Source organism: Arthrobacter sp. TJ-254, from assembly GCF_058269175.1.
In genome coordinates, this window is the sequence record NZ_JBZCNF010000003.1 from 341,634 (window position 1) to 398,613 (window position 56,980).

At 67.5% G+C, this 56,980-nt stretch carries 52 protein-coding genes and 1 riboswitch (2 of these 53 only partly in view); of the genes, 31 read left to right on the forward strand and 21 right to left on the reverse strand.

Annotated elements, in window-relative coordinates:
• The 3 genes from AC4D14_RS10205 to AC4D14_RS10215 all read right to left on the reverse strand — a co-directional run.
• Positions 1 to 753: the 5' portion of an ABC transporter ATP-binding protein gene (locus AC4D14_RS10205; protein WP_490901969.1), read on the reverse strand. The gene continues 201 nt to the left of window position 1, outside the view; only the first 753 of its 954 coding nucleotides appear in the window; the start codon lies at positions 751 to 753; its stop codon lies off the left edge, out of view.
• Positions 754 to 817: 64 nt separating this feature from the next.
• Positions 818 to 1,912, reverse strand: coding sequence for a LolA family protein (locus tag AC4D14_RS10210; protein WP_490901971.1), 1,095 nt, complete (start codon positions 1,910 to 1,912; stop codon positions 818 to 820).
• Between the two features lie 207 nt (positions 1,913 to 2,119).
• A complete protein-coding gene (locus AC4D14_RS10215) occupies positions 2,120 to 2,593 on the reverse strand; it encodes a DUF6194 family protein (protein WP_490901972.1) in 474 nt (157 codons plus the stop codon).
• Positions 2,594 to 2,698: 105 nt separating this feature from the next.
• A riboswitch (SAM riboswitch) is annotated at positions 2,699 to 2,797 on the forward strand.
• A 105-nt stretch (positions 2,798 to 2,902) separates the two neighbouring features.
• Here AC4D14_RS10215 and AC4D14_RS10220 point away from each other — a divergent pair.
• Genes AC4D14_RS10220 through AC4D14_RS10250 form a run of 7 tightly spaced genes read left to right on the forward strand, consistent with a single transcriptional unit; the run spans position 2,903 to position 12,034 of the window.
• On the forward strand, positions 2,903 to 4,588 hold the full coding sequence (locus tag AC4D14_RS10220; RefSeq protein ID WP_490901973.1) for an ABC transporter substrate-binding protein: 1,686 nt from the start codon (positions 2,903 to 2,905) through the stop codon (positions 4,586 to 4,588).
• Complete coding sequence (locus tag AC4D14_RS10225; protein ID WP_490901974.1) at positions 4,585 to 5,586, forward strand: ABC transporter permease; 1,002 nt, start codon at positions 4,585 to 4,587, stop codon at positions 5,584 to 5,586. Before AC4D14_RS10220 ends, AC4D14_RS10225 begins: the two co-directional genes overlap by 4 nt.
• Complete coding sequence (locus AC4D14_RS10230) at positions 5,583 to 6,482, forward strand: ABC transporter permease (RefSeq protein WP_490901975.1); 900 nt, start codon at positions 5,583 to 5,585, stop codon at positions 6,480 to 6,482. Before AC4D14_RS10225 ends, AC4D14_RS10230 begins: the two co-directional genes overlap by 4 nt.
• Positions 6,483 to 6,484: 2 nt before the next feature.
• Positions 6,485 to 8,203, forward strand: coding sequence for a dipeptide ABC transporter ATP-binding protein (locus AC4D14_RS10235; RefSeq protein ID WP_490901978.1), 1,719 nt, complete (start codon positions 6,485 to 6,487; stop codon positions 8,201 to 8,203).
• A complete protein-coding gene (locus AC4D14_RS10240) occupies positions 8,200 to 9,588 on the forward strand; it encodes an LLM class flavin-dependent oxidoreductase (protein WP_490901979.1) in 1,389 nt (462 codons plus the stop codon). Before AC4D14_RS10235 ends, AC4D14_RS10240 begins: the two co-directional genes overlap by 4 nt.
• A 52-nt stretch (positions 9,589 to 9,640) precedes the next feature.
• Positions 9,641 to 10,891, forward strand: a complete 1,251-nt coding sequence (locus AC4D14_RS10245; protein WP_490901980.1) for an acyl-CoA dehydrogenase family protein — start codon at positions 9,641 to 9,643, stop codon at positions 10,889 to 10,891.
• A gap of 51 nt (positions 10,892 to 10,942) precedes the next feature.
• Positions 10,943 to 12,034: an exonuclease domain-containing protein gene (locus AC4D14_RS10250; RefSeq protein WP_490901981.1), complete on the forward strand. Its 1,092-nt coding sequence runs from the start codon at positions 10,943 to 10,945 to the stop codon at positions 12,032 to 12,034.
• Between the two features lie 37 nt (positions 12,035 to 12,071).
• Here the strand turns inward: AC4D14_RS10250 and AC4D14_RS10255 are convergent, their stop codons facing one another.
• Positions 12,072 to 12,332, reverse strand: coding sequence for a GlsB/YeaQ/YmgE family stress response membrane protein (locus tag AC4D14_RS10255; RefSeq protein WP_490901983.1), 261 nt, complete (start codon positions 12,330 to 12,332; stop codon positions 12,072 to 12,074).
• Positions 12,333 to 12,521: 189 nt separating this feature from the next.
• Here AC4D14_RS10255 and AC4D14_RS10260 point away from each other — a divergent pair, with 189 nt between their 5' ends.
• The 3 genes from AC4D14_RS10260 to AC4D14_RS10270 all read left to right on the forward strand — a co-directional run bounded on the left by AC4D14_RS10260 (position 12,522) and on the right by AC4D14_RS10270 (position 16,514).
• Entirely contained in the window at positions 12,522 to 13,715 is a 1,194-nt protein-coding gene (locus AC4D14_RS10260; RefSeq protein ID WP_490901985.1) for a polysaccharide pyruvyl transferase family protein, read from the forward strand.
• Positions 13,716 to 13,730: 15 nt separating this feature from the next.
• The gene (locus AC4D14_RS10265; protein WP_490901987.1) at positions 13,731 to 15,764 is read left to right on the forward strand and encodes a DUF6541 family protein; all 2,034 of its coding nucleotides are present in this window, start codon (positions 13,731 to 13,733) and stop codon (positions 15,762 to 15,764) included.
• A 108-nt stretch (positions 15,765 to 15,872) separates the two neighbouring features.
• Positions 15,873 to 16,514 carry a DnaJ family domain-containing protein gene (locus AC4D14_RS10270; RefSeq protein ID WP_490901989.1) on the forward strand — a complete coding sequence of 214 codons (642 nt, stop codon included), beginning with the start codon at positions 15,873 to 15,875 and terminating at the stop codon, positions 16,512 to 16,514.
• A 138-nt stretch (positions 16,515 to 16,652) separates the two neighbouring features.
• Here AC4D14_RS10270 and AC4D14_RS10275 read toward each other — a convergent pair whose 3' ends face one another.
• Positions 16,653 to 17,969: a M20/M25/M40 family metallo-hydrolase gene (locus AC4D14_RS10275; RefSeq protein WP_490901990.1), complete on the reverse strand. Its 1,317-nt coding sequence runs from the start codon at positions 17,967 to 17,969 to the stop codon at positions 16,653 to 16,655.
• Positions 17,970 to 18,178: 209 nt separating this feature from the next.
• On the opposite strand from AC4D14_RS10275, the gene AC4D14_RS10280 reads away from it, so the two are divergent.
• From AC4D14_RS10280 to AC4D14_RS10315, 8 genes are all read left to right on the forward strand, one after another.
• A complete protein-coding gene (locus AC4D14_RS10280) occupies positions 18,179 to 20,056 on the forward strand; it encodes an ABC transporter substrate-binding protein (RefSeq protein ID WP_490901992.1) in 1,878 nt (625 codons plus the stop codon).
• Positions 20,056 to 21,096, forward strand: coding sequence for an ABC transporter permease (locus tag AC4D14_RS10285; RefSeq protein ID WP_490901994.1), 1,041 nt, complete (start codon positions 20,056 to 20,058; stop codon positions 21,094 to 21,096). The genes AC4D14_RS10280 and AC4D14_RS10285 overlap by 1 nt, the downstream gene beginning before the upstream one ends.
• Positions 21,093 to 22,016, forward strand: coding sequence for an ABC transporter permease (locus AC4D14_RS10290; protein WP_490901996.1), 924 nt, complete (start codon positions 21,093 to 21,095; stop codon positions 22,014 to 22,016). The genes AC4D14_RS10285 and AC4D14_RS10290 overlap by 4 nt, the downstream gene beginning before the upstream one ends.
• Complete coding sequence (locus tag AC4D14_RS10295) at positions 22,016 to 23,764, forward strand: ABC transporter ATP-binding protein (protein WP_490901998.1); 1,749 nt, start codon at positions 22,016 to 22,018, stop codon at positions 23,762 to 23,764. The genes AC4D14_RS10290 and AC4D14_RS10295 overlap by 1 nt, the downstream gene beginning before the upstream one ends.
• Positions 23,761 to 24,747, forward strand: a complete 987-nt coding sequence (locus AC4D14_RS10300) for a S66 peptidase family protein (protein ID WP_490902001.1) — start codon at positions 23,761 to 23,763, stop codon at positions 24,745 to 24,747. Before AC4D14_RS10295 ends, AC4D14_RS10300 begins: the two co-directional genes overlap by 4 nt.
• Position 24,748: 1 nt before the next feature.
• Positions 24,749 to 25,981: a serine hydrolase domain-containing protein gene (locus AC4D14_RS10305; RefSeq protein ID WP_490902003.1), complete on the forward strand. Its 1,233-nt coding sequence runs from the start codon at positions 24,749 to 24,751 to the stop codon at positions 25,979 to 25,981.
• Positions 25,978 to 26,871 (forward strand): serine hydrolase, encoded by an 894-nt coding sequence (locus AC4D14_RS10310; RefSeq protein WP_490902004.1) that lies wholly within the window; start codon positions 25,978 to 25,980, stop codon positions 26,869 to 26,871. Before AC4D14_RS10305 ends, AC4D14_RS10310 begins: the two co-directional genes overlap by 4 nt.
• A gap of 771 nt (positions 26,872 to 27,642) precedes the next feature.
• A complete protein-coding gene (locus AC4D14_RS10315; RefSeq protein ID WP_490902006.1) occupies positions 27,643 to 27,936 on the forward strand; it encodes a hypothetical protein in 294 nt (97 codons plus the stop codon).
• Positions 27,937 to 27,938: 2 nt separating this feature from the next.
• Here AC4D14_RS10315 and AC4D14_RS10320 read toward each other — a convergent pair whose 3' ends face one another.
• Together AC4D14_RS10320 and AC4D14_RS10325 are read right to left on the reverse strand one after the other, a co-directional pair.
• The gene (locus tag AC4D14_RS10320) at positions 27,939 to 28,922 is read right to left on the reverse strand and encodes an NADP-dependent oxidoreductase (RefSeq protein WP_490902008.1); all 984 of its coding nucleotides are present in this window, start codon (positions 28,920 to 28,922) and stop codon (positions 27,939 to 27,941) included.
• Positions 28,915 to 29,511: a hypothetical protein gene (locus AC4D14_RS10325; RefSeq protein WP_490902009.1), complete on the reverse strand. Its 597-nt coding sequence runs from the start codon at positions 29,509 to 29,511 to the stop codon at positions 28,915 to 28,917. The genes AC4D14_RS10320 and AC4D14_RS10325 overlap by 8 nt, the downstream gene beginning before the upstream one ends.
• 81 nt (positions 29,512 to 29,592) lie before the next feature.
• Between AC4D14_RS10325 and AC4D14_RS10330 the strand changes: the two genes are divergently transcribed.
• Positions 29,593 to 30,126: a MarR family winged helix-turn-helix transcriptional regulator gene (locus AC4D14_RS10330; RefSeq protein ID WP_490902010.1), complete on the forward strand. Its 534-nt coding sequence runs from the start codon at positions 29,593 to 29,595 to the stop codon at positions 30,124 to 30,126.
• Between the two features lie 64 nt (positions 30,127 to 30,190).
• Here the strand turns inward: AC4D14_RS10330 and AC4D14_RS10335 are convergent, their stop codons facing one another.
• The 9 genes from AC4D14_RS10335 to AC4D14_RS10375 form a co-directional block, all read right to left on the reverse strand.
• A complete protein-coding gene (locus tag AC4D14_RS10335; RefSeq protein ID WP_490902012.1) occupies positions 30,191 to 31,294 on the reverse strand; it encodes a dipeptide epimerase in 1,104 nt (367 codons plus the stop codon).
• A gap of 13 nt (positions 31,295 to 31,307) precedes the next feature.
• Positions 31,308 to 31,757, reverse strand: coding sequence for a hypothetical protein (locus AC4D14_RS10340; RefSeq protein ID WP_490902014.1), 450 nt, complete (start codon positions 31,755 to 31,757; stop codon positions 31,308 to 31,310).
• Positions 31,758 to 31,833: 76 nt separating this feature from the next.
• Positions 31,834 to 32,565: a DUF72 domain-containing protein gene (locus AC4D14_RS10345; RefSeq protein ID WP_490902016.1), complete on the reverse strand. Its 732-nt coding sequence runs from the start codon at positions 32,563 to 32,565 to the stop codon at positions 31,834 to 31,836.
• 76 nt (positions 32,566 to 32,641) lie between these two features.
• Positions 32,642 to 34,255: an alpha-amylase family glycosyl hydrolase gene (locus tag AC4D14_RS10350; protein WP_490902018.1), complete on the reverse strand. Its 1,614-nt coding sequence runs from the start codon at positions 34,253 to 34,255 to the stop codon at positions 32,642 to 32,644.
• A 4-nt stretch (positions 34,256 to 34,259) separates the two neighbouring features.
• Complete coding sequence (locus AC4D14_RS10355) at positions 34,260 to 35,861, reverse strand: amidohydrolase (RefSeq protein WP_490902020.1); 1,602 nt, start codon at positions 35,859 to 35,861, stop codon at positions 34,260 to 34,262.
• A 54-nt stretch (positions 35,862 to 35,915) separates the two neighbouring features.
• Entirely contained in the window at positions 35,916 to 36,773 is an 858-nt protein-coding gene (locus AC4D14_RS10360; protein WP_490902022.1) for an ABC transporter permease, read from the reverse strand.
• 10 nt (positions 36,774 to 36,783) lie between these two features.
• Entirely contained in the window at positions 36,784 to 37,695 is a 912-nt protein-coding gene (locus tag AC4D14_RS10365) for an ABC transporter permease (RefSeq protein ID WP_490902024.1), read from the reverse strand.
• Positions 37,696 to 37,748: 53 nt separating this feature from the next.
• Complete coding sequence (locus AC4D14_RS10370; RefSeq protein ID WP_490902025.1) at positions 37,749 to 38,945, reverse strand: ABC transporter substrate-binding protein; 1,197 nt, start codon at positions 38,943 to 38,945, stop codon at positions 37,749 to 37,751.
• A 107-nt stretch (positions 38,946 to 39,052) separates the two neighbouring features.
• Complete coding sequence (locus tag AC4D14_RS10375) at positions 39,053 to 40,129, reverse strand: ABC transporter ATP-binding protein (protein WP_490902027.1); 1,077 nt, start codon at positions 40,127 to 40,129, stop codon at positions 39,053 to 39,055.
• Between the two features lie 136 nt (positions 40,130 to 40,265).
• Here AC4D14_RS10375 and AC4D14_RS10380 point away from each other — a divergent pair, with 136 nt between their 5' ends.
• The 3 genes from AC4D14_RS10380 (at position 40,266) to AC4D14_RS10390 (ending at position 43,158) form a co-directional block, all read left to right on the forward strand.
• Positions 40,266 to 41,000 (forward strand): FadR/GntR family transcriptional regulator, encoded by a 735-nt coding sequence (locus AC4D14_RS10380; protein WP_490902029.1) that lies wholly within the window; start codon positions 40,266 to 40,268, stop codon positions 40,998 to 41,000.
• A 27-nt stretch (positions 41,001 to 41,027) separates the two neighbouring features.
• On the forward strand, positions 41,028 to 41,741 hold the full coding sequence (locus AC4D14_RS10385) for a cache domain-containing protein (protein ID WP_490902031.1): 714 nt from the start codon (positions 41,028 to 41,030) through the stop codon (positions 41,739 to 41,741).
• A 103-nt stretch (positions 41,742 to 41,844) separates the two neighbouring features.
• Complete coding sequence (locus AC4D14_RS10390) at positions 41,845 to 43,158, forward strand: FUSC family protein (RefSeq protein WP_490902032.1); 1,314 nt, start codon at positions 41,845 to 41,847, stop codon at positions 43,156 to 43,158.
• A 57-nt stretch (positions 43,159 to 43,215) separates the two neighbouring features.
• On the opposite strand, the gene AC4D14_RS10395 is transcribed toward AC4D14_RS10390, so the two are convergent.
• The 4 genes from AC4D14_RS10395 to AC4D14_RS10410 form a co-directional block, all read right to left on the reverse strand.
• A complete protein-coding gene (locus AC4D14_RS10395; protein WP_490902034.1) occupies positions 43,216 to 43,557 on the reverse strand; it encodes a GNAT family N-acetyltransferase in 342 nt (113 codons plus the stop codon).
• A 97-nt stretch (positions 43,558 to 43,654) separates the two neighbouring features.
• Complete coding sequence (locus tag AC4D14_RS10400) at positions 43,655 to 44,836, reverse strand: MFS transporter (protein ID WP_490902036.1); 1,182 nt, start codon at positions 44,834 to 44,836, stop codon at positions 43,655 to 43,657.
• 46 nt (positions 44,837 to 44,882) lie between these two features.
• Positions 44,883 to 45,605, reverse strand: coding sequence for a response regulator (locus AC4D14_RS10405; RefSeq protein ID WP_490902038.1), 723 nt, complete (start codon positions 45,603 to 45,605; stop codon positions 44,883 to 44,885).
• Complete coding sequence (locus AC4D14_RS10410) at positions 45,602 to 47,179, reverse strand: ATP-binding protein (protein WP_490902040.1); 1,578 nt, start codon at positions 47,177 to 47,179, stop codon at positions 45,602 to 45,604. Before AC4D14_RS10410 ends, AC4D14_RS10405 begins: the two co-directional genes overlap by 4 nt.
• Before the next feature lie 174 nt (positions 47,180 to 47,353).
• Here AC4D14_RS10410 and AC4D14_RS10415 point away from each other — a divergent pair, with 174 nt between their 5' ends.
• From AC4D14_RS10415 to AC4D14_RS10445, 7 genes are all read left to right on the forward strand, one after another.
• Complete coding sequence (locus AC4D14_RS10415; protein ID WP_490902042.1) at positions 47,354 to 48,361, forward strand: Bug family tripartite tricarboxylate transporter substrate binding protein; 1,008 nt, start codon at positions 47,354 to 47,356, stop codon at positions 48,359 to 48,361.
• A 4-nt stretch (positions 48,362 to 48,365) separates the two neighbouring features.
• Positions 48,366 to 48,908 (forward strand): tripartite tricarboxylate transporter TctB family protein, encoded by a 543-nt coding sequence (locus AC4D14_RS10420; protein ID WP_490902044.1) that lies wholly within the window; start codon positions 48,366 to 48,368, stop codon positions 48,906 to 48,908.
• The gene (locus AC4D14_RS10425; RefSeq protein ID WP_490902046.1) at positions 48,901 to 50,583 is read left to right on the forward strand and encodes a tripartite tricarboxylate transporter permease; all 1,683 of its coding nucleotides are present in this window, start codon (positions 48,901 to 48,903) and stop codon (positions 50,581 to 50,583) included. Before AC4D14_RS10420 ends, AC4D14_RS10425 begins: the two co-directional genes overlap by 8 nt.
• A complete protein-coding gene (locus AC4D14_RS10430) occupies positions 50,580 to 50,975 on the forward strand; it encodes a universal stress protein (RefSeq protein ID WP_490902048.1) in 396 nt (131 codons plus the stop codon). Before AC4D14_RS10425 ends, AC4D14_RS10430 begins: the two co-directional genes overlap by 4 nt.
• A 139-nt stretch (positions 50,976 to 51,114) precedes the next feature.
• The gene (locus AC4D14_RS10435) at positions 51,115 to 51,423 is read left to right on the forward strand and encodes a hypothetical protein (protein WP_490902050.1); all 309 of its coding nucleotides are present in this window, start codon (positions 51,115 to 51,117) and stop codon (positions 51,421 to 51,423) included.
• Between the two features lie 89 nt (positions 51,424 to 51,512).
• On the forward strand, positions 51,513 to 53,153 hold the full coding sequence (locus tag AC4D14_RS10440; protein ID WP_490902052.1) for a LuxR C-terminal-related transcriptional regulator: 1,641 nt from the start codon (positions 51,513 to 51,515) through the stop codon (positions 53,151 to 53,153).
• Positions 53,154 to 53,303: 150 nt separating this feature from the next.
• Positions 53,304 to 54,395 (forward strand): class I SAM-dependent methyltransferase, encoded by a 1,092-nt coding sequence (locus AC4D14_RS10445; protein WP_490902053.1) that lies wholly within the window; start codon positions 53,304 to 53,306, stop codon positions 54,393 to 54,395.
• Between the two features lie 22 nt (positions 54,396 to 54,417).
• Here AC4D14_RS10445 and AC4D14_RS10450 read toward each other — a convergent pair whose 3' ends face one another.
• Positions 54,418 to 55,080: an NADPH-dependent F420 reductase gene (locus AC4D14_RS10450; protein WP_490902055.1), complete on the reverse strand. Its 663-nt coding sequence runs from the start codon at positions 55,078 to 55,080 to the stop codon at positions 54,418 to 54,420.
• A 220-nt stretch (positions 55,081 to 55,300) separates the two neighbouring features.
• Between AC4D14_RS10450 and AC4D14_RS10455 the strand changes: the two genes are divergently transcribed.
• Together AC4D14_RS10455 and AC4D14_RS10460 are read left to right on the forward strand one after the other, a co-directional pair.
• Positions 55,301 to 56,320, forward strand: a complete 1,020-nt coding sequence (locus AC4D14_RS10455) for an LLM class flavin-dependent oxidoreductase (RefSeq protein WP_490902057.1) — start codon at positions 55,301 to 55,303, stop codon at positions 56,318 to 56,320.
• Between the two features lie 350 nt (positions 56,321 to 56,670).
• Positions 56,671 to 56,980, forward strand: partial view of an Rv1352/Rv1906c domain-containing protein gene (locus AC4D14_RS10460; RefSeq protein WP_490902059.1) — the 5' portion only. Its footprint extends 236 nt past the window's final position; the window shows 310 of its 546 coding nt (coding positions 1-310); it begins with the start codon at positions 56,671 to 56,673; its stop codon lies beyond the right edge, outside the window.

Genomic DNA, 56,980 nt, shown 5'->3' on the forward strand with positions numbered 1-56,980 from the left:
GGCGAGCACCGTGCGCGCGGCGCCCGGGTCGGGGGTGAGGACCCGCACGCGGGCGGTGCCCTCCGCCCGCAGATCATCGAGCGTGCCCTGAGCCACGAGGCGGCCGGCGCTCATGACCGCGATCTCGGTGCACATCTGCTCCACCTCGGCCAGGAGGTGGCTTGAGACGAAGACCGTCGTGCCGCCGTCGGCGAGGGACCTGATGAGGCTGCGGACCTCGCGGGTGCCCTGAGGGTCGAGACCGTTGCTCGGTTCATCGAGCACCAGCAGATCGCGCGGGGTGAGAAGCGCGTTGGCGATGCCGAGGCGCTGCTTCATGCCGAGCGAGTAGGCATGGGCCGGCTTGCGGGCGGCATGGCTGAGGCCCACCCTTTCCAGGGCGGCGTCGACGCGCCGGTTGCGGGTGGAAGGGGAGGTGCGCCTGTCGGCGTCGTCGAACCGCTGGAGGTTCGCCCGCCCCGAAAGAAAAGGGTAGATGGCCGGGCCCTCGACGAGGGCGCCGACGCGGGGGAGGACGTGGTGGGCCGCGTCGGGCATCACCCCGCCGAGCAGTTCGATCTCACCGCGCGAGGCGGAAGCGAGACCGAGCAGCATGCGGATTGTCGTCGTCTTGCCCGAACCGTTCGGACCGAGGAAGCCGAAGACCGAGCCCTGCGGAACCCTCAGGCCGACGTCGTCGACCGCGCGCTGGTGGCCGAATGTCTTGGTGAGCCCCCGGGTTTCAATTGCGAGCCCGCCCCCCTGCGCGCTCACGGGCGCGCCGCGGACGGGAACGGACGACGTCGGCCGGTGCCCTGCCCCTGCGGCGCCGATGGCGTCACTGCTGTGAGGCAGCGATCAGTTGGTCGGCACCGACTGCACCTGCGAAGACCCGGCCGTCGTCGGTGATGAACACCGACACAAGCGAGGTCTGCAGGACGCGCCCGCCGTCCACCGGGGTGAAGGCCTGCTCCAGCAGCGCCTGCGCCTCGGCCGACTCCTCGGACTCAGGGCTCGCGCTGAACGCCTCCGACGCGGAACCGGCCGGCAGGGCGACGATGCTGCTCCACCCCTCGCCGATGACGGTGGGCTCGTCCTTGGCGGCGTCGGACTTCTGGGCCTTGTGGTCCTTGTGCTCCTTGACCGGAACCTCGGTCACGGTTGCACCGGGCGGGGGAGTGAACTCGAACAGGCTCTGCTCGGGTGCGGCGAAGTCGATGCTGGTGAAGGCGACCGAGAACGCCGGCTCGGCCTGGCCCTGCGCGGAGACGGTGAAGCTGAGGGGGACGCCGGTCTCGGAGTCGACGGCCAGCGATACGGCACCGACGAGGGTGTCTGCCGTGGCGGGCGTGAGGACCAGTTCGTACGCGGTGCGGCCGGCCACGCGGGCGTTATCTCCCACGGTGACCTCGGTTGAAGGATCGATCGTGGAGAGGAACTTCTCGGCGAGGTCGGCGGGGGTACGCGGCGCATCGGCGGGGAGCTGCTTCAGCACCTCACCGCGGTCCGGAAGCACAGCATGGGTCGCTTCCTGGGCGCGGGAATCATAAAGCCAGACGTCGTCGTCGTTGAGGATGGCGTCGCGCTGGGCGAGACGGTCCTGCACCTGGATTCGTGCCTTGTCGGGCCCGTCGATGTGGACCTGGGCGGTGTGCTCACCGGTGAGCAGTTCGAAGGCGGCCGAGGCGCCATCGGAGCTGCCGGCACTGGGCCCCATGGTCTGCAACTCGGGCAGGCCGAGCTCGGAGGACTGCTCGATCGTTCCGGAGAACGCGCTGTCGTAGCTGTCGGCCACGAGCTCGAGCAGCTCCTGGGCGGACTTCTCCGGCAACTGGGGGCTTGCCTCAGCGAGGGTTGGGCCAACGGCGGCCGTTGTTATGATCACCGCCGGGACGATGCCAGCGGGGAGCCAACGGAGCCACTTCTTTGCCATGAGCTTGCCTTCCAACGGTGCTTTGCCCCCTTGCCCCATTAACGGTACTCCTGCTTGCTGGGAGGATGCAGGATGTTTCGGGCGGTCCTGTCCTGCCCTCACCGTAACCCTGCTTCTGCCGGCCCACACTCACCGGCCGTGCAGGTGACAGATGATTTCGGGCGAGAGCCTCGATACCTCCCTCAGCGGAAAGAGACAGAGGCGTTGTCAGTGCCGCCGGGCGTAGCGTCGAACGGCAATCCCGTGCGCGTGCACCAGCAGAGACCGTACCTGCTCGGCTGTGGCGGCACCAGGGTTGAGGATGCTTACCCATGCCTGCGAACCGTAGACGGGATGCGGCAGGATGCGGTCCGGTGCTGTGAAGTCGAAGTCGGCCAGGTGCATGGCGTGATCTGTCGCGGGATGTCCGGTCAATAACTCATATTCCTTCTTGCCCACCGAAATATTGAGCCGGAAAACGCCCGGCCGATTCAGGTTCGAGGCCATATCAAAGCCTTCATAATCGCTGACGACAATTGTCGCGAAGGGGAAGCGCCGGTTCTCTGGGGTATCACCGTTGGGGTCGTAGAAAAAGAAGGTATCGCCCCAAGCTGCCTCGGGTGCTCCGTTCTCCTTCCCGGCAGTCTGCGTTACGACGCCGGCCAGGTCTGAGACGAAGTCGATGATCTCGTTTTCCTCCACCCGATAATGCTTTCAAACGCCGGAACGCGGGTAAAGGACCACCCCGTGACCGGTTGTGACGGGGCCTGTGGCGGAGGAGCGCTCCAATGCTGTTAGCTGTAGCCATAACCATCCCGAGTGGCCGAGAGACCTGGATCGACGACGCCACAGCAACCCTCTTCGTGTAGCTGCGAAGAACGGTGCTACTGCCAGGACCGATGGAGAAGCTACACGCTTTCGTTGGTCTGCCCCGCCGTGCTTCAGCACGTCCGCGGGCGGTCACTGGCTGTCCTGTTTGCCCTCCATCGGGCGATAATTCAGGAGCCCAGCGTGACAACAGCAAGCCACCGCACTTTCAGCAAACCCACCACCTTCAGCACCCCCGACTCGCCGAAGACCCTCCGCACCCTCTCCCTGCTCGCAGCAGCCACGGGTCTCATCCTCACCACAAGCGGCTGCGGAGGATCGGCGGCGGCAAGCGAGGACGACACCTTCGTCTTCGCCACCGGCAAGGACATCTCCTGCCTCGATCCCCACGTCAACGGCGATATGCCTCAGGCCTCAATCGCGGCGAACTACCTCGACTCCCTGGTGTCCCAGGACAGCGAGGGCACCATCCACCCGTGGCTTGCCACGAACTGGTCGGTCTCGGACGACGGCCTCACCTACACCTTCACCGTGCGCGACGACGTCTACTTCACCGACGGCACGAAGCTCACAGCAGAGGCGGTCAAGGCCAACCTCGACCACATGGTCGATCCCGATACGCAGTCGGGCACCGCCGGCGGCTACCTCAAGCCCTACGTCGGCACGGAGGTCGTCGACGACACCACGGCGGTCGTCACCCTCAACCGCCCCTATGCGGCCTTCCTCGAAGTGCTCGCCCAGCCGTTCCTCGGCATCGAGTCGCCCGAGGCGCTCAAACGCCCGCAGGCCGAGAACTGCAACGCCCCGGTGGGCACGGGCCCGTACCGGATCGTCGATTACGTTCCGCAGTCCAAGGTCAGCCTCGTCCGCAACGAGAACTACAACTCGGCGCCGCCCTACGCGCAGCATCAGGGGCCGGCGCACATCGAAAAGATTGAATGGCGGATTGTCCCCGAGGACTCGACCCGCTACGGTCTCCTGCGCGCCGGCCAGGTTGACGCCCTCGACCTCATGCCGTCAGTCCACTTCGACGAGGCTGAGGCCGACTCAAACGTCGAACTGATCCTCCAGGACCGCCCCGGCAATCCGACGAACCTCATGCTCAACACCACCCGGGCGCCTTTCGACGACCTCAACGTGCGCAGGGCCTTCCTTCTCAGCACCTACGTCGATGCCGGCATCCGCAGCGTCTACTTCGGCACGGTGACCCGCGCCGGGGGACCGCTCAGTTCCACAACGGGCTTCTACTCCCCGGACTTCGAGAACGTCTACGATCCCGACCCCGACGAAGCGGCCCGCCTGCTCGACGAGGCAGGCTGGACCGGGCGCGACGACGAGGGCTACCGCGTGAAGGACGGCCAGCGCCTGAGTGTCCACTTCCCCTACACGCCCGGCGCCTGGCCCACCGCACACCAGGCCCTCGTCACCCAGATCCAGGCAACCGCGAAGAAGGCCGGATTCGAGGTGCTGATCGAGAACGGCGACGGCGCGAGCGTCAGCGAACTCGGCAACAACTTCGACTACGACCTCCGGGCCGACTACTGGAACACCAACACGGCCGACGTCCTGCGCATCGTGTTCTCCTCCGAGTACACCGAGTCGGCGGGCTTCGTGCCGAACGGGTCGGGCTTCCGCAATCCGGAACTCGACGCGATCCTCAACGACGCCCTCGCCACGGACGACCCGGACGTGCGCAAGGACCTCTACTACGAGGCGCAGCGGATCATCAGCGACAACGCCCTCCAGCTCCCGCTCTACAACCAGGCAAGCCAGGTGGCGCTCCGTAGCGACCGCTTCACCTCGCTCACCCTCGAACCGAGCCTCTCCCTTCCCTACCTCTACGACGTCACGGCGGTCGATTCCGAATGAGCACCTCCTCCCTCGAACCCCTCAGCGCAGCACCACGCACGACGGCGACGGCCGGTACGGCCGGCAGCGTCGTCCTCAAACGGGCCGCCGGAAGCCTCTTCGTCCTCTGGGCCGCCGTCACCCTCACCTTCTTCGTCCTCCGCCTCACCCCGGGAGACCCGATCACGGCGATCCTCGGCGGCGCGGGCTCGTCGCCGTCACCGGAAACGGTCGCCGCCGTGAAGGCCGAGTACGGGCTCGACCAGCCCGTCCTCGTTCAGTACTTCAGCTACCTTGGCGGGCTCCTCACCGGCAACTTCGGGGTGTCGTACATCTTCAAGGTTCCGGTGCTCGAAATCATCGGCCCGCAGATCCTTCCCACGCTGCAATTGGCGGGCCTCGCCCTGGCCTTCGCGTGGGCCATCGCCCTCGCCTTCACCCTCCTGACGGTGGGCCGGGGGCGCACGCTCGACGGCGTGGGCCGCGCCGTCGAGGTGTTCTTCGCCTCGCTGCCCCAGTTCTGGGTAGGCATCATGCTCGCCGTTGTCTTCGCCGTCATCCTCGGCTGGTTCCCCGTGGCGGGCAACGACGGGTTCCGCTCACTGGTGCTGCCGGCGCTTTCACTGGCGGTTCCCCTCGCCGGGTTCATCGCCCAGGTGACCCGGTCCTCGTTCGAAGACGCCCTCGCCCAGCCGTTCATCCTGAGCGCAAGGGCGCGCGGCCTCAGCGATGCCGCCGTCCGGATCACCCACGCCCTGCGGCACGCGATCCTTCCCGGCCTCACCCTCTCAGCCTGGGCGGTCGGCTCGCTCGTGAGCTCCGCCGTCGTCGCCGAGATCATCTTCGCCCGCCCCGGGCTCGGCCGGTCGCTCGTTGACGCCATCGTGAACCGGGACCTGCCCGTCACCCTCGCCGTGGTGTTCATCATCGCCGCCGTTTACATCCTCGTGAACCTCGTGGTGGACCTCCTCTACCGCGTAGTCGACCCCCGCACGAACCCGAAGGGATTCACAGCATGAGCCTCACCCTCGACCCCACAACGACGGCGGGCACCGGCTCCGGCGCTACCGCACCCGCCGCCTCCGGCCGCTCGCGCACGGCGCGCCTCGTGCGCGGCACACCCATCGGCGTCTGGATCGCCGCCGCACTGCTGGCCTTCCTCGTGCTTGCCGCCGTCGCGCCGTCGGTGTTCCTGCGGCAGGATCCCTTCGCGATCGACCCCGCCAACGCCTTCCAGTCCCCGAACGGATCCCACGTCTTCGGGACCGACCAGAACGGCCGCGACGTCTTCTCCCGGGTGATCGCCGGCACCGGTCAGTCCCTGCTGCTCGGCCTCGCCGCCACGGCGATCGGGCTGATCCTTGGCGGTGCGCTCGGCATCACCGCCGGCGTCTCCGGCAAATGGCTCGACTCGGCGATCTGCCGCTTCGTCGAAGTGCTTTTCGCCTTCCCGGGCCTGCTCCTGGCCCTGATCGTGATCGCCGTGTCGGGAACCGGGGTCGTGACGGCGGCCCTCGCCGTCGGCATCGGCACCGCCCCCGGCTATGCGCGGATGCTGCGCACCCAGACCCTCCAGGTGGTGGCCGCCCCCTACGTTGAGACAGCCCTTTCCCTCGGCCGGTCCCGCTCGCACATCCTGTGGCACACGATCGTCCCCAACGTGGCGCGTCCGCTGTTCGTGCTCGTGACCCTCGGCATCGGCCAGGCCATCGTCTGGGCGTCGTCGCTCAGCTTCCTCGGCCTCGGTGCCCAGCCACCCGCCGCCGAATGGGGTGCGATGCTCGCCGACGGCCGCAACTACCTCCAGGTTGCCTGGTGGATCGCAGCCTTCCCGGGCATCTTCATCACCCTCGCCGCACTCACCACAACCGTTGTGGGCCACCACCTGCAGCGCCGACTCGAAGCAGAGGTCTGAGCATGTCGAATTCCCCAACCCCAACCCAGCAGCCGCTCCTCGCCATCGACAACCTCAATGTCTCCTTTGCCACCCCGCGCGGGACGGTCGACGTCGTCAAGGACGTTTCCCTTGCCCTGGCGCCGGGACAGGCGCTCGCCCTCGTCGGCGAGTCGGGCTCCGGCAAGACAGTCACGGCACGCACGCTCGTCGGCCTCAACGCCTCAAATGCGCGGGTTTCGGCCGGCCGCCTCGAGGTCCTCGGCCGCGACGCCGCCCGCCTCTCCGAGCGGCAGTGGCGCGGGCTGCGCGGCAAGGACATCGGCTACGTCCTGCAGGACGCCCTCGTCTCCCTCGACCCCCTCCGCACGGTGGGCCAGGAGATCGACGAGGCGCTGCAGGCCCACGGCGTCCGCGGCATGGCCGAACGTCAGGAGCGGGTTCATGCCGCCCTGCGAGGCGCGGGCATTCCGGATCCCGAGGTCCGCGCGCGGCAGCGCTCGGGTGAGCTCTCGGGCGGCCTGCGACAGCGGGCCCTCATCGCCCAGGCGACAGTGCTGAACCCCCGGCTCGTCATCGCCGATGAGCCCACGACGGCGCTTGATGCAACGGTCCAGGCGCAGATCCTCGAGCTGCTGGCAGGGCTCAAGGAGCAGGGCAGGGGCCTGATCTTCATCTCGCACGACCTCGCCGTCGTCAGCCACCTCGCCGACGAGATCGCCGTCATGCAGCACGGGCGGATCGTCGAGTCGGGCCGTGCGTCGGAGGTCCTCAGCAACCCGCGGCATGAATACACGCGCCAGCTCATCGACGCCGTCCCTTCGGCGGCCGCGAAGGGGACCCGGTTGTCCTCGGTGCCGCGCGTGACGGTCACCGCGCGTCCGCCCCGGCACTCGGCGGTCTCCCCGAACGCTCCGGCACTCGAGGCCCGCAACCTTGTCAAGACCTACGCCTCACCGGGCGGGGACCGGCGCACCGTCGTCGACGACGTGTCCTTTACCCTTCCGGCGGGTAAGACCCTTGGCATCGTCGGCGAATCCGGGTCGGGCAAGTCGACAACTGCGCGCATCGCGCTGGGGCTGACCGAGCCCGACGCCGGAACCGTCACCCTGGGCGGTCTGCCGTGGGTGGGCCACCCCGGCGGAAGCGGGATCGTCACCGAAGCCCTTCGGCGCCCGCACCGGCCCGACATCCAGCTGGTGAACCAGGACCCGCTGAGTTCATTCGACCCGCGGTTCAGCGTGGAGCGCGTGATCACCGACGCCCTCGACGCGGGCTCGGTCGGGACGCCGGGGGAGCGCACCGAGCGTGCGGCCGAACTGCTCGGTCAGGTGGGACTGCCGCTGGATCTCATCCACCGCAGCCCGCTCACGCTCTCCGGCGGGCAGCGCCAGCGCGTCGCGATCGCCCGGGCCCTCGCACTACAGCCCCGCGTGCTGCTGCTCGATGAACCGGTGTCGGCCCTCGACGTCTCCATCCAGGCTCAGGTGCTCGACCTCCTGGCGGACCTGCAGGAACAGCTCGCGCTCAGCTACCTCTTCATCAGTCACGACCTCGGCGTCATCCACCACGTGAGCGACGACGTCCTCGTCCTCAAGGACGGCCGCGTGGTTGAGTCCGGGACCGCGGCGTCGTTGTTCGCAGGACCCACAACGGAGTACGCGCGGGCCCTGCTGGCCGCCGTCCCCGATCTGCCCGACCGCGCAGCCCCCGCGGCGTCGCGGGCAGGGGGTGCAGCATGAGCCGCGAAATCCACTTCAACGGGTTCGAAATGAACACCGTCAGTCATATCAACCACGGCCTGTGGCGGCACCCGGAGAACCGGCGCCACGAGTACACCGACATCGAGTACTGGACCGACACCGCGAAGCTCCTGGAGCGTGGGCTGTTCGATGCCGTCTTCCTCGCGGACGTGGTGGGCACCTACGACGTGTACGGCGGGAGCCGCGCTCCCGCCGTCGAACGCGGACTTCAGGTGCCCAACAACGACCCGTTCCTGCTCGTGCCCGCCATGGCCGCTGTGACATCCCACCTCGGGTTCGCCGTGACGTTCTCGACGACGTACGAGCCGCCCTTCGGCAATGCCCGGCGCTTCAGCACCCTCGACCACCTCACCAAGGGACGCGTCGCCTGGAACGTCGTCACCGGGTACCTGCCCGACGCCGCACGGAACTTCGGGCTCCCCGCCCACATCCGGCACGACGACCGGTACGACATCGCCGAGGAATACCTCGAGGTCTCCTACAAGCTCTGGGAAGGCTCTTGGGACGCCGACGCCCTCGTGCGCGACCGCGCCCGCGGCGTCTACACCGAGCCGGCCGGAGTGCGCGAGATCGGGCACTCCGGGAAGTACTTCACAGTCGACGGCCCGCACCTGTCCGAGCCGTCCCTGCAGCGGACGCCGGTGATCTACCAGGCGGGCTCTTCGGGCCGCGGGAAGGACTTCGCCGCACGGCACGCCGAAGCCGTCTTCGTCAGTTCACAGACAGTTGCACGGGTGGCCGACGACGTCGCCGACCTGCGGACCCGCGCCGAAGCCGCTGGCCGCGGACGCGGCGCCGTGAAGGTCCTGACTTCGCTGAACATCGTGCTCGGCGAGACCGAGGCGGAGGTGGCCCGGAAGGTCGAGGAGGTGGTGCGGCTGCGCGACGTCGTCGGGCACCTCGTTCACTTCGGTGGGGGATCGGGCATCGACCTTAAATCCGCCGAGACGGAGGCCTACCTCGAGTACGTGGGCCGCGACCACTCACAGTCCTTCGAAGCCGAGTTCACCACCGGGCCCAACCGGAAGAAAGCGTACGAGATCATCGACACCTTCTCCGACCCGCGCAGGAGCGACTTCTTCATCGCAGGAACGCCCGAACAAGTGGCCGACCGGATCGAGGAGATCGTTGACCTCACCGATGTGGACGGCTTCAACATCGTGCAGTTCCTCTCACCCGGAACCTTCACCGACATCGTTGAGCTGCTGGTGCCGGAACTGCAGAAGCGCGGCCGCTACCGCAGGTCCTACGCCGAACCCACACTGCGCGAGCGGCTGTTCCCCGGCAACGGGCCGCTGCTGCCGCCCACCCATCCCGGCTCCGCGTACCGCAGCGCCCTATCGAAGCAGGGGGCCGGCGCGTGACCACCCCTGCAACAACAACTTTGACAACGACGATCTTCCAAGGAGTCAGCCGATGACCACCGAAACACTTCACGCCACACGAACGAGTGCCGCCTCCGGCACCTACGCCGCCCTGGCCGCCCGCTTCCGTCCCCTCTTCGAGGAGATCGCCGCCGGGGCGGCCGAGCGGGAAACCGACCGCATCCTCCTGCACCGCCAGGTGCGCCAGCTCGCGGACACCGGGTTCACGTCGCTGCGGGTCCCGGTCAAATACGGCGGCGGAGGAGTTTCAGCACCTCAGTTCTTCCGGCTGCTGATCGAGCTCGCCGCGGCGGAGTCGAACCTCGCCCAGGCCCTGCGCTGCCACGTCGCGTTCGTCGAGGACCGGCTGTACGCGGACGACGCCGGGTGGCTGCGGCGGGTCGCCGGCGGGGCGGTGCTCGGCAACGCGTGGACCGAGACCGGGCCGGTGGCCGTCGGCGGCGTGAGCACCACGATCACGCGCGACGGCGAGAACTACCGGGTCAATGGAACCAAGTACTACACAACGGGGAGCCTTTACGCCGACTGGATCCAGACCGGTGCGCGCACGCCCGACGGGGTCGACGTGATCGCCCTGGTGCGGCGCGATGCCCCCGGCGTCGAAGTGATCGACGACTGGGACGGGTTCGGGCAGCGCCTGACGGCGAGCGGCACCTCGGTCTTCCGCGACGTCGTCGTGCCCGCCGCCGACGTGATCACCGAAACCGAGCACCCGCCGTACAACACGGGCGTCTACCAGCTCATCCACGTTGCGACGCTCGCCGGTATCGCCCGCGCGGCCGTCCGCGACGTCGCTTCCGAGGTGCGCGGCCGGACCCGCACCTTCAGCCACGGCAACGGCACACGACCCAGCGAAGACATCCAGGTGCAGCAAGTTGTGGGGGAAGTCTCGGCGCTCGCGTTCGCGTCCGAGGCTGCTGCGCTGCGGGTGGCCGAGCTGGTGCAGGAGGCCTACGAAGCGCATGGGAGCCTCCCGCCCGAGGAGGCGGACGCCGCCGCAGTCGCCGTGGAGTTCGCTTCCTCGCAGGCGCAGATCGTCGTCACCGAGCAGGTGCAGCGCGCCGCGACGACGATCTTCAACGCACTCGGAGCCTCCTCCACGCGGAAGGGCCTCCAGCTGGACCGCCACTGGCGCAACGCTCGAACCATCTCCTCCCACAACCCCGTGATCTACAAGGCGCGGATCGTCGGCGACTGGGAGATCAACGGAACAGTGCCCGAGTTCCTGTGGCGGTCGGGGGAGGCAGCGGACCGTTCCCTCGGGAAGGGTAAGGCGGTATAGGCTCTTCTGGGCTTCGTGCGAGGTTCCGCACGTACGAGCTCAAGGGGACGAGTGCAAAGCCTTAACTTCACGGCGATCGATTTCGAGACGGCCAACAGCAAGCGCGGGTCCGTGTGCGCCGTCGGGCTCACCAAGGTCCGGGCCGGGGTGGTCACCGAGTCACTCAGCTGGCTTGTTCGGCCCCCGGCCGGGACCGGGAACTTCGATCCGAGGAACATCTCGGTTCATGGAATCCGACCGAAGGACGTTACCGGGGCCGACTCATGGGAAACGTCGCTGGAGCGGATACTGAGCTTCCTGGGCTCTGATGTGCTCGTTGCGCACAACGCTTCGTTCGACCGCTCGGTGTTCCGGGGTGCCTGCGCGGAAACGGGTCTCGAGGTGCCCGACGTCCAGTTCCACTGCTCGCTTGACCTGGCGCGGCGCAGGCTGGACCTCGAGGTGAACCGGCTGCCGCAGGTGGCGGAAGCGCTGGGGCTGGGCAGCTTCAACCACCATGACGCCGGCAGCGACGCCGAGACGTGCGCCAACGCCGTGCTGGCCATCGCCCGTAGGGACGGGCTGCACACCCTCGACCTGCTGTGGCCGGCCAGGGCGCCGAAGTCCACGGGCTCGCACCGCTACCGCCGTGAGCCCGTGCTCGCGGAGCTTCCCCAGCCGAACCCCGACGCCGATCCCACGCATCCGTTGTTCGGCCAGGTTGTGGTCTTCACCGGAGAGCTCCTGACCGTCGACCGCCCCGATGCCATGGCTCAGATCGCCGAGCGCGGGGCGGCCAACGCCAAGAACATCACGAAGAAGACAACGATGCTCGTGATTGGGCGGCAGGACCCTCAGACCGCCCGGGTTGCCATCAGCTCCGACAGCGGCAAGGAACGCAAGGCGCTTCAGTACATCGAGGCGGGCCAGTCGATTCGGGCCGTCAGCGAGAAGCAGCTTCTCGGGTGGCTGGCTCCTGCGACAAGCGCCGGGCCCGTTCGACCGGCTGCACCGAAGGCACCAGCAGCGCGGCCGGCGGCCGTGGCGGCCCCCGCCGTGCAGTCGGCAATTGAGACGCCCGCGGCCGGTGCGGAGAGCGCGCCGCTTGAGTTCGTCACCGCCGGCATCCTGAAACTGCTGGGAAGCTTTCGGCGCACGCGGTAACGGCCGCACCTCCGCTGCCCACGCCGCGGAGGTGTCCTTAGCGCGTGACCCTGCGGCGGCCGGACATGCTCTCTGCAACGCCGATGAGCAGGACGGCGGCGATGACGGAGACGATGAAGCCGAAGACGTTGAGTTCGAAGATGCTTCCCGTGCCAATGAAACTTGCGATGCTCCCGCCGATGATCGAGCCGACAAGGCCCAGCAGCAGGGTGGCGAGAAGGCCGAGGTGCTGCTTGCCCGGCTTTACGAGGCGGGCGAGGGCTCCAATGATGAGCCCGGCAATGATGAATCCAATCATGGTGTTCTCCTATTGGGGTGTTGCTCGGTGTCCGCGCTCAGGGTGGCTGCGGCAGAGCAGTCATTCGATCCTACTGACCGGTAGGCAGCAGCCACACCCCAAGAGTTGGGTTGACAGGCAGGGCCGGAACTGGGAACACCGGGGTGTGGCCGGGCGGCTGCGGCGAATGCTTACGTTATGCTTCTTCCCATGCAATCGGGTCTCATCTACCTCATCGGTCCGTCTGGTCACCCTAATTTCGGTGATGAGTTTATTGCCGCGTCCTGGCTCAAATACCTGGCCACAGCCCGGCCCGACGACGAAGTCTGGCTCGACTGCCCCCAGCCCGGCACCGCGCAGGTGCTTTTCGCCGGTCTGCACCCCAAGCTCCGCATCACGAACACTCTGTGGCGGCTCGCCCACGAGAACGAAAACCGGCCGGCCGAAGAGGCGGCTGAGATCATCACGGCCCGTGTCACCGGTTTGGGCTCGCCGAACTATGACATGGGCCTGCTCAAGCTGCGCGAGGCGGAGTCCCTCCACCTCATCGGCGGCGGATTCCTCAATGACGTCTGGCCGCACCACGCCGGACTCATCCACGCGATGCGCGCTGTCCGTGAAGTGACCGGCGCGCGGCTCTACGCCACCGGACAGGGCCTGCTGCCCGTCTTCAGCGAGAGCACCCTCGATGCTGGAATGTTCGATGGATTCACCTCCGCCACGGCCCGCGACGACGCCGGCGCGGCCGCCTACGGGATCCCGCGCGGCCTCGACGACGCCTTCCTGGGCGTCACAGCCGAAATCGAACGGACCGGCGACGCCGACGGCCTCTACGTCTGCATCCAGAACGACACAGTCGACCCCGAGCGGTTCGACGCCGCCGTCGAGGTCGCCCGGCGTGAAGTCAAGCAGGCGCTCGGAGAAGGACGCGAGGTCTACTACCTCGAGGCGATTCCCGGAACCGACCGTGCCGCGTACGACCACCTCGCCGACCTGATCCCCGAGGAGCATTTCCTTCCGTTCTCCCACATCTGGGTCCACGGACTTCCGCTGTCGGTCAACCAGACCTGGGTCACAAGCCGCTTCCACTTCCACCTCCTCGCCGCGGCCGCGGGCGCCCGCGGCATCGCAGTCGGCATGAAGGAGGGCTACTACGACATCAAGCACCAGTCACTGACGGCGCTGGGCAGCGGGTGGAACCTCACGCTCGACGCGGAGGCTCCCGCGATGCCCGACGAGCGCGGATACCTTGGCTACAATCTGCCCGAGCTGGTGGCCGAGAAGGCCGCCGAAGCCCAGCGGATCTATCCCGCTGCGGCAGGCAACCCGGCGTCGACTCCCGGAGGGGCCCGCTTCCTCGGGGGAGTGCTGGGTGCGACCTTCCGGAACAAGGTGGCACGCTAAAGCCCGTCCCTCCGCGTGCCTGCCTCACTGCCTGATCTCCCCCACCTGGGCCAGCTGGTCCTTTTCCTCCTCCTCGCGTTCTACCTTCCAGGCACGCTGGCCCTGCTTCCGCTGCGGATCGGCTGGCCATCGGCGCTTGCACTCGGGCCCGCGGTCACAGTCCTTCTGCTCACCCTCGGCACCCTGATCCTTGCCGCGGCCGGCATACCGTGGACCGCAGCCACGGCGGGGGTCTTCGTTGCCGTCTGCGTGGCCGCAGCATGGGTGGCGGGGCGGTGGGTGCGGCTCGACCAGCCGCTGCTTCAACGCACGACGGCGGCCACCGGTTTCGCAGTCGGGGCCGGGATCGTTGTCGGTTCCGGGCTGACCACCCTCGCCCTCCTGCGGGGAATGGGCGGCATCGGAACAGCCTCACAGGGCTGGGACCCGATCTTCCACTCCAATGCCCTCCAATGGATTCGTGACACCGGCGAGGCAACCCCCTTGAGCCTCACACCCATCTTCGGCGGCGGACGGCCGACCTTTTACCCAGCAGGCTGGCACAGCCTCGTTGCCCTGTATCCCGGGAATCTCGTTGAAGCAGCGAATGCCTCGGCGCTCGTGATCGGCGGGATTCTCTGGCCGGTTGGACTGGCGTTCCTCGCCTCGGTGGTGCTGCCGCGCGTCCCGGCGGCGTGGGCGCTCACCCCGGTCCTTGCCGCTTCCTTCGTCAGCTACCCGTTCTCCCAGCTGCTGCGCAGCGGCCAGTGGCCCAACGGGCTGGCAACGGCGCTTGCTCCGGCCGCCCTCGCGGTTATTCTGCTGCTCTTTCGCCGGACGGCCGGTGCTGAGCCGCGGAGCCGGAGGGAGGTTCTGCTGCTCGTCCTGATCGCGGGCGCCGTGGTGGCGGGATGCGCCGCGGCCCACCCGAGTGTTGTCTTCGCACTTGCCGCAGCAGCCCTTCCTTTTGCCCTAGCCGCCGGAGGCCCGCTGTACCTGCGGGCGCTCCGAGGCAACCGGCGGCGGACGCTTGCCGCCACGGGCGCGGGAGTCGTCGTCGTAATTGCCGGCGGCCTCCTGCTGGGTTCCTCCCGGGTTCTTGCCCGGGTGCTGGCGTACCCGCGGGCGGTCCGGGCCGAGGTCCCCGACTCGCTTGCCCTCGCCTTCTTCGATCTGCCCCGGTTCCCGGCGCTCGTGCCGCCGACGCCGGAGAACTTCAATCTTGCCGTCGGCGTGCTGGCGATCCTCGGGGCGCTCGCGGCGGTTGTCTTCCGCAGGGGGTGGCCGCTGGCCCTTGCCTGGCTGATCTTCGTGGCGCTCTACGTGCTTGCCGCGGGCCCGGAGAACCCGCTGCGGTGGCTGACGGGCGTCTGGTACAAGGACACGCAGCGGATTGCTCCCTTCATTGCGATGACCGGCAGCATTCTCGCGGCACTGGCGGTGGCCCTGATCGCAAGGGCGGTTGCTGCGGCGGTGTCCCGGGCCTGGCTGCAGCGGAAAAGTGCGCCGCCGAAGGGTGCCGCGCCAAACCGGAGGGAAATTACGGTGACCGCCTTCGTCGCCGTGGTCGTCGTCGCCGCTGTGTATTTCGGCTCCTCGAGCTTCCGCTCGGCCGACCGCACGGCGGTTGCCGCCCAGAACTACACCGCCGCGGAGCAGCCCGGCATCGGCAACCTGTCGCGCGGGGAGCAGGAGTTCATTACCCGGGCGGGCGCGCTGATTCCCGAGGACGCCGTCGTGATCGGCGACCCGTTCAATGGCGAAACCTTCTTCTATGCGCTAGCGGGCCGGCAGGTGGTGTACCCGCAGCTGGGTTCGGCGGCAGGGACGAGCGCCGCGAAGGCGCTCCTGCGCACGGAGTTCAACCGGCTTCACGAGGATGAGGCCGTCTGCGCGGCCATCCGGGAGGTCGGGGCGACGCACTTCTACCAGGACCAGCCGGGCGGATCCCATGGCAGTACGAGCCTTGAGGACTGGCCCGGGTTCTACGACGTACCGACCGGCACCGGATTCCGGCCCGTCCACTCCGACGAGACCCGGACGCTCTTCGAAATCACCGCCTGCGCCTAGGTGCCGGCAACCGGCGCGGGCCGCCCAGGTTGCCCGTGCCCGCGGCACTCGGAATACTTGATAGGGCAAATTGTCGAGCCTCCGGTGCACGGAAGACGGTGACCGCCGATGGACAGCAGGGCAGCCCGCGAATATGAGCGCAGGATGCAGCGCGTGGCCGAATACCGCGCGGCCCGCGAATCTGGGGACCCCGAGGCGTACCTCGCCCAGCTGCGCAAGGCCGAGGCGGAGGACGAGCGGGGCCGCCCGGTCTCCGACGATGAGGCGCTCGCCCGCCGGGCGCGCCGCAAGGACGGCGCCGCCCGCGCCGACTACCTCGTGCGCGAGGCCATGGCCCGCGGCGACTGGGACAACCTGGAGTACGCGGGTAAGCCGATTCCGGGGCTGGGGGAGGCCCATGACCCCGACTGGTGGGTCAAGGGCCTGATTCAGCGCGAGAACCTCACCGGGCTCGGGCCGAAGGCGATCCTGCTGCGGACCGAGGATGCCGAACTCGACGGCCGCCTTGACCGTCTCTACACCGAGAAGCAGGTCCGCGACCTCGTCGAGGACTTCAACACCCGCGTGATCGACGCCCGCCGGCAGCTCCTCGGGGGACCGCCGGTGATCACGAAGACCCGTGACGTCGACGGCGAGGTGCAGCGCTGGCGCGAATGCCGCACGGCCAAGGCGGCCGAAGCCCCGCCGGAAGAGCCCCCGGCGCAGGACAAGCGCTCCTGGTGGCAGCGGGTGTGGAAGGGAACGGGCTAAGCGGCTTCCTGGCCGGCTCGAAGGGGCTTGCCCGGCCACTTCTGCCCACTGGCTGTGATCGGTCGGTGGGCATATCCGGATATGCCCACCGACGGGGGCTGGTCGGAGGGCAGGAGTGGCCGGAATCGAAGCAACGCCTCAGACGCTGCTGAGGAAGTCCTGCAGGATCCGCTGCCCGGTGACCACCCCGTGGACCGGCACCCGCTCGTTGATGCCGTGCACGCCGTCCGGCGTCCTGCCCTCAGGGTCGGCGCCCTGCGGCGAGAAGCCGTAGCAGGCGATGCCCAGTGGAGTGAATGCCTTCGCGTCGGTTCCGCCGCCCATGCACCGCGGAACAACGACGGCGGTAGGGTCGTGCCGCTGAAGCGCCGCCCGCATCGCATCGAACCAGGGGGAATCGACCGGCGCCTGCACCGGACCCTGGTGTGAGAGGAAAACCCGCGTGATCCGCTCGCCCAGCAGGCCGTCAAGCACCGCGAGGGTCTCTTCCTCGGTGCCCGGCAGGCAGCGGACGTCGAGTTCGGCCGAAGCGGTTCCCGGAATCACGTTGACCTTGTACCCGGCGGTGAGCACCGTCGGCGTGGCCGAGCACCGGATGGTTGTCCGCGCCACGGCACCCGCGTCACCCATCCGCACCACCGCGGCTTCAACGCCCTCGTCGGTGGTGAGGTCGGCTGGAAAGCCCAGGGCTGCACACGTCTGCTCAAGGTAGGCCCGCACCGTGGGAGTGAGAACGATCGGCCACGCGTACTCGGTGACCCGGTGCAGTGCCCGGAGCAGGTGGGTGACCGCGTTGTCTGCGTTCGGGCGCGAGCCGTGGCCGGAGGTCCCGGTGGTGGTGATCCGCATGTGCATCGTGCCGCGCTCGGCGGCCGCCACCGGGTAGAGCCGCACCTCCTCGCCGGACTCCGAGGTCAGGAAGGTCGGCACTCCGCCCGACTCGCCGATCGCCGCCCCCACCCCGGCGAAAAGTTCCGGGTGTTCGGCCACCAGCCAGAGCGCGCCGTAGTCGCCCTTGTCCTCCTCGTCGGCAACAAAGGCGACGACGACGTCGCGCTGCGGGCCCGTGCCGTCCGCTGCCCACTGGAGGAGGGTGGCCAGGGTCATTGCGACCATGTCTTTCATGTCGCTTGCGCCCCGGCCCCAGATGTAGCCGTCACGGATCTCCCCGGCAAACGGGTCGAGGTTCCACTGCTCCGGTTCGGCCGGCACGACGTCGAGGTGCGCGTGAACGAGGATCCCGGGAAGGGTGCGGTCCGCTCCGGGGACGCGCACGACGACCGAGGCGCGCTCCGGCGTCGGCCCAAGGAGCTGCGGCTCATACCCGGCATTGACCAGCAGGGAGGAGATGAACTCGGCGGCACCGCGCTCGCCCTCGCTCTTGCCCTCACCGTAATTGCTCGTATCAAAGCGGATGAGGGCGGCGCACAGTTCCGCCGTATCGATGCCTGCCATCAGTTCCTCCGGGAGATCGGTATCGGGTCGGAAAAGCCTAAACCACGACTGTATCGCGGGTCACAACACACCCCTGTAAGTGTTTTGCATCACAACAGTCACATGTGTAACTTGTTTACACCGGCGTCCCGGTGCGGTGGCTGCACAGGTCAACGGAGATCTGCCCGGTAATGAGCATCAGCTGGCAGGCACTAGCGAAAGAGAAACCCATGGACTCGAGTTCCACTCCCGCCCCCGCCGGCGGACAGTTTCCCGACGGACGCAGGAGCGGCCGGTTCCGCCGACGCGCGGGAGCCGGCCTCATGGCCGCGGCGCTGGTCCTGGTGCCCGGCGCGCTGAGCGCACCAGCGGCGTCGGCCACCGCCGAACCGGCGGATGCGACAACCCTGAAGCTCGCCCTGACCGGGGACATCGACTCACTCAACCCGTTCCTCGGCGTGCTCGCCGCAAGCACGAACGTCATGGTGCTGCAGTACGAGGGGATCGTGAACTACGGCGCCGACAACAACGAGATCGTCCCCGGCCTCGCCGAGTCCTGGGAAACCTCAGAAGACGGCACCGAATGGACCTACACCTTCCCGAAGGACCGCAAATGGTCCGACGGCGAACCGCTGACGGCGCGCGACGCCGCCTGGACCTTCAACGCCATCAAGGAGAACGACGCCCTGAAGCAGGCAAACGGCTCCCTGCTCGACAACGTCGAGTCCGTCGAGGCGGTCGATGACCAGACGCTCGTCATCACCCTCGAGGAAGCCCAGGCTCCCAACCCCGGCGCGGACCTGGCGATCGTTCCCGAACACATCTGGTCCGAGGTCGAGGACCCCGCAACCTTCGAAAACGCGAAGGACGCGGTGGGCAGCGGACCGTTCACCGTTGTTGACTACAGCCCCAGCTCCGGCGTCCGGATGAAGGCGAACCCCAACTACTGGAAGGGCAAGGCGAAGGTCGACGCCGTCACCTTTGTTCCCTACCGGACCAGCGACGCTGCGGTGCAGGCCCTGCTCAACGGGGAACTCGACGTGGTCAACGATCTGACCCCCGCCCAGTACAAGGCGCTCGAGGGCAAGGACAACATCACGGTCAACGCCGGTGCCGGCCGCCGCTACCAGGCGCTCAACATCAACTCGGGCACCAAGGACGCCGAGGGCAAGCTTATGGGCGACGGCAACCCGGCGCTCCACGACATCGAACTGCGCAAGGCGATCGTCCGCGCCATCGACAATGAAGCACTGCTCGAGAAGGTCCTAGAAGGCCTGGGGGAGCGCGCCACCGGTGAGATCCCCGCGCTTTACCCGCTGTACCACTGGAACACCGACGAAAAGCTTCCGTACAGCTTCGACCCCAAGGCGGCGAACAAGATCCTCGACGACGCCGGCTACAAAATGGGCAGCGACGGAATCCGGCTCGACAAGGAGGGCAAGCCGCTGAAGCTGCGCCTCGCGGGAAGCAACTCGAAGCCGACCCACGCGCAGATGGCCGAATACGTTGTCCCGTGGCTGCGCGATATCGGCATCGAGGCGACGACCGAGATCAAGGCCCCCGGCCAGCTGAACGACGATTCGATCCTCGGCAACTACGACATGTACTTCACCGGCTGGGGCATCGGCCCGGACCCGGACTTCCAGCTCTCCATCAACCAGTGCTCCTCGCGCCCCAACGCTGACGGCACCGGCGCAACGAGCGAGTCCAACTGGTGCTCCCCGGAGTTCGACGCCGTGTACAAGGAACAGCACACCGAGCTTGACCAGGAACGCCGCAGCGAGCTCGTTGTCGAGGCCCAGAAGCTGATCTACAACGCCGCCGTCAACAACGTCCTCTTCTACGCCGACTCGCTTGAGGCCTACCGGTCCGACAAGTTCGAGGCCTTCACCACCCAGCCCAAGGAGGGCGGCGTGATCCTGGCGCAGAACGGGCCGTGGGGCATCTACAGCGCAACGCCGGTCGCGTCGATTGAATCCGCAGGGGCAACCTCCGGCGTCAACCCCGCGGCGGTCATCGTGCCCGTTGTCGGCGTCCTTGCCCTGGGCGGGCTCGGCGCGTTCTTCTTCGCTAAGCGCCGCCGCGCCACGGCAGACGACCGGCAGTAATGTCAACGACGCTCAGCGCCCAGGACCTCACCCCCGGGGGACCGGCACCGGATGAACCGCCCCGGGCGTCGTCGTGGCTCCGCTACGCCGCCCTGAAGGCGGGCGGGGCCGCGATCTCCCTGGTGATGGTGGTCCTGCTCGGGTTCTTCGCGTTCCGCATCCTGCCCGGAGACCCCGTCCGCTCAATGGCGGAGGGGCGCCGGGTCAGCGCTGAACAAATGGACCTGCTGCGCGAGCAGCTCGGCTTCAACGACCCGCTGCTGACCCAGTTCCTGCGCTACATCTCCGACCTGTTCCAGGGCCGGCTCGGATACTCCTACACCTACAACGAGCCGGTCCTGAACCTGATCGGCGCCCGCCTCGGGCCCACACTCCTGCTGACCGGCACTGCGGCGCTGATCTCCGTGGTGCTCGGGCTCTGGCTGGGCCAGCGCGCCGCCTGGCGCCGCGGGAGCCTCTTCGACAAGACCCAGACCGGGCTTGCCCTGATCTTCTGGTCCGTCCCCACCTTCTGGCTGGGCCTGATCCTGCTGCTGATCTTCGGCGGCGGGCTCCACTGGTTCCCCACCGGTGGGATCGTCACGGCCGGCACAACCGCAACCGGGCTGCCGCTCGTGTGGGACGTGATCCGGCACATGACCCTGCCGGTGATCACCATGGTCGCCGTTGTCTACGCCCAGTACCTGATGGTCATGCGGGCCTCCCTCCTCGAGGAGATGACCTCCGACTACCTCATGACGGCCCGCGCCAAGGGCCTGCGCGAAGACGAGGTGCGGCGCAGGCACGCGGTGCCGAATGCACTGCTGCCCACCGTCACCCTGATCTTCCTCACCCTGGGCGGGCTCGTTGGCGGAGCGGTGACCGTTGAGACGGTCTTCTCCTGGCCCGGGCTGGGGCTGCTCACCTTCCAGGGCCTCTCCGCCCCCGACTTCCCGCTCCTCCAGGGGACCTTCGTTGTCTTCTCCTCGATTGTGATTGTGATGAACTTCCTCGCAGACCTGCTCTACCGTGTCCTCGACCCGCGGCTGCGCGCCGCATGAGCACCCCAACCGGAACCCCGCCCCGGCCGGCCGCACCGCGGGTGAACGTCGCCGCGGCACGCCGCCGGCAGGCCCTCGCCGACGGGTGGAAGGAGTTCGCCCGCCAACGCTCGGGGCTGGCCGGACTGATCATCCTGCTCGCCGTCGTCGCCCTTGCCCTCACGGTTCCGCTGTTCGCCCCGGCCAGCGTCCTTGACGTCACACAGGTCACCGCCGGGCGCAACGAACCGCCAAGCCTCGCCAACCCGCTCGGCACCGACCCCGCCGGACGCTCGGTGCTCGCGCTGCTGATCTGGGGCGCCCGCATCTCCCTTGTGGTCGGCTTCGCCGCAACCCTGGTCTCGATGGTGATCGGGACGGTCATGGGCATGGCGGCAGGGCACTTCACCGGCCCCACCCAGGCCGTGCTCATGCGCCTGATCGACTTTTTCCTCGTGGTTCCCGGGCTGGTGCTCGCCATCGTGCTCTCAAGCGTCATCGGCCCCGGCATCCTCACCATCGTCGTCGCAATCGGCGTCACCTCCTGGGCCGGAACCGCCCGGCTGGTGCGTTCCCAGACACTCACCGTCGAAGCCCGCCCCTACATTGAGCGGGCCTGGGCGTTGGGTGCCTCGGACGGGCACGTCATTGGGCGGCACGTGCTTCCCGCCGTCATGCCGCTGGTCCTGGCGAACACCACGCTGACCGTCGGCTCGGCGATCATCGCCGAATCAACACTGTCCTTCCTCGGGCTCGGTGATCCAAGCAGCATCTCCTGGGGCGCGATGCTCAAATCCGCCCTCGACACCGGCGCCGCGACCGGCGGCTACTGGTGGTACGTGCTTCCCCCCGGCGTCGCCATTGTGATCGTGGTCCTGTGCTTCACGCTCGTAGGGCGCGCCCTCGAATCCGTTATCAACCCCACCCTGCGAGGACGCTAATGGCCCGGCTCGAACTCAAGGACCTGCGCATCACCTACGCCACGCAGACCGAGGGCGGCCGGGGAACCGTCACCGCCGTCGACGGCGTGAACCTCACCGTCGAGCCCGGAGCCACTGTCGGCATCGCGGGGGAGTCGGGGTGCGGGAAGTCCACCCTCGCCGTATCGGTGCTCCGGCTCCTGCCCGCCAACGCCGCAATCGAGGGCAGGATCCTGCTCGGCGAAGACGACATCTCAACGCTCAGCTGGGGCAGGCTGCGCTCGGTCCGCTGGACCGAAGCGGCGATCGTCTTCCAGGGCGCAATGCACTCGCTCAACCCGGTGCGGAAGGTCCGCGACCAGATCGCCGAAGCCCTGCGCATCCACGCCACGGGCGACAGCAGCAAATACAAGGATGAAGCGGTGCGGATTGCCCGCGTCAACGAGCTGCTGCAGCAGGTGGGCCTTCCCGTCTCGAAGGGTCTCTCCTACCCGCACGAGCTCTCCGGTGGCCAGAAACAACGCATCATGATGGCCATGGCACTCGCGTGCGAACCGGAACTGCTCATCGCCGACGAGCCGACGACGGCGCTGGACGTCGTCGTGCAGGCGCAGGTGCTTGATCTGCTCACCTCCCTGGTGCGTGATCGCGGGCTCTCGCTGATCATGATCAGCCACGACCTCTCGGTGCTCGCCGCGACCTGCGATCGGATCGTGGTGATGCAGGACGGCCGGATCGTCGAGGAAGGCCCATCCGCGGAGGTGATGCGGAACCCGCAGCACCCTCACACGGCGGCGCTGGCGTCGGCGTTCCCCACCATCGGCGACCCTTCGTCCCGGTTGCGGCTTCCGACCTACACAGCTCCCAACGCGCCGGGCGCGGATCAGTCGGATGACGCTGGACGAACCGCCGCGCCGTCACCGTCCGGAGTCTCCGCTGCGCTACCGACGGATAGCGCAGTGCCGTCACCGGTGCTCGAGGCCCGGAATCTCTCGGTCCGGTTCGGTGGGCGCGGCGGAGGTGGGACGAACGCCGTGGACGCCGTCAACCTCACCTGCAATGCCGGCGAGATCGTGGCACTGGTTGGGCAGTCGGGCTCGGGCAAGACCACCCTGGCCCGGACGCTCCTCGGGCTGCAGAAACCCACAAGCGGGGAGGTCCTGTACCGGGGGAAGGCGCTCGAACACCGGCGCAAGGCGCTCAAGGCCTACCGCCGCGCCGTGCAGTTCGTCCTCCAGGACCCCACAGCGGCCCTGAACCCGAAGCACTCCGTCTACGAGGCGGTGGCCGAGGGGCCGCGTCTTCACCACCTTCCGGGAGACGAACGCGGGCTCGTGGCGGCGGCGCTGGCCAAGGCCGAACTGAACCCCCCAGAGAAGTACTTCACCGCCATCCCCCAGGAACTCTCGGGCGGGCAGCGCCAACGCGTTGTCATCGCCGGTGCGCTTGCCCTCGACCCCGAGTTCCTCGTTGCCGACGAACCCGTGGCGAGCCTCGACGCCTCGGTGCGCGCCGGCGTCCTGGCCCTGTTCCTGCGGCTGAAGTGCGAACTCGGCCTCGGCGCGCTCGTGATCACCCACGACCTCGGGCTGGCGTGGAACATCGCCGACCGCGTGGTGGTCATGTACGAAGGGCGCATTGTCGAGGAAGGACTGGTTGAGGACGTGCTGCTGAACCCCCAGCACGAGTACACGCGGAAACTGCTCAGCGTGGTGCCGACGAGCTCGGGGAATCTCGCTGACGCCGTGCAGCCGGAGGGCGCCCGATGATCCTGGGCCGAACACCCGGCCCCAAAGCGGTGGCGGCGGAACCTGCTGCCGCAGGGCCGGACGTTGTCGCGGCGCGGCCGGAACTTGGACCGCTGAAGGTGGGGGACCGCGTGGGTCTCGCCTCGCCGTCGGGTCCCGCGGACGCAGAGAACGTTGACCGCGCCGTGCGGCTGCTCGAAGAGTGGGGCCTCGTGCCGGTGCTCGGGAAGCACGCCCGGGACACCGACGCCCGGGCGTCCTACCTCGCCGGTTCCGACGCCGCCCGGGCCGCGGACCTGCAGCAGCTCGTCTGCGACGACACGATTGCCGCGGTCTTCTGCATCCGCGGCGGATACGGCGCGGTGCGGATCCTCGACCTGCTTGACGCCGATGCGCTGTGCGCGGCCCGCCCCAAGCCGCTGATTGGCTCCTCCGACGTCACGGCGCTTCACGAGTACTGGGCTGAGCAGCTGGGACTGGCCACCTGGTTCACGCCAATGATCGCCACCAAGGCCCTGCTCGATGACCCGGCAGCACGCGACGGCGTCCGCGAAGCGCTCTTCACCCCGTACTCCGGGCGGAGCATCACCGGCCCCGCGGCGGAGTCGCTGGTTCAGGGGGAGGCCTCCGGAGTGCTGACCGGCGGAACGCTGAGCCTGATCGCCATGACCTTCGGCGCCCGAGGCCGGCGCGCTGCCTCGAACACCGGCAGGATCGGCCTGCTCGAAGAAGTCACCGAGGACGTCTACAAGCTCGACGGACTCCTGACCTCACTGCTGCGCGCAGGCTGGTTCGATGGAATGGCGGGCATCGCCCTGGGATCGTGGCACGAGTGCGGGGAACTGCATGAAGTGAAGGCGCTCGTGGAGGAACTTCTGGTGCCGCTCGGCATTCCGCTGGTCTGGGAATTAGGATTCGGGCATGGCCCGGCCGCCGCGAGCATCCCGCTGGGCATCCCGGCCACCCTGATCGCCGACGGGAGCCCTCGCCTTGTCCTATCCTGAATTGCCCGGGACCAGCCTCCCTGCATCTCCACGCCTTCAGCCAGGCGCAGGGGTTCGACGGTCGGAGGACGGTCTGGATTCCGCCGACGCACCGTGTTTCGTTGATGCGCTCGCCGAGGACCTTCGGTCGATCCTTGCCAATGAAATCGGCAAGGGTGCCTCGCCGTCGGCGGTTGCCGCCGTCGACGTCGCCGGCCTCACCGTCGGCCCGATTGCCGAAGGCAGCGCCGTCGCCTTTGGCAGCGACGGCGCTGCGCTTCCCGCTGGGGACTGCGAGCCTGCCTGCAGGGATACCGTCTATGACCTCGCGTCGGTCTCGAAAATCGTCAGCACCCTCGCTGTGCTGTCCCTCGTGGGTGACGGGCTCCTGGACCTCGATGGGCCGGTCGGAAACCACCTTCCCGCCTTCCGGAGCGGGGGCCGCGCGGCGGTCACCCTGCGTCACCTGCTCACCCACACCTCCGGGCTGCCCGGCACGTGGGAGGGCTGGCGCACGCTGCCCGCCGGCACCGACCGCGCGCGTCTCCTCGATGACCTGCTCGCCGTTCCGCTGACGACGAAGCCGGGGACGGCGTTTGCCTACTCCTGCGTCGGCTACAACACGGCGATGGCCCTTGCCGAGACCGTCACCGGACGGCGGTGGGCGGACCTCGTCGAGGAAAAGGTGCTGGGACCGCTGCGTGAACTGGACCCGCGGACGGCGTCGCTCACGTACGCGCCGCGGCCCGATGAGTGTGCCGCGACCGAATACCAGCCGGAACTCGGCCGCGGGATGGTGCGGGGCATCGTCCACGACGAGAGCGCCTGGATGCTTGGAGGCGGTGCGGCAAACGCCGGACTGTTCGGCACCGCCGAGGCCGTGCTGGGACTCGGGACGGTCCTCCGGGACGCCCCGGAAAGCCTGCTTCCGGCTCCGCTGGCGGACCAGCTCTGGAACGATCAGCTGCAGGACCTGATCGGACCCGAGCGGGCGGCGGACGCCGGATTCGGCCACGGGCTCGGTCTGCGCATCGGACAGCTTGAGTGGATGGGCGCCTCCGGTGCCGCGGCACGCGGACACAACGGGTTCACGGGTCCCTCGCTGCTCATGGACCGGACCCGGTCGGTGACCCTTGTGCTCCTGGCCAACCGGGTGCACCCCAGCCGGATTCCCAACACCATGGGGCCGTTCCGGTCCCGCATTGCCGACGCGGTGTGCGCGTGGGCGGACGCCGAGCAGAAGGCAGCACAGTGAGCATCGTTTCGGACTACAGCGACGGGGTCCCGCACATCTCGTACTGCATCACGAGCCTGGGGGGCGATGTGATCGCCCAGAGCAGGGCCGACACCCCGGTGTATGCGGCGAGCACGATCAAGCTCGCCGTGCTCATCGCGGCGCTGCGCGCCGTCGACGCCGGCCGGCTGCAGCTCAACCAGATGCTCACCTCGCAGCTGAGATTCACCTCCGCGGTGCCCGGCGCAGGCACTTTCGACTTCGAGGTCGATCCTGACGAAATGGACGGCGGGATGCCGCCGGCGGGCAGGCCCGTGTCGTTGCGCCAGGTGCTGCGGCGGATGATCGTCGTCTCCTCGAACGAGGCAACCAATATGGCTGTCGAGCTCGTCGGCCTGGCCGCGGTTCGGGAGGCCCTCGAGGTGTGCGGTGCCACCGCTTCGAAGATGGAACGGCTCTTTGGCGACCTGGCGGGACTCGAGGCGGGCCTCACCCAGCAGACGACAGCGCGGGATCTTACGGCGATCATGAGCGCCATCGTGACGGGCAGGGCGGCGGGCCGTTCGAGCACGCGGTTCATGGTGGAGCTGCTGCAGGCTCAGGAATACAGCCTCATCGGGCCGGCGCTGCCGCCCGCTGCACGGTGGGGCTCAAAGTCAGGGTGGGTCACTGGCATCCGCCACGACGTCGCCTTCATCCAACCATGTGAGGGGATTGACCCGCAGGACGGGTTCATCCTCGCCGTGTGCACCCGCGCGTATGGGGAGGATGAGGCGACGACGGCGATCGCCGCCCTGTCGCGTCTGGCATGGGAGCTGTCCCGAACGTCGCCGGGTGGCACGGGCGCGAATTCATGGCCCGGGGACGGATCAGCCGGCGACGCTGCGCCCGTCGGCCACGGGCGCAGTTGATCTGAGGAACACCCCCTTTGGTGGAACCACCGCGCCACGAAAGCAAACAGCACTGTCATCACGAACAGGGCCACGATCATTACGGCATTGAAGAATGACGCTATTTCCCTCGACAGGACCTGCCCGGCAAAAAGAACCAGAAGGGCCGGAGCCACGAGCAGTTGTTTTGCGAGGCCCTCCCGGATCTGAACGGCAGCCCCTCGAAGGACCGGTAGCCACTCCGCCCTGACTGCATCCTTGCCCAAGATCTGCCGGCGGATCTGCTTCACTTCGCCGGCGGTCAGCTCTACGGTCACTCCAAGCCGTCGGGGCTGGACCATCGGGCTTACCTTTTTGTTCCCGTAGATAAAACCTCCAACAGCGGCACCGGAAGCTGCCAGCGTCAGCCCTGTAGTGACTCCTGCAGAAAGGAAAGCACCATCGGTCTCGGGCCACAGAGCCGCTAACGCAAGGACAATCCCCACTCCGGCAAGAAGGGTCAGTGGGAAGTACACGAGGAAGTATCGCCGGAGAGCATTCCCTACTCCGAGGTCCCTCAAGCCCTCCGACCTCACGGCCGCTCTGGCCCAGCGGGCCTCCGCCCCAGCATCCGGTTCCCGCATCCTCGGCCCCATTTCGTCGTCGAACAGAGTGCAATGATAGGCGCACGCCAGGATAAAGCGGCCGAGGGCAAGGTGTGGAATCCGCAACGATCGCGCCAATGGTGTTGTTCCGCGCCGCCGGTGGTGTTCAACTGAGGCTTTATCAGCACATCTATACAAGGGGGATCACATGGCCGCTACGAAGATGGCACAAATGACAATGCGCTGGGGGATTATCGTCGGTGTGGTTGGAGTGTTGTTGATAGTGATCAGCCCGCAGGTCTTTGCCAATTTCGGGGCACCCTCGATGGAGGGGGCACCGGCCGCTGTTACATTCTCGATTCTCTACACAGTTGTATCGGTGGCGTTCCTGCCATTCTCTGCCGCCCTCGTCGGCGCATCCCTTGTCATGCGCCATGCAGCATCGCTAGCCTCAAGTGCCTCAAAGAAGGAAACCCGGCAGGACCACACCTCGGCCGACTAGCTTCATGCGCAGCTGATCGTGAGCACGAGTTTCCCCCGGGCAATCCCGCTCTCACTGAGGCGGTGGGCCTTTGCGACGTCCTGTATGGGCAGGATGTCCTGGATCACCGGGCGCAGGTGGCGGCCATCGACCCAGTCTCTGACCAGCCCGAGGTCCTCCCCGGAGGGTTTGGCGATGAAACTGCGGGTGGTCCCACCCGGGATGACCGAGGAAAGGACCGCCACCAGCGGGTTGCCCGTTCCCGGGTTCACGGTCACCGCTGTCCCTTTACGCTTCACCAGTGAACGCAGCGCGCGAACAGAAAGCCTGCCGGAAGCGTCGAACACCACATCGAACCGCTCGCCAGCGAGGGTCTCCGTCACGGCACTCCTGTCGATGACCCGCTGTGCACCGAGGCCGGCAACCTGATCCATGTGTTCCGCGCCCGTCACGGCCGCGACTGTGCTGCCGAGCAGGGCGGCGATCTGCACCGCCGCGGTCCCCACACCGCCGGAGGCTCCATAGACCAACACGCTGTCGCCCGTTTTCAGATTCCCTACGTCCCGAAGCCCCTGGAGGGCTGTGAGGGTGACAAGCGGGAGGGCGGCTGCCTCTGCCAGTGGAAGGGACGACGGTGCATCTGCCACAGTGGAATCGTCAACTGCGACGTAGCGGGCGTATCCGCCGGCGGTCTTGCCGGGAAGCGATGCGAACACCGGATCACCGACGGCGAAGCGGCCCGAAGCGGATCCCGTTGCCGCGACCACACCGGCCACATCGAGACCGGGCACGAAGGGCAGCTTCAACCGGATCACCAGCCGGAAGCGTCCTGATCGGAAGTAGGTGTCGGCAGGATTGACGCTCGTCGCGGCCACCTCGATGAGCAGTTGGCCTGGGCCCGGGGCCGGCACAGGCACCGAGATCTCTTCCAGCACGTCCGGCCCTCCATAACGCCGGAAGCCCCACGCCGGCGCAGATCCGCCGGCCGACGTCGTTGGCTTACGCACTGGCCATCCTCCGATTCCTCAAGACGCGTCCCGCGGCGTACTGAACCGTCAGGGCGAGGGTACCGATAAATGTCGCGAAGAGGCACCCGGCTTTCGCGTAGACCAGCACCAGGCCCGCCGTGACCAGCCCAAGCCCTTCGGTGTCATTGGATGCGGCAAGGGCGGAGACGAAGAACAGGTTCTCTCCGACATCGAAGACGCCGACGCCGAAGGGAAGCAGGAGCAGCCAGCTCCGGGAGAGCCGCTGGCCCAGCTGCCAGGGGCTGCGCGCGAGGAGGAAGGCCCACAACAGCGCGTACGAGCCAAACGATAGGAGCGGAACAACACTGTCGATTGCAAAAAAGACCCAGTAGAGGCCTTGCGCCTCCGTCGAATAGCCCTGCAGCAACTGCAGGGCCTCCTGTGGTCTCATCACACCTTGAACGTTCTGGAGGTCAAGGAGCGGGGCCCCGGCGATCCTCTCGAAGGAGCTGCCAAAGGCTCTGAGTGTCAGGGTCCAAAAAACGTTGAGGCCGGCCACCAGGAGGAGGATGGCAAGCGGGTGAAGTGAAGTGCCCGCCTGCTGCAGCAACCGGATGAAGGGTTTCATTTCAGGTCCCTCGCTCGTGCGAAATTCCTTCGGATATAAAGTATTTCGCTTTCCGTACTAAACGTCAAGTAGGCTGAGGGGATGAACGAAGACCCGGAACGAGATGATGGCGGGGTGGTCGGTGAGAGGCGCCTGCAGGCCCACGAGCTGTCCTACGCCCTACGGGAACTACACCGGCGCTTCAACGACTTTGAGGCGGAGACGGCACGCCGGATGGGGCTGCGCGCCTTGGAATTCAGCGCGATGGAACACATCCTCGAGGCTGCCGGCGGAATGGGACCGGCTCAGCTCAGCGCCCGGCTGGGCCTCGCGCCAGGGTCGACCACCGAACTCGTTGATCGTCTGGAACGCGTGGGCCACGTCGAGAGGGTTCGGGATACCAGTGACCGAAGGCGCGTGAACCTCCAGCCGGCACCAGCAACCATCACGGCCATCCTTGCGCAGCTCATCCCCGTGGTCGAGCAGCTCGACGCCCTCGCCGAGGAATTCACCTCGGACGAGCAGGAGGTCATCTCCCGGTATCTGCTCGGCGCCAGCGAAAGGGTGACGGGATTCCTCGGGGACGACCAGCATACGGAGCACGGACGCCGCGTTGATTCCCCAAAGCCGCAGTGAAGCAAACCGGCCTCCGCGGCCCGGCAGGTAGCTGGCGAACCAGGGCGGCCGGCAGTCGCTGACGTCAGCGGCCGGCCGGCACCGTCCGCAGCGCGGTGATCCCGGTGCCCGGCGCGTCCGGAAGCGTGATGACGCTGCCCTTGTACCGGGAGCCACCCTCCACCGGGGAGGTCTTGAGCCAGAGACCGCCGTCGAGGTCCTGTGGAATGTCGCTTCCGGAACGCGCCGCCAACGCTGAGGCGAGCGCCGCCGCTGCGCTGATCCCGACGCCGCTTTCCATCATGCAGCCGATAAGGACGCCGATGCCCGCCGCCCGCGCCTTCGCGGCAAGCCCCAGGGCGGGGGAGAGTCCGCCCGTCTTGGCGAGCTTGATATTGACCATCGCGGCGGCCCCGGCATCGATCAGCCGCTGCAGGTCCTTCTCCGTCCACACCGACTCGTCGGCCATGATCGGCGTCCGCACGCTCCGGCTGACGCGTGCCAGTCCGTCCCAGTCACCGGCCGGCACCGGCTGCTCAACCAGTTCCACGCCGAGGCCTGCGTCCTCCATCGCCGAGATGAACCGGATGGCCTGCTCGGCGGTGAAGGCCTGGTTGGCGTCGATGCGCACGCGGGCGTCCGGCCCGACGGCGGTGCGTACCGCGCGCAGTCTGGCCACCGGATCGCCGTGGGCGTCGAGTTTGACCTTAATGCACTCGAAGCCGGCCGCGCGGTGCTCCGCGGCGGCGTGGGCGAGAATGTCCGGCTCGGCGACGGAGAGCGTCATATCGGTCCGGACCCGGTTCCGTTCCCCGCCCAGGTACTGATGCAGGGGAAGGCCGGCGCGCCGGGCCGCGAGGTCGTATATCGCGCAGTCGACCGCCATCCGGGCGGCGCTCCGGTCCGGGGAGGCGGCGACGCTGGCGAGCAGGCCGGTGAAGCCGGCGGATCCGTCGTCATGGGAGTTCAGCAGCGACTGCAACGGACCGTTGACGGCGGCGATCACGCCGGCGGTTGTCGCACCGGTCACGGCACTGATCGGTGCCTCTCCCCAGCCGCAGGCGCCGTCGTCATCGCGCACCTCAACGAGCACCGACTCAAGCACCGTGGTCCGGCGCACCGCAGTGACGAAGGGCCGCACCAGCGGCACGCTTACGGCGTGCGCGGTGAGGGTCAGTCTTGCTGTCACTGGTCCGCCGAGCTCAGGCTTCGGGCGGAAGGGCTTCGTGGTGCTCACGGCCCGGGGTGCGGCGGTCTTCCTTCATCTCGGCTTCAAAGAGGTGGCGCCTGCCGCCGGCGAGCGAGTCGCGCGCCTGCTTCTCAAAGGCCTTGAACGCGGCGTAGTAGTTGTCGTCGTAGTCTTCGACAATCTGGAAGGTCCAGCGTCCTTCGATCACGTTGCGTCCCACGAGGTCCCTGTTGAGCGTTTCCGCCAGGTCGGTGTGACCGGCGCCGCGGAGCAGCTCTATGGCCTCACCGAGCGCCAGATCGGCCTTGCCCGTCAGGCGGTGGAAGCCGTAGAGGTATCCCCGGGCCTGTTCGATCACTTCGAGGGCCTCGGAGAGCTTGCCGAGGGCCTCGATCGTGTCGTCGGAAACTCCGGACGGGCGCTGGTGGTTCGTGTCGGGTCCACTTTCGGCAGATTCAGTCATGAGATTCACCCTAAGCCGAGCCGCTGGGATTGCCACGGATTCTCGCCCCCGAGCCGGAGAACCCGCGGGCGAGCCGTCAGCCTTCGCCGAGGATTGCCCTCAGCGTGTCCGCGTTACGCACGGCGTTGCCGCCGCCGTCGTTGTTGAAGTAGACGTACACGTCTCTCCCGGTGCCCTGCCATTCGCGGATCCTGTCCGCCCACCAGTGCAGGTCGTCATCCGAATAGGACCCGCCGTAGAGGTGGTTCGTGTCGGGTCCGTGCATCCGGATGTATACAAACGAGGCAGTGGCGCGCAGGACGCAGGGCAGGTTGGCGCCGCTCATGATGCAGTAGGCGGCACCGCGGCGTTCAAGCAGCGCGTAGACGTCCTCGGTCTCCCAGCTCGGATGCCGGAATTCGACGGCGACCCGGATCCAATCGGGCAGCAGGCCAAGGAAGTAATCGAGGCGGGCGTCGTCGCGCTGCATCGCAGGCGGGAGCTGGACCAGGAGGATGGCCCGCTTGTCGCTCAGCTCATGCCAGCACCGGATGATCCGCTCCACCCAGACCTCCGGGGCGTAGAGCTTCTTGGCGTGGGTGAGCCCCCGGGGAGCCTTCACCGAGAGGAGGAACCCGCCGGGGAGGCGCTCGCGCCAACCGGCGAAGGTCGACTCCCGGGGCCAGCGGTAGAAGCTGGCATTGAGCTCCACGGTGCCGAACCGTCTGTAGTAGTACTCAAGCCGCCGGGCTGCAGGTGTGCCCGCAGGGTAGAGCACGTCGTTCCAGTGGTCATAGCTCCAGCCGGAGGTGCCGATGTGGATACTCACTGCGCCTCCCGGTTCCTAGACAACGCTTCGATCCTAGTGGACGGCACCCGGGCACCGGCGGGAAGGTCTTGCCGCATCAGTGCCGGAGCACCCACGCCGCGTTATCCGGCTCAAGCCATCCTTCGGCCTCCTGCGGCACCGAGGTCAGCAGCACCGTCCCTTCCGGAAGCCGCACCGGCTCCTCACCCATCGCCGCGGCCACGAAGAATCGTGGACCGCGCTCGCAGATGAGCAGGCCTCCGTCTTCGACCCGCCAGGCCCCGCCGTCGTCCGCACCCAGCACTCCCTCGGCCAGCAGCCGACGGCGCAGGCCGAGGGCGGCAACGACAACCTGCTGCGTTGACTCCGGGTTGTCCCGCTCCACCTCGACGGCGCAGGAACCCCACGACGCCGGCACCGGAAGCCACGGCGCGGCAGCCGGTGCCGTCAGCGAGAAACCGTGGGCAAGCGCGGGGTGGGACGTCCACGGCAGGGGAACCCGTGCCCCGTCACGGGACACCCCGCCCCGTGCCCACATCGGGTCGACGCGCGAGGCCAGAGGCACATCGACCTCCGGCAGGCCGAGCTCCTGGCCCTGGTAGATGTAGGCGCCGCCGGGGAGTCCGAGCAGGGCCAGCAGGGCGGCGCGGGCCCGCGCGGCTCCCCGCGGTCCGCCGCCAAACCGTGTGACGGACCGGACGATGTCGTGGTTTTCGAGGGCCCAGGTCGGCGCCGTGCCGTGGATCCGGCGTGCGGCCTCAAGTTCCCTCCCGACGGCGGCCCAGGCATCCGGCTCCCACCCCAGGTGCACGAAAGCGAAGGCGAACGCCTGATGCATTTCGTCGCGCCGGGTGTAGCGGGCGGCTCGGGCGGGTTCAAGGTTGACCTCCCCAACGAGGAGGCGCCCCGGCGAGTAGGAGTCGGCGATGGCACGCCACCGCCGGTAGACACCGTGGACCTCCTCCTGATCCGACACCTGGCGGTTGGACCGCAGGCCGTCGACGACGGCGGCAGTTGAGGGGGAATCCGGGAGGCCTTCGGCCTTGAACAGCGCGTGGGCGACGTCGATGCGCAGCCCGTCAACGCCCTTGTCGAACCAAAAGCGCAGCACGTCCTCGAAGAAGGCGCCGACCGCGGGGTTGCGCCAGTTCCAGTCTGGCTGGGCCGGTGAGAACAGGTGAAGGTACCACTGGGTGTCGGTTGTCGAGCCGGGAGACGCCCGGGTCCAGGCCGGGCCGCCGAAGACGCTTTGCCAGTTGTTTGGGGGAGTGCCGTCGTCGGGTCCGTCGGTGAAGTGGAACATGCTCCGTTCCGCCGATCCCCGGGCGGCCGCGAGGGCGCCCTGGAAGCGGGGATGCTCGATTGAGCAGTGGTTGGGGACGACGTCGAGCAGGACGCGCAGCCCCAGGGCATGGGCGCGTTCGAGCAGTTCATCGAAGTCGGCCATGGTGCCGAAGAGCGGGTCGACGCCGCAGTAGTGGCTCACGTCGTAGCCCTGGTCGACCTGCGGGGAGGGCTGGAACGGGGTCATCCAGAACCCGTCAACCCCGAGGGAGGCGATGTATGGGAGCCTCTCGATAAGGCCCGGGAGGTCGCCCACGCCGTCGCCGTTCCCGTCGGCGAAGGAGCGCGGGTATACCTGGTAGATGACGGAGGTCTTCCACCACGAAGGGTCGGGGTCACTGGGGAGGGCGGTTTGAGGATCCGGCACGGCGCTACACCTCGAGGGAGGAAAGGTAGTCGTCACCGTGGACGCACAGGCCCTCGATGAAGGTCGCAAGGACCTCGATCCGCCCAATCGCGTCGGCGGGGACGGCGGCCGGGTGGTCCGAGAGCAGGACCAGGTCGGCCAGCTTCCCGGGCTCGAGGGTTCCCCTGATGCCCTCGTCGCCGGCGATCCATGCGGCGTCGACAGTGTAGGCACGGAGGGCCGTCTGGGCGTCGACGCGCTCGCCGGGGCTCATCACCCGGCCGTCGGCGGTGCGCCGCTGGACCATCGACTGCATGCCGAGCAGGGGCGCGCCTGCGGCGACCGGGCGGTCGGAGCTGCCGGGTACCCGCACCCCGGCCTCGAGGAATGAGCGATGCCGGTAGACCAGGGCCTCCCGGTCCTCGCCGACTGTCTCGAGCATCGTCGACCCCATCTCGTGGAGGAAGCGGAGCTGGGGGACCGGGGTGACGCCAAGGGTCCGGAACCGGGCAATCTGGTCGGGGCGGACGATCCCGGCATGTTCGATGCGGTGCCGGACCCCGTTCCGCGGGCATGCGGTGTGGGCCGCCTCGAACGCGTCGAGGGCGATGTCGATGGCGCGGTCGCCGATCGCGTGGGCGGCGACGGTCCAGCCGGAACAGTGGGCGCTGACGATGCGATTGGTGAGCTCCTCGAGGGACAGCTGGAGGCCTCCGGTGTTGTGCCCGCCGCCGCAGAAGGGCTCGGTCACGGCGGCTGTCCGGCCGATCAGGGACCCGTCGACGAAGATCTTCATCGGGCCGAGCCGGAGCGCGTCGTCCCCGAAGCCTGTGCACAGCCCGAGGTCGAGCCCGAAGCTGATCCGGTCGTCGGGGTGCGATTCGACCGCATGGAGGGCGTCGCTGCTGACCATCAACTGCACCCGGGTCTTCAGCCCTCCGCTTTCGCGGGCGAGGGTGTACGCGGCGAGTTCGACGGGGCTGCGGCCGATCCACCCGGCCCCGATCCCGGCCTCAGTGACGTGGGTCAGCCCTTCGGAGGCGTAGCGGGAGCTGGCGGCCGTAATGGCGTCGGCGAGGACATCCACCGGGTACGGAACCACCAGCTGGGTCACGAGTTTCTGGGCCTGTTCCTGCAGAACTCCCGTGGGCCCGTCGGCGTCGCGGACAACCTCCCCGCCCACCGGAGCCTCCACCGTTCCGTCAAGGACACCCGCCCGGGCGAGAACCTCGGAGTTCACGGTGCAGGCGTGCCCCGACCGGTGCTTGAGCCAGACCGGGCGGCCCTCCGCAGCGGCGTCGAGCCGCTTCCGGTGCGGGTGCGAACCGATGATCGTGTTGTCGTACCCGGACCCGATGACCCACGCGTCGGCGGAAAGACCGGCGGAGAAGGTTGCGACGGCGTCGTAGACCTCCTCGACGGTGGTGCAGCCGCTGAGGTCGAGCTCCGAGAGGGACTGTCCGAACCAGGCCATGTGGTTGTGCGCGTCGCCGAACCCCGGCAGCACGACGGCGCCGCGGCAGTCGAGCGTGCGGCGCGCGGGCAGGTCCGCCACCTCCGCATCGAAACCGACGATCCTTCCGGAGAGGATTCCGACGGCACCGGCGGTCGGCACGTTGGCGCACATCGTGGAGACCGCGGCGTTGATCAGTTTCAGATCGAGGATGGAATCACCTCTGGCCTAGGGGGCGGACGGATCCTTGCGTTTCTTCATTTTGCCCTTTGTCAGGGACGGAGCGCCGGTTCCGGTCACCGAATCGCTGGAGAGCCGCTGTGCCAGCCAGATCGGCACGATCGAGACGACGATGAGGATCACCGCGACGACATTCACCACCGGTGCCTGGTTGGGCCGGAAGAGGTTCTGCAGGATCCACACGGGGAGGGTCTGCTGGCCTGCGCCGATGGTGAAGGTTGTCACGATGATCTCATCGAAGCTCAGGGCGAAGGCGAGCAGTCCGCCGGCAAGCAGCGCCGAGCGCAGCTGCGGCAGGGTCACCAGCCGGAAGGTGGTGAAGATTCCCGCGCCGAGGTCGGCCGAGGCCTCCTCAAGGCTGCCGTTGACGCGGCGCAGCCGGGCGATGGCGTTGTTGAATACGGTGACCATGCAGAAGGTGGCGTGCGCGACGATGACCGTCCACAGGCTCAGGGGGACGCCGAGCACGGTAGTGAACATGTTGTTCAGCGCGATGCCTGTGACGATGCCCGGAAGGGCGATGGGCAGGATGACCAGGAGGTTGATGACGTCGCGGCCGAAGAAGCTGTACCGCTGCAGGGCAAGGGCCAGCAGCGTGCCGAGGACCAGGGACAGGGCGGTGGAGATCAATGCCACCCAGACCGATGTCGCCAGCGCATCGCGCACGCCGTCGGAGGCGAAGGCCCGCGACCACCATTCGAGGGTGAGGCTGCGCGGCGGCCAGCCGAAGGTGCGGTCGGCGTTGAAGGAGTTCACGACCACGAGCAGCAGCGGGAGGTAGATGAACAGGAGAATCAGCCCGGTGATGACCCCCAGGATGGTCTTGGCGCTGCGGGAGAGTTTCACGGTCCGGCTCCTACAGGTTGTTGAGTGCGCCGGTGCGGCGGACCACGAAGAGGTAGATCATGATGATCGCGATCGGGATGAGCGCCACGGCGGCGGCAAGCGGAAGGTTGTTGGCGGCGCCCACGTTGGCGTAGACGACGGTGCCGAGCATCTGGGTGGTGCCCCCGACGATCTGCGCCGTGATGTAGTCGCCCAGTGACAGCGAAAACGTGAAGACGGTGCCGGCGATGATCGAGGGGACGAGGATGGGGAACACCACGAGCCGCAGGGTCGCAAGCGGCTTCGCGCCGAGGTCGCCCGACGCCTCGATGAGCGAGTCGGGAACCCGATCGAAACCGGCGTGGATGGGAAGGATCATGTACGGAAGCCAGATGTAGGCGAGGGTCAGGACGATCGCGGTTTCGCTGTAGCCGGGGCTGTTCAGGCCGACCGGCGCGCCGAGCCATTCGAGGAGCCCACCCTCGGCGAGCACGTTCCGCCAGGCGTAGGCCTTCACCAGGTAGCTTGCCCAAAGCGGCATGAGCACCGCGACGATGAGCAGTTTCTCCCAGCGCTTCGAAGCGACCTTCGCGATGAAGAACGCAATGGGCAGGGCGATCACCATATCGATCAGCGTGACGACGACGGCGATGCGCAGCGTCCGCAGCGCGATCGCCTGGTACACGGGGTCGGTGGTGACGGTGAGGATGTTCTCGAAGGTCCAGGTGGTGGACACCTTCCCGGTGAAGGTGTCCACCGTCCAGAGCGCGGTGATCAGCAGGGCGGCAAGTGCGGCGATGTACACGAGGACGAGCCACGCCGCCGGAGCGGTGAGCAGGCCCGCAAGGCGCAGCGCGGGCCTGCGGTGAAGCACGGCCGACACCCGCCGGCTCCCCGGCCGGGGAGGTGGAGGTGTGGGCCTGGCCTGTGTCTCAAGTGTCATGTTCGTTGCCTTTTCCGTCCGCCCTGCTGATTGTGCCTAACCCGCCGTGCGGGTCAGCCCTTGATCTCGGTCCATGCCTTGGTCCACTCGGAGTAGTCGGTGCATTCGACGTCGGTGCGCCCGTCGATGCATTCGGCGACCGGGGTGGTCCAGTACCAGATCTGGCTTGCGTACTCTTCGTCGCCGGAGTGGAAGGTCTCGCAGTGGCCCTTGTCCTTCGTCAGCTCGCATGCGGCGGGGTTGGCGGGGGATTCACCGAAGTACTCGGCGACCTGGGCGTTCGCTTCGGGGCTGGCGATGTAGTCGAGCCACTTGTAGGCGCAGTTCTTGTTCGGTGACTCGGCGCCGATCATCCAGGTGTCCGACCAGCCGGTGGCGCCCTCCTCAGGGAGCACGGTTTCGACCTTGGCGCCGTCCGCCGCGGCGATGTTCGCGCCGACCTGCCACGTGGTGCCGACGACCGTTCCGCCGCTGGCGAAGGACTGCACTTCCTTCACGACGTCCGACCAGTACTCTCCGACGTGCTCGCGCTGCTTCTTGAGCAGGTCGACGGCGGCGGCGAGCTGGTCCTTGTCGAGGGCGTACGGGTTGGTGATGCCGAGGTCCGGGTTGTGCTTCATCAGGTACAGCGCGGCGTCGGCGATGTAGATGGGGGAGTCGTACGCGGTGACCTTCCCGGAGTACTTCTCGGCGTCGTCGAAGACGGCGCTCCACGAGGTGGGCGCCGGATCCACGAGATCGCTGCGGTACATCAGCACGTTGGCACCCCATCCGTGCGGCATCCCGTAGTTCTTGTCGTCGACGGTGTTCCACGGCTGGTCCTTGAGGAACGGGTAGACGTCGCCATAGTTCTCAAGCAGGTCGGTGTTGACCGGTTCAACGTCGCCGCCGGCGATGAGGCGCAGCGAGGCGTCGCCGGAGGCGGAGACGACGTCGTACTGGCCGGTGCGCATGAGGGTGACGGCTTCGTCGGAGGTGCCGAAGGGCTTGAAGTCGACCATGCAGCCGGTCTCTTCCTCGAACGCTGAAACCCAGTCGACCGCGGGGTCGTTTGTGCCGTCCTCGACGTAGCCGGGCCAGGCCAGGATCGAGAGGCTGCCTTCGCCCTCCCCGATCTCCTCCTTCATGGTCATCTCGGGTGCCGCAACGTCGGCGCCCTCCGTGTTTGAACTTGTGCCGCAGGAGGTCACGGCGAGCACGGCGGCCGCGGCGAGGGAGAGCGGCCAATACCGTTTGTTGACCTGTGTCATGGTTCTGCCTTTCAGTCGGACGGGAATGCGGGAAGCATGTGGTGAGAAGCTGACGCCGAGAAAGCTGGAGCGCCGGAACCGGGATGCCTGCGGCCGGGTCAGCCGGGTCAGCCGGGGGTCGGGGGGAGCCAGACGACGTCGGCTGTGCGCCACTGCACGGCGACGTCGCGGCCTGGGGCCACGTCCTCCTGGTCGAGTGCGGAGGGATGGACCAGGGCGATGACGGTTGTTCCATCGGGGAGCGCGACCCGCACCTGCGTGGCGTGGCCGAGATACACGAGCGCGGCGACGGTTCCGCCGATGACTGTCGATCCCTCGGTTCCCGCCTCGGAGGGGTGGGTGAGGCGAAGCCGCTCGGGCCGGACGGAGAATGCCTCGTCCCGCCCGTAGAGCTTGTGGGCGACAGCGGCGGGGAAGATGTTCGACGTACCAACGAAGTTAGCGACGAACTCGCCGTTGGGTTTGTCGTAGATGTCCTTCGCCGTGCCGACCTGCACCAGGCGTCCGTTGTTAAAGACGCCGATCCGGTCGCTCATGGTGAGGGCTTCCTCCTGGTCGTGCGTGACGAAGATGAAGGTGATGCCGAGCGAGCGCTGGAGCTCCTTGAGCTCGACCTGCATCTGCTGGCGCAGTTTGAGGTCGAGGGCGCCCAGTGGCTCGTCGAGCAGGAGGACCCGGGGTTCGACGACGAGTGCCCGGGCGAGCGCCACCCGCTGGCGCTGGCCACCCGAGAGCTGCGAGGGTTTCCGGTCGAGGAAGCTTCCCAGCTGAACCCGTTCCAGTGCCGCCCCGGCCCGGTCGCGGCGTTCCCGCTTTGGCACACCGCGCACCCGCAGCCCGTAGGCGACGTTGTCGATCAGGCTCATGTGGGGGAAGAGGGCGTAGTCCTGGAACACGGTGTTCACGTCGCGTTCGAACGGGGCCCGGGCCGTGACATCGGTGCCGACGAGCTCAACCGTTCCGCTGGTTGGCGATTCGAACCCGGCGATGAGCCGAAGCACCGTCGTCTTCCCTGATCCCGATGGGCCGAGCATTGAAAAGAACTCGCCCTGGCGGATCGCGAGGTCGACCCCGTTCACGGCTGTTGTGTCCCCGAAAACCTTGGTGAGCCCGCGCAGCTGGATCGCCGGGACGTCGGCGGAGGCGGTCTTCTTACCGGCGGGGCCGAGGGCGGTCTGTGTCATCGGAGGGTGCCTTTCCGCTGCTTCCGCAGCCGCCGAGGCAACTGTGACGCGCCTCACTAACGATCTGCGCCAAAGCCTATGACCTTATATGTTTTATGTATAGACGTTCGGGTAAATATCTCGTTACAGTGAGGTCGTGACCCAGCAAGCGACCTCAGCCTCACGGGGGCTCGCTGCCGTTTTCTCCCCGCTGCGTTCGGCCGGTCTCGCCGAGCAGGTGGTCGAGCGCATCGAGCAGGCCGTTGAAACCGGACTGCTCGCCAGCGGGCAGCGCCTCCCCAGCGAGGTGGAACTGGCTGCGGCCCTCGGGGTTTCGCCGGTCACCGCTCGTGAAGCGCTTTCGAGCCTCCGCGCCCGCGGCCTGATCACCACGGCCCGCGGCCGGAACGGCGGCAGTTTCGTTGCCGAAGACTTCCTCCCCTCGACAGCGAGCGCATTGGGGCAGCTGCGGGCGTTGACTCGGCTGCAGATCAATGACCTGGGGCTGCACTATTCGGTGATCACCGTTGCCTGTGCCGGGATCGCGGCCCGCAGGGCTGACGCCGCGGAACTCGCCATCCTGCGCACCTACCTCCGGCCGGCGCAGGACTCCCTGCTGTCCTGGCGGCTCGTCGACTCGGAGTTCCTGCTCGAGCTCTCGGCCATCGCCCGGTCGGCACGCCTTGGCCGCGAGCTCGTCCGACTGCAGGCTGACCTTGGAACCTTGACCTTGCTGCCCTACACCGACAAGGCTTTCCAGGAAGTGTCGGTTGAGATGCGTGCTGCCGTTGCCGACGCCATCGAAGCCCGAGACGGCGCCCTTGCGGAAATGAAGACCAAGGAACTGGTCAACGCCCTGATCCGCTGGCTGCTCAATAAGCACTCCCAATAACCGAAATCCGTCCCCAAGGAGCCAGGCATGGCTGCAGAACCGATCCACGTTCCGTCCCCGGTGCGTCAGGTGCAATCGCTCATCTCCGGTGTCGAGAAGACCCTCGAGAAGTGGGCGCTCGACCTCGGCTCTGACCTGTCCGCGATTCGCGGGACCGTGCCGGGAGCCTCGATCGACAGCCTCGTGCAGCCGGCGGTGAGGAACCTGCTGGCCAAGGACACCCCCGAGCTTGCAGGGGCCGGGTTCATCGCGAATTCCGGGCTCGTCGGCCTCGACCGCAGCTACATCGCGTGGTGGCAGGGGCCCCAGCTTGAGCGGGTTGACGCCCTCGCCAACTTCAGTCCCAGCTCAATGGAGCGCTACCTCAAGGCGGAGTGGTTCCGGATCCCCGTGGAGACCGGGCAGCCGCACGCGACGGGGCCCTACATCGACTTCCTGTGCACTGACGACTACGTTGTGACCTTCACCCATCCCGTACGCCGGGAGGGCAGCGATGAGATTGCGGGCATCGTGGGAACCGACGTCGCCGTGCGCACCCTCGAACAGAACCTCATCCGCGGCCTGCGCCAGCTCGGGCCCGACGTGTCGCTCGTCAGCGCCGAGGGAAGGGTTGTGGTGTCGTCCTCGTTGTCCCTTGAACCGGGTGATCTGGTCTCCCAGGACGACACCGGAGTCTCCTATCCGGTCGGCCGGCGGTTCGCCATCCGGGGCGCAAACACACACGGAGCGCCGGTGGGGTAGTCACAACCCGGTTTCGGCGGTACCTTCAGCCCAAGACGCGCTCACCGACTGATCGTCCGGCTTCTCCGAGTGGCGCACCGACCGAAACAGTTCCGGGATCAACATGACTGCACGGAGTGGAAGTCGTAAGCCGCGTTCCAAGTGGAACGTGCGCCGGACGCTGTGGTCGATCTGGCCCTCCATGCCGACGTCGTGGGGTGAGCTGCCAAAACGCCTCTCCCCGGCTGCCGTGCAGATTCTCCGGCTCACCGTCGCAGCAGTGGTCGCCTACGTCGTCGCCGACACCCTCTTTCCCGGCATCCTCGACCTGACGGCACCGCTCACGGCACTGCTGGTGGTTCAGGCCTCGACCGTCGGCACGCTGCTGATGGGAATGGTCCGGGTTGGGGCGGTGCTCACAGGTGTCCTCATCGCCATCGGCGTCACAGCGATGATCGGCCTCTCCTGGTGGAGCCTGGGCCTCGTCATCGCCGCTTCCCTGACCGCCGCCATGGTGCTGCGGTTGGGAGACCAGACGCTTGAGGCGCCCATCAGTGGAATGCTGATCCTCGCCGTCTCCGCACCCGACATTGCGGCGGGGGTGCGGGTGGCGAACACACTCATCGGCACTGTGGTGGGGATTACGTTCAGCCTCGTGGTGCCGGTCGCGATCCCGAATACCCGTGCCAGCGAGGCGGTGCGGCATGTCACCCGGTCGCAGGCGGGCCTGATGGAGGAAGTCGCACGGTCACTTGGTGATCGACCGCCACATCCCGACGAGGTTAAGGCATGGTTTGAGTGGACCGATGACATCGCCGACGAGATCCGCTCCGCGTCGGCGGCAGTGGAGGCGGTGAGGGAGAGCCGCCGGTTCAACCCACGCGCGCTGACAATGGCGGTTGTGTACCCGGGGTTGCGTGCCGCCCTGGACCGTCTGGAGCGCTCCCTCGCCGCCGAACGGGCTTTGCTCGTCGTCATCGGAAAGGAGGCGCCGGCGGAACGCGGCGGACTGCCGGACCCGACCGCGAGGGAACTACGCAGGGCCTTCGCGGTCGTGCTCGACGATCTCGCGAACGGACTGCGCGCATTCGGTGACCTCGTCGGGGCCGAGTATGGCCGCGGCATGGGGCACCGCGCCGACGAGGCGCTGGAACGCGTGCTCGAAATCGTGAGGGAGACCCGGGCCGTGCTCACCGAGCTCATGCTCCTGGATGTCGATCCACGGGAGCAAAAAGAGCTGTGGATGCTCCAGGGATCCGTTCTGGCCGCCATCGACCATGCCATCTCGCAACTCGATCTGGAGCGCACCGAGCGCAGCACCAAGGCGTGGCTCAGCCGAATCGAAATCCCGAGCTCCGGCTTCGCCTGGTTGCCCGGGGTTCGACGGCAATCACCGCGGAGACGGAGTTCGCGCCGGACATCCCAGAGGGAGGACTGAAAATCGCGTCACGCCGGGAAATCAAAGCGGCGTGGTGTCCCTGGGCGGCATGCGCAGCTAGATGCCAAAGGGTTTCGCGTAGCGGATCGTTCCCTCTGGTAGTGCTCGACGCGGGTCGAGCGACAGCGCCATGAGGGCTTCGTCGGGAACCTCGATGCTGAGTCGGATCCCATGGGGTGAGGCGCGCTCGAAGCCGAATCGGGGGTAGTAGTCCGGGTGTCCGAGAACCACGACAAAAGCTTCCCCCATGGTTTGGGCGGCTTTCAGGGCAGCTTCGACGGCAGCTGTGCCGGCTCCGGTGCGTTGGTGCGAGGGAAGGACCGCGCACGGTGCGAGGCAGAGCCCGGGCGCTTCACCGATGTGACAGCGGGTGAGCAGGGCATGTCCAGATCCTCTCATTCATGCCGCTCGTCCCTCCACCAGTCACCGGGAGGCCTGCGGCCTGCGGGTTCAGCAGGCCGCTGGGACTGAACATCGAGTCCAACTTACGGTTCACCTAGCCCTTTCCGTTCCGCAGCGAGTACCAAGATCCGCCCGCCACAAGCGCAAGACCGGCCGCCGTAACGCCGAAGACCCCCGCCACTCCGGCGGCCGCGGCGACAAGGCCGACGCCGGCCGGGATGGCCGACTGGCCCAACCGGTTCGCGCTCAACCGCAGCGCCAGCCACGTGCCCCGGGTCCCGGCGGGCGCTTCGAGGGAAATGACGGTCATGGTCAGCGGCTGCCCGATGCCCAGCGCCACTCCCGCGACGACGAGGACCACGCCGAGCACCCAGAGGTTCAGCGGCGCGGCAAGTGCCCCGACCGCCAAAGCGGATGCGCCGGTTGAGAGAATGATGAGTTCCGCCCGGCCGAAGCGGGCGACGAGCGGCCCGAGGTAGAGCCGCGAAGCCATTGTGGCCCCGGCGCGGATGCTGAGCAGGATCCCGACGACGGCTGCGGGGATGCCGCGCTCAACTCCGAGCGCCGGAAGGTACACGGCGATCAGGTCGATCGCGCCCAGGACCATGGCGCTGACCACCATCGCCCCGAACAGCTGGCGCCGGGATTCCGGGGTGGTCCGGGTGAAGGCGCTCTTCCAGCTGCCCCGGCCGGAAGGCACGGCGGGCGCCGCAGCCGCCCGGCGCGTCCGCAGCACCAGGGGGAAGGTGAGCGCGAGCATGATGACGGCCGAGACGGTGTAGGCGATGAAGAGTGCCCGGGTGTCTGGAACCACCCGGTCTCCACCGAATACGGTGATCAGGAGCGGACCCACCGCCTGCCCGGCGGAGCCCGCGAAGGTGTAGAGCCCGAACGCCGAATCGAGGCGCCCCGACTCTCCTTCGGCGATCCTGCTCTGCTGTCCGATCACCCCCATGAGATGCCCGAGTCCCAGCACCACGTTCCACACCAGCAGCAGCGCGAGGGATGAGGACCAGAAGACCAGCCCCACCCCGGCGGCGACCATGAGCACGGCACCGCCGAGCAGCACGCTGCGCTGGCGGCCGGCGTCGGCGGCCCGCCCCACGAGGACCGCGATGAACAGCGGCACGACGGCGAAACTTGCGGCGATCAGCCCCAGCAGTGCCGGCTCAACGCCGAGTTCGAGACCGCGGTAGGCCGCCGCGGGCCGCACAATGTACGCGGCCAGCTGCAGGAAGAGGGCGTGAAGGAGCAGCACCCACGGCCACCGGCGCATCAGCGGTGTTCCTCCGGCCGCACGCGGAGAGGGAGCTCCCTGACGTTCAGCGCCCGGTCCACAGGTAGAACTTCTCCGGCCTTCCGGCGGTGCCGTAGCGGGGCACAATGCGGACCTGCCCCTTGGTCACGAGGAACTCGAGGTAGCGGCGGGCGCTGACCCGGGCCATCCCGAGGCGTTCGGCCACCTCGGAGGCGGAAGCGCCGTCGGGCCTGGTCCGCAGCTCTCCGACCACGGCGTCGAGCGTGGGGGAGGAGAGGCCCTTCGGTGTTGGCCCGTGCGGGGCCGGCGCGGTGGCGGCGGCAGTTCCGGCGCCCGTCGGCCGCAGCAACTGGTCGATGCGGTGCTGGTCCAGCGCCGCAGCTCCCACCGAGGCGTGCCCGGTGACGGTCCGGTGGTAATCGACATAGGCGTCGAGCCGCTGGTTGAGGACCTGGGAATTGAACGGCTTGACCAGGTAGTGAAGCACCCCGCCGGCCACCGCCGCGCGCACCGTCTCCAGTTCGCGGGCGGCGGTGATGGCAATGATGTCCACCGGCTCGCCGGGGAGGTTCCGGGCAGCGCGCAGGACGTCGATTCCCGACATGTCGGGCAGGTGGATGTCCAGCAGCACAAGCTGGGGTTTCAGCAGGCCCAGCAGTTCAAGGGCGTGGGCGCCGGTGTGGGCGACGCCGACGACGTCGAAGCTGCCGTGCGCCAGCAGGAATCCGGTGTGGACTCCTGCCACCTCGTGGTCGTCGTCAACGACGACGGTGCGGATGGAGTTCATGAGGCCTGCAGGGGCCGGCCGGCGGGCTGGCCGGCCCGGGCGAGGAAAACGGTGAACTCGGCCCCGCCCAGCAGCGACTCCTCGACGACGACCTGCCCGCGGCGGCGCTCGGCGATGCGTGTCACCAGGGCCAGTCCGAAACCGCGGGTGCCCGTGTTGCCGCCGTCCTTAGTTGAGAAGCCCGAGGAAAAGATCCGGTCCATCACCTCGTCGGATACGCCGGGCCCGTCGTCGGCCACGGTGATCCGCATTGTCTCGGCATTCGATTCGAGGTCGACGCTGATCGTGCCGTCCGCACCGACGGCCTCCATCGCGTTGTCGATCAGGTTCCCGAGGATGGTGACGGCGTCGGTCGTGCCGTCGGGTTCGAGGGTCGAGGTTTCAGTGACGGTCAGGTTGATGCCTTTCTCGGCGCAGAGGGTGCTCTTGGCCATCAGCAGGCTCGCGGCGTCGGGATCGGTGATGCCCGGGGCGACGCCGCCGGAGATCAGGGCGCCACCGTGCCCTGAGCGGGAGATGAAGTCGACAGCCTGTTCCGTCCGGCCCAGCTCAAGCAGCCCCGACACCGTGTGCATGCGGTTGGCGAACTCGTGGGCCTGGGCCCGCAGCGCCGAGGTGACGTCGCGGGCGCCGTCGAGGTCGGTGAGCAGTTGGTGGAGTTCCGTGCGGTCGCGCAGGATCATCACGTAGCCAACCCGCTTTGAATCGACGACGGCGTCTGTAGTCCTCGCCAGCAGGACCCGCTCGCCCACGAGGACGGTTTCATCGGTGTCTCCCGGGGAGGTGAGCATCTGCGCCAGCGCAGGCTCAAGCACCTCGGAGACGTGCCTGCCGGTTGCCGTGTCATCGAGTTCGAGGAGCCGCTTCGCCTCGTCGTTGACAAGCGCGATTCGCCCGTGCTCATCGACGGCGACCATTCCCTCGCTGATGCCGTGCAGCATCGCGTCGCGGGTCTCGAGGAGGGAGGCGATCTCCTCGGGCTCAAGTCGGTAGATGCGCCGCCAGATCAGCCGCGAGATGTAGATGGAACCGGCCGATCCCACGAGGGCCGCGACGACGAGCCAGGCCAGCAACCGCGGGAGGTCCTCGAAGAGGTCCTCCGTCAGTTCGGACTCGAGGGTGCCCACCGAGGCGGTGCCGATGATGGCCCCGGCGGGGGAGTAGATGGGCACCTTCACCCGCCATGATTCGCCGAGGGTTCCGGTCTGCGTTCCGACGTAGATATCACCGGACAGCGGCACCGACGGGTCGGTTGAGACAGGCTGTCCGATCATTTCCGGGTTGGGGTGCGAGTAGCGGATGCCGCGTTCGTCGGTGACCACAACATAAGTGACGCCGGTGGATTGGGCGATGAGGTCGGCGATGGGCTGGATCGTGGCACTGGGGTCGGGATCGTCGAAGGCCTCAACGATCGACGGCAGCTTGGCCACCGACTGCGCGACGCCCACCATGCGGTCTTCGTACTGGTCGCGGATCTGCTGCATCTGCATGGAGATGGCGGTTGACCCGGCAACCAGCACAATCGTCAGCACGATCATCAATTGAAGAAAGAACAGTTGTGATCGAAGCGCCATTGACCTGATCATTCGCCCATTGTGGCACGGTTTGCACCCCTCCACCGGGACAGATTCAGTGACCATAAAGACCAATACGAGCGTTACGACCGTATTCTTCCCCAGCGCGAACGGTGTTCCTACGCTGAAGCAAGCGTGGTGATCCGCATCACATTTCACGGAAGAGAAACCAACATGAAGATCGACCGCACAAAGGCGCGCCGCTCGACTCTGACAACCCTCGCCCTCGTCTCCGCCCTCGCACTCTCCGCGTGCAGCTCACTGACGGAAAGCACGACTGCGGGGGCGCAGGACGGCGCCATTGAGAAGCTCAACATCGTGGTTCCCGCTGACCCGGGCGGTGGCTGGGACCAGACCGGCCGCGCCATCCAGAAGGACCTTCAGGACAACGAGCTCGTGGGCAACGCCTCCGTTGTGAATGTCGGCGGTGCCGGCGGAACCAACGGACTGGCCCAGCTCGCCACCGAAACCGACCCCAACACCCTCATGGTCATGGGCTACGTGATGGTCGGGGCCGTTGAAACGAACAACGCCGAGACCCGGATCGAAGACACGACGCCGATCGCCCGCCTGACCGACGAGCCGCTCGTTGTCGTGGTTCCCGCCGACTCGCCGTATCAGACGATGCAGGACCTCCTCGACGACATCGAGGCCAAGGGCAAGGGCGTTTCGATCACCGGAGGCTCGGCCGGCGGAGCCGACCACATCCTCGCGGGAATGGCCCTCAAGGAGGCGGGGATTGCCTCTGACAAGCTGAACTACATCCCGTACTCGGGCGGCGGCGAATCCCTCGCGGCGCTCCTTGGGAAAAAGGTGAACGCGGGCATCTCCGGCGTCGGCGAGTACGCCGAGCAGGTCGAGGCGGGCAAGCTGCGCGCCCTCGCCGTCTCAGGGGATGAGGCCGCGCCGCAGCTACCGGACGTCAAGACCCTCTCCGATCAGGGCGTCGACGTGGTCCTCACCAACTGGCGCGGCGTCGTGGCCCCCGGCTCCATCGACGAAGCTCAGGCAGAGAAGCTGACCCAGCTCATGACCGACCTGCACGAGACCGAGGCGTGGAAGACAACCCTCAAGGAGAACAACTGGTCGGACGCGTTCCTCACCGGGGACGAGTTCCAGACCTTCCTCACCGAAGACATCGCCACGGTGAAGACAACCCTCACCGACATCGGGCTGCTGTAATCCGATGAGCACCTCAATCGAGAGCCCTGCGGGGAGCGGCGTCGCCGCCGCTCCCGGCAGGCCGGTCGGAGAACTGATCTTCGCGCTGCTCATCATCAGCATCGGTGTCGTGGGTTTCGTTGCCGGTGCCGGCATCCAGACCCCGCCCTCGGCCAGCGACATCGGCCCGAAGGCCTTCCCCTACCTCGTCTCCGGAATGCTCGTGCTGGTCGGCGTGGGCCTGGTCATCCAGCTGCTGCGCGGCGGAACCGGCGTACCAGAGGAAGGCGAGGACGTCGATCCGAACATCGCCACCGACTGGCTGACCGTCGGGAAACTCGCGGGCTTCGTGCTGCTTCACGCATTCCTGATCGTCCCCCTGGGCTGGCCCGCGGCCGCCGCGCTCCTGTTCTTCGGATGCGCATGGTCCCTCGGCGCCCGCCCCTGGTGGCGCAACCTGGTGACCGCCATCGTGCTGGCACTCATCCTGCAGTTCGTCTTCGCCGGCCTGCTAGGGGTCTCCCTGCCCGCCGGCTTCCTCGAAGGGTTTGGTGTCTTCGGTGGATAACTTCATGAACCTGCTCGAAGGCTTCGCCGTCGCGGCGCAGCCGATGTACCTGCTGTTCGCACTCGGCGGGGTGCTCGTCGGCACCGCAGTCGGCGTGCTTCCCGGCATCGGCCCCGCGATGACCGTGGCGCTGCTGATGCCGATCACCTACAGCCTTGAGCCGACGGCGGCGATCATCGTCTTCGCCGGCATCTATTACGGCGGGATGTACGGAGGGTCGACAACCTCGATCCTCCTCAACACCCCCGGCGAGTCGTCGTCGATCGTGACGGCGCTCGAGGGCAACAAGATGGCCAAGGCCGGCAGGGGAGCGGCGGCGCTTGCCACCGCCGCCGTCGGCTCGTTCATCGCCGGCACAATCGCCACGGTGCTCCTGAGCTTCGTCGCCCCGTATGTTGCCGCCTTCGCGGTGCAGATCGGGCCCGTCGAATACGTGGCGCTGATGGTCGTTGCGTTCCTGACCGTCGGGGCGCTCCTTGGCGCCTCGGTGCTGCGCGGCCTCGCCTCGCTCGCCCTTGGCCTGTTCATCGCCACGGTGGGTTTCGATTCCCTGACGGCGCAACAGCGGTACACGTTCGGCAGCCCGTTCCTCGCTGACGGCATCGACGTCGTCCTCGTCGCCGTCGCGCTCTTCGCCGTCGGTGAAGCGCTCTACGTCGCCTCCCGGCTGCGCCACGGCCCGATCAAGGTCATTCCGGTGACAGGCGGCTGGACCAAGTGGATGCGCAAGGAGGACTGGAAGCGGTCGTGGCGTCCCTGGCTCCGCGGCACCTTCATCGGCTTCCCGATCGGCACCATCCCGGCCGGAGGCGCCGACGTCGCCACCTTCCTTTCCTACGCCTCCGAGCGCAAGCTCGCCAAGGGCGCCCGGAAGAAGCAGTTCGGCAAGGGGGCAATCGAGGGCGTTGCAGGGCCGGAATCGGCTAACAACGCCGCGGCCGCCGGGGTACTTGTGCCGCTGCTGACTCTCGGCATCCCCACCACCGCGACCGCCGCAATGCTGCTCGTCGCGTTCCAGCGGTACCAGATTCCGGTCGGGCCCCAGTTGTTCGAAAACGACAGTGCCCTTGTCTGGGCGCTGATCGCCAGCCTCTACGTGGGCAACCTCATGCTGCTGGTGCTTAACCTTCCCCTGGTGGGCATCTGGGTCAAGATCCTCCAAATCCCGCGGCCCTACCTTTACGCGGGCATCCTGGTGTTCGCCGCCCTTGGTGCGTTCTCGGTGAACTTCACGCCGATCGACGTGATCATGCTGCTACTCCTGGGCATCCTCGGGTTCTTCATGCGGCGCTACGGCTACCCCGTTGCTCCAATGGTGGTGGGGCTGATCCTTGGCCCGATCTTCGAGAACCAACTGCGGCGTTCCCTGGCCATTTCCCAGGGCGACCCTGTGACCCTGATTTCCTCGCCGATCGCCGCAACGATCTACGTGGTGCTGATCCTCATCTTCGTGCTGTCCTTCTGGATGAGGAAGCGCCAGAGCGCGCTCGAATCGGAGATCGTCGAGGAGACCTCGGAGACCGAAGGCACCGACGCCGCCGTCACCGGCGGCTCCGCGGGGGGTGCAGGCACCGAAAGCAGGACCGAAAGCGGCGGCGGCACCGACGCCTCAGCATCCGGCCCTCCGGGTGCAAGCACCCCAACCTCCAGCGAAAGTAAGGAACACACCCCATGAGCACCATCGTTGTCGGCTACGTGCCCAACGCCCTGGGCGACGCCGCGGTCGACGAAGCAATCCGTGAGGCACGGCGGCGGGAGGCAAAACTCGTTGTCGTGAACACCACCCGGGCCGACCGACTGGTTGACCCCGGTTATGCCGACGACGCCGACGTGTCGAAGCTCGAGGAGAAACTTGCTGCCTCGGCCGTCGACTACGAGGTCCGTCACGGGACCTCGCAGGCGACAGCCGCCGAGGAGGTCCTCGAAGCGGCGGAAAGCCTCGACGCGGAGCTCCTGGTGATCGGGGTGCGGCACCGCACGCCGGTCGGCAAGCTGATCATGGGCTCCACTGCCCAGACGATCCTGCTCACGGCCCGCTGCAATGTGCTTGCCGTGAAACTGCCCTAGCACCATTGAACAACCACCGCCCGGTGACCTAGCCCCCGCCCGGTGCCGGTTCTGCATCATGCTGTGCAGAACCGGCATCGGCGCAAATACAGTTTTCGCCCGACGCGGGAAGGGCGCCCGGCTCCCTAGCGTCGTGGGCATGAACCTCCCAGTGATCGCCGGATCCATCTCTACAGTGCTCTTCGCCATGGCGACCCTTCCGATGCTGCTCAAGGCCGTACGCACCCGCAACATGGAGTCGTACAGCTTCGGGCACATGGCAATCAGCAACGTCGCGAACGTCGTCCACTCGGTCTACGTCTTCAGCCTCCCGCCCGGACCCATCTGGATGCTCCACGCGTTCTACGCCGTGGCAACGGCACTGATGCTGATCTGGTATCTGCGGTTCTCAAGGAACCCGAACACCGCGGCAGGGAACGATCCCCGCACCATCGGATCAGGGACCTGAAAGCACGCGTGCGAAGAAACCGCGCCACCAGCGGGATCCGCGCGGAACGTGGTGCATCGGGTGCCTGCGGGGCTACCGTTAAACACCTGATGGAAACCGAGGAAACGGCCCGACTACTGAGCACCGGGCGGGCGGCCCACGCCCGTGGTGAATGGCGCGCCGCGTTCGAGGCCCTGAGCACGGCCGACGCCTCAACCCCCCTCGACGTGGACGACCTCGAGCTGCTGGGCAGCTCGGCATGGTGGACAGGCAACGTCAGGGAGAACTTCGAAGTCTCCGAACGGGTCTTCCAGCGCCACTGCGAAGCCGGCTCCCTGCCGCGGGCCGCAATGAAAGCACTTGAACTCGGACTGCTCTGGGTCACCCGGGGAGACCTGGCGGTTGGCTCCGGATGGATCAGCAGGGCGCGGCGGATCCTCCGCGACGTTCCCGAGGGCCCAGCGCACGGGTACCTCCTTTACCTCGATGCCGTCCTCGAGCTGGAATTCTCGGGGGCCTCCCCGCCGTCGTCGTACTCCGCCAGGCTCCAGGAGATGAGCGAGCGCTTCGGTGAACCCGCCCTGATGTCGCTCGGACTCGTCCTCTCCGGGCTCGCCGACGTGCGGCGTGGAGAAACAGCACGCGGTTTCGCCCAGCTGGATGAAGCGATGCTGCCGGTGCTCGCCAACCGGATCGCCCTCGAATGGGTGGGCGACATCTACTGCACTGTAATCCACGTTTGCCACGAACTCGCCGACTACCGCCGCATGCGTTCGTGGACCGCGGCTACCGAGCGGTGGTGCGCCCGCTTCGGCAGCGAGGTCATGTACACAGGGGTCTGCCGGGTGCACCGGCTCGAACTGCTGAGTATTGAGGGAGGGTGGGCCGAGGTCGAACCGCAGATCGAACGCGCAAGCGCCGACCTCATTGACAAGAACGTGTGGGCCGCGGGTGAAGGCTACTATCAGCTCGGCGAACTTCGGCGCATGCGCGGAAACGCGGAGGGCGCGCGTGCCGCCTACGCGCGGGCCAAGAGCTGCGGTATCGAACCCCAGCCCGGACTTGCGCTGCTCGAATCGGCCGGCGGCGACGCCGAAGCGGCCTACGCCGGGCTTCTCGCCGGGCTGCAGGGAAGGGACCGCATAGCGCGGGCGCGGCTGCTTGGCCCCGCAGTTGAGGCTGCGCTCCGGCTCGGACTGGAGCGGGAGGCCGAGGACCTGTGCCGAGAGCTTGAGCGGACGGCAGAACATTACGGAAGTGCGGGCTTCCAGGCGTGGGCGCAGAAGGCCAGGGGGATTCTGCTGCTCACCCACTCCTATCCCGCCGAGGCGCTCGAATCGCTGGAGGGGGCGGGCCGGTTCTTTAAGGACGTGCGGTCGCGCTACCAGACGGCCGTGATCCACGTGTGGGAGGCCCTCGCCTATGAAGCACTGGGCCAGCCGCAGGCGGCTGCGTGGAACACGGCGGCGGCGCGCACGATCTTCCAGGAACTCGGTGCCTCACCCGAGCTGCTGCCGCTGGCCGTCCAAAGGGCGCCCGGAGGACTGACCGTGCGGGAGCTGCAGGTGCTCGCCGCCATCACCTCCGGTGCATCGAACAGGGAGGCCGCGCGCCAGCTGTTCATCAGCGAGAAGACCGTAGGGCGCCACCTCGCCAACATCTTTGCCAAGATCGGCGTCTCCTCGCGCACCGCCGCGGCGGCCTGGGCGCGGGAGAACGGCGTCGACCCGGTTCCCGGAGCCCGCCGCTGACCTCCGCACCCGTCAATCATTGCTCGGCCTGCATCATTTGCACCATTGCGGCCTGCTGCAAATGCACCGTTTGACCGAAGCGGCGCGCACCCACGGTTTCCTAGTCTCGAAGCAGCGGGAGGAGCTCCCGCTCTAACCCAGGGAGAAACCATGTCAGTCACTGAAGAAGTCGGAACAGCAGACGCCGAACGGGCCGCAGTCGAGGCCTTCGGGGAGCGGTGTCTGGGCATCCTCAACGACGGCAGCATCGCCGTCCTCATGAGCATCGGACACCAGACGGGCCTGTTCGACACCCTCGCCGCGCTACCTGCGGCGACGAGCGCCGAGATCGCCGGCGCCGCCGGGCTGTCCGAGCGGTATGTGAGGGAATGGCTGGGCGGCATGGCGTCGGCGGAAATCCTCACCTACAACCCCGACAGCAGAACCTTCGCCCTACCCGCAACGCACGCGGCCCTACTCACCACGGCCGCCGGGCCGAACAACCTCGCCCGAATTCTGCAGTACGTGAGCATGATGGGCGAGATGGAGCAGCGGATTCTGGAGTGCTTCCGGACCGGCGGTGGCCTCTCCTACACCGACTACCCGCGGTTCCACGCCGTCATGGCCGAAGACAGCGCGGGTGTCAACGACGCCGCCCTCATCGACTCGATCCTTCCGCTCGTCCCCGGCCTTCCCTCGAAACTCCGGAACGGCATCAGGGTCGCGGACATCGGCTGCGGAAGCGGGCACGCGGTCAACCTCATGGCCCGGGCGTTTCCCGCCAGCACGTTCACCGGTTATGACTTCTCGGAGGAGGCAATCACCACGGCCCGGACCGAAGCCGAAAGCCTTGGACTGGCCAACGCCAGCTTTATCCTGCGCGACGTCGCCGAACTGAACGAGACCGAGGCCTTCGACGCGGTCACCGTCTTCGACGCGATCCACGACCAGGCCGACCCGGCCGGTGTGCTGCGCAACATTTTCACCGCACTGCGCAGCGGCGGCAGCCTGCTGGTGGTAGACATCAAGGCCTCGAGCAACCTCGAGGACAACACCGAGCTGCCCTGGGCCTCATTCCTCTACGCCCTTTCAACGGTCCACTGCATGAGCGTCTCGCTCGGCCTCGGTGGCGCGGGCCTTGGAACGGCGTGGGGAACCCAGCTCGCCCAGAAAATGCTCGGTGAAGCGGGATTCTCGGAGGTTGAGGAAAAGGCAATCGACTTGGACCCGTTCAACGCCTACTTCACGGCAACCAAGGGCTGAGCCCTCCGGGTCAGGCGGGGCGCTACGCCATCTCGGCGTAGCGTTTCGCCTTGCCGAGCGCCTCGCGCATGCCGTCGGCGTCGGCCGACAGCCCGTACGCGGCGGTGTCGCGCTGGAACCGCCAGCCCTCGGCAAGCGGGCCCGCATCAACGACGTCGAAGCCGAACTCATCGATCAGCGAGGTCACCGTGCGCTTGGCGTCCGTGTCGTCGCCGGCGATCGTCAGGGCACGGCGGCCGGGGGTTCCTGCCGGTTTGCCGTCGGTTGTCAGGTCGGCGAAGTAGATGTTGTTGAACGCCTTCACCACGAGGGCGCCCGCCAGCTGCGCCTGGATCAACTCGCTGGTGGTTGTGCTTTCGTCGTCGAGCTCGGGAATTCGGCCATCCCGCTGGGCGTAGTAGTTGCACGTATCGATCACTGTCTTGCCGGCCAGCGGGCCTGCGGGAAGGTCGCGGTAGCTGCCCAGCGGGACAGTCACGACGACGACGTCGCCCGCCGCCGCCGCTTCGGCCGCCGTCGCCGCCGAAGCCTTGGGGCCGAGTTCGGCGACAAGGTCGGCGAGGGTCTCCGGGCCGCGGGAGTTGCTCAGCACCACGTCGTACCCGACGGAGGTGGCCAGCCGGGCCAGCTGGGAGCCGATGTGACCGCTGCCGATGATGCCCATTGTTTTCGCGTGCTTGCTCATGCAACCACAACATACCGGTGATCGGTGATCTCCGCGCGGGTTCTTCCGCGGGCGAAATCCCCCGCTTTTCCCGCCGGCACCACCCCCACAACGGCGTGTCCGGCCCCGACACTCGGTGCCGTACGGCAAAGGAGGGAAAACCGTTACGGGCGAATGCCCGCCGGCCGTGTCTGCCCCGGCTCCGCGGGAATAAGCGGGGTGCCCGTTGCGCTACCCGGAAATGAAGAAGATTGGCTTTTTGTCCTTTGGTCATTACCAGGACGTGCCGGGATCAATGGTGCTTACAGCCCGCGATGCCCTGCAGCAGACAATGGAGCTCGCGGTGGCCGCCGAGGAGGTCGGCATCGACGGCGCCTTCGTGCGCGTCCACCACTTCGCGCCCCAGTTCGCCTCGCCCTTCCCGCTGCTCGCGGCCATGGCGGCCCGGACCAGCCGGATCGAGCTGGGTACGGGCATTATTGACATGCGTTACGAAAATCCCCTCTACATGGCGGAGGAGGCGGCGGTCACCGACCTGATCAGCAACGGCAGGCTGCAGCTCGGCGTCAGCCGGGGATCCCCCGAGCCGGCGCTGCGCGGTTACGAGAACTTCGGCTACGTGCCGGCGGAGGGCTCGTCCGACGCCGACGACGCCCGCCACAAGACGGCTATCTTCCGCGCCGCCATCGCCGGTGCGCAGATTGCCGCCGCCGATCCCCGCATGACCGGCTCAGCAGGACGGCTGGCGATCGATCCGCAGTCGCCGGGGCTGAGCGAGCGCATCTGGTGGGGTTCGGGAACCCGCGCCACCGCGAAGTGGGCGGGGGAGCAGGGCATGAACCTGATGAGCTCCACGCTGCTGACCGAAGACACCGGCGTACCTTTCGATGAGCTCCAGGCCGAGCAGATCGAGGTGTTCCGGAAGGCGTGGGCGGAGGCTGGACATCCGGGCACCCCGCGCGTCTCGGTGAGCCGCAGCGTCATGCCGCTGGTCACCGACGAGGACCGCTACTACTTCGGCGTGCGCGCCCAGGTCGAGGGCAAGGACCAGGTCGGTCACCTCGACGGCACCCTGGCCCGCTTCGGCAAGAGCTACATCGGTGAGCCCGATGTCATTGCGGCAAAGCTTGCCGCCGACGCCGCAGTGCAGGCAGCCGACACGGTGCTCGTCACGATTCCCAACCAACTGGGAGTCGAATACAACGCGCAACTCCTGGAGAGCATCGTCAAGTACGTTGCTCCCGGCGCCGGATGGCGCTGACGCTCCGCCGGGCATTAACGGCAGCATAACGACGACGGCGGGAGGCACCTAGGGTGCCTCCCGCCGTCGTTTGTGTCCGTCGCAGAATACGCCCGCATTTCCATTCCATTTGAAAGTGAATTCTCCAGAGTAGGAATATTAAGTCTGCTGATGAATTGGTGGACATCTCCTAGGCGTATTATTGCTGAGTCATTCGCGCTTTAATGGGGAGAATTTTGAGCAGCAAACTAGATAGCATTCAGGGTCGGCCCGATTCCGAAACGGCATTCACGCCCAGGGCGGAAAAGCCCGCCTTTCCGCCGCAGAGCCGCAAGGCGGTTTCCCCTCCCCGGAGGCCGCGGCTCGGCCGTGTGGGTAAGTGGACCATTGCTGTTGCGTCAATTGTGGCAATCTTCATGGGCGGCATGGCCGCCGGGGCGGCGAGCATCGACCCGACCGCGAGCGAACAGTACGCCGAACTGCAGGGGCGGAACCGGGAAATGCAGATCGTCGTCGCGGACCAGAAGGACCGGTACGAGGCCCTTGAGGACAGCACGGTGGAGCGTGAGGCGGAACTCGAAGAACGCGAAGCTGCGGTTGAAGCAGCCGATGCCGAAGTAGCGGCGGCGAAATCCGCAGTCGCCAAGCGCGAGGCCGCCGTGGCCGGTGCCGAAGCCAAGG

Bases quoted from the DNA above. Each gene is read 5' to 3' on its own strand.
- AC4D14_RS10210 (WP_490901971.1), bottom strand. From the start codon at position 1,912: ATGGCAAAGAAGTGGCTCCGTTGGCTCCCCGCTGGCATCGTCCCGGCG.
- AC4D14_RS10225 (WP_490901974.1), top strand. From the start codon at position 4,585: ATGAGCACCTCCTCCCTCGAACCCCTCAGCGCAGCACCACGCACGACG.
- AC4D14_RS10230 (WP_490901975.1), top strand. From the start codon at position 5,583: ATGAGCCTCACCCTCGACCCCACAACGACGGCGGGCACCGGCTCCGGC.
- AC4D14_RS10235 (WP_490901978.1), top strand. From the start codon at position 6,485: ATGTCGAATTCCCCAACCCCAACCCAGCAGCCGCTCCTCGCCATCGAC.
- AC4D14_RS10240 (WP_490901979.1), top strand. From the start codon at position 8,200: ATGAGCCGCGAAATCCACTTCAACGGGTTCGAAATGAACACCGTCAGT.
- AC4D14_RS10245 (WP_490901980.1), top strand. From the start codon at position 9,641: ATGACCACCGAAACACTTCACGCCACACGAACGAGTGCCGCCTCCGGC.
- AC4D14_RS10255 (WP_490901983.1), bottom strand. From the start codon at position 12,332: ATGATTGGATTCATCATTGCCGGGCTCATCATTGGAGCCCTCGCCCGC.
- AC4D14_RS10260 (WP_490901985.1), top strand. From the start codon at position 12,522: ATGCAATCGGGTCTCATCTACCTCATCGGTCCGTCTGGTCACCCTAAT.
- AC4D14_RS10270 (WP_490901989.1), top strand. From the start codon at position 15,873: ATGGACAGCAGGGCAGCCCGCGAATATGAGCGCAGGATGCAGCGCGTG.
- AC4D14_RS10275 (WP_490901990.1), bottom strand. From the start codon at position 17,969: ATGGCAGGCATCGATACGGCGGAACTGTGCGCCGCCCTCATCCGCTTT.
- AC4D14_RS10280 (WP_490901992.1), top strand. From the start codon at position 18,179: ATGGACTCGAGTTCCACTCCCGCCCCCGCCGGCGGACAGTTTCCCGAC.
- AC4D14_RS10285 (WP_490901994.1), top strand. From the start codon at position 20,056: ATGTCAACGACGCTCAGCGCCCAGGACCTCACCCCCGGGGGACCGGCA.
- AC4D14_RS10290 (WP_490901996.1), top strand. From the start codon at position 21,093: ATGAGCACCCCAACCGGAACCCCGCCCCGGCCGGCCGCACCGCGGGTG.
- AC4D14_RS10295 (WP_490901998.1), top strand. From the start codon at position 22,016: ATGGCCCGGCTCGAACTCAAGGACCTGCGCATCACCTACGCCACGCAG.
- AC4D14_RS10300 (WP_490902001.1), top strand. From the start codon at position 23,761: ATGATCCTGGGCCGAACACCCGGCCCCAAAGCGGTGGCGGCGGAACCT.
- AC4D14_RS10315 (WP_490902006.1), top strand. From the start codon at position 27,643: ATGGCCGCTACGAAGATGGCACAAATGACAATGCGCTGGGGGATTATC.
- AC4D14_RS10325 (WP_490902009.1), bottom strand. From the start codon at position 29,511: ATGAAACCCTTCATCCGGTTGCTGCAGCAGGCGGGCACTTCACTTCAC.
- AC4D14_RS10330 (WP_490902010.1), top strand. From the start codon at position 29,593: ATGAACGAAGACCCGGAACGAGATGATGGCGGGGTGGTCGGTGAGAGG.
- AC4D14_RS10340 (WP_490902014.1), bottom strand. From the start codon at position 31,757: ATGACTGAATCTGCCGAAAGTGGACCCGACACGAACCACCAGCGCCCG.
- AC4D14_RS10355 (WP_490902020.1), bottom strand. From the start codon at position 35,861: ATGTGCGCCAACGTGCCGACCGCCGGTGCCGTCGGAATCCTCTCCGGA.
- AC4D14_RS10365 (WP_490902024.1), bottom strand. From the start codon at position 37,695: ATGACACTTGAGACACAGGCCAGGCCCACACCTCCACCTCCCCGGCCG.
- AC4D14_RS10370 (WP_490902025.1), bottom strand. From the start codon at position 38,945: ATGACACAGGTCAACAAACGGTATTGGCCGCTCTCCCTCGCCGCGGCC.
- AC4D14_RS10375 (WP_490902027.1), bottom strand. From the start codon at position 40,129: ATGACACAGACCGCCCTCGGCCCCGCCGGTAAGAAGACCGCCTCCGCC.
- AC4D14_RS10385 (WP_490902031.1), top strand. From the start codon at position 41,028: ATGGCTGCAGAACCGATCCACGTTCCGTCCCCGGTGCGTCAGGTGCAA.
- AC4D14_RS10390 (WP_490902032.1), top strand. From the start codon at position 41,845: ATGACTGCACGGAGTGGAAGTCGTAAGCCGCGTTCCAAGTGGAACGTG.
- AC4D14_RS10395 (WP_490902034.1), bottom strand. From the start codon at position 43,557: ATGAGAGGATCTGGACATGCCCTGCTCACCCGCTGTCACATCGGTGAA.
- AC4D14_RS10400 (WP_490902036.1), bottom strand. From the start codon at position 44,836: ATGCGCCGGTGGCCGTGGGTGCTGCTCCTTCACGCCCTCTTCCTGCAG.
- AC4D14_RS10405 (WP_490902038.1), bottom strand. From the start codon at position 45,605: ATGAACTCCATCCGCACCGTCGTCGTTGACGACGACCACGAGGTGGCA.
- AC4D14_RS10410 (WP_490902040.1), bottom strand. From the start codon at position 47,179: ATGGCGCTTCGATCACAACTGTTCTTTCTTCAATTGATGATCGTGCTG.
- AC4D14_RS10415 (WP_490902042.1), top strand. From the start codon at position 47,354: ATGAAGATCGACCGCACAAAGGCGCGCCGCTCGACTCTGACAACCCTC.
- AC4D14_RS10420 (WP_490902044.1), top strand. From the start codon at position 48,366: ATGAGCACCTCAATCGAGAGCCCTGCGGGGAGCGGCGTCGCCGCCGCT.
- AC4D14_RS10430 (WP_490902048.1), top strand. From the start codon at position 50,580: ATGAGCACCATCGTTGTCGGCTACGTGCCCAACGCCCTGGGCGACGCC.
- AC4D14_RS10435 (WP_490902050.1), top strand. From the start codon at position 51,115: ATGAACCTCCCAGTGATCGCCGGATCCATCTCTACAGTGCTCTTCGCC.
- AC4D14_RS10440 (WP_490902052.1), top strand. From the start codon at position 51,513: ATGGAAACCGAGGAAACGGCCCGACTACTGAGCACCGGGCGGGCGGCC.
- AC4D14_RS10445 (WP_490902053.1), top strand. From the start codon at position 53,304: ATGTCAGTCACTGAAGAAGTCGGAACAGCAGACGCCGAACGGGCCGCA.
- AC4D14_RS10450 (WP_490902055.1), bottom strand. From the start codon at position 55,080: ATGAGCAAGCACGCGAAAACAATGGGCATCATCGGCAGCGGTCACATC.
- AC4D14_RS10455 (WP_490902057.1), top strand. From the start codon at position 55,301: ATGAAGAAGATTGGCTTTTTGTCCTTTGGTCATTACCAGGACGTGCCG.